The sequence below is a fragment of the Microcoleus sp. Pol12B3 genome, assembly GCF_036701355.1.
In the GTDB taxonomy this organism is placed as follows: domain Bacteria; phylum Cyanobacteriota; class Cyanobacteriia; order Cyanobacteriales; family Microcoleaceae; genus Microcoleus.
The window spans coordinates 115,343-173,013 of sequence record NZ_JAUBQS010000002.1; the positions used below are offsets into that span (position 1 = coordinate 115,343).

At 45.6% G+C, this 57,671-nt stretch carries 48 protein-coding genes and 1 pseudogene (2 of these 49 running past the window's edge); 27 read left to right on the plus strand and 22 right to left on the minus strand.

The features are described from left to right. Positions 1-335: the 5' portion of an ABC transporter permease DevC gene (gene devC / locus QUA53_RS01555; protein WP_333094515.1), read on the minus strand. It extends 850 nt beyond the left edge of the window; only the first 335 of its 1,185 coding nucleotides appear in the window; it begins with the start codon at positions 333-335; its stop codon lies beyond the left edge, outside the window. 64 nt (positions 336-399) lie between these two features. Then, positions 400-1,827, minus strand: coding sequence for an HlyD family efflux transporter periplasmic adaptor subunit (locus tag QUA53_RS01560; protein WP_333094517.1), 1,428 nt, complete (start codon positions 1,825-1,827; stop codon positions 400-402). Between the two features lie 114 nt (positions 1,828-1,941). Between QUA53_RS01560 and QUA53_RS01565 the strand changes: the two genes are divergently transcribed. After that, a complete protein-coding gene (locus tag QUA53_RS01565; RefSeq protein ID WP_333094518.1) occupies positions 1,942-2,550 on the plus strand; it encodes a TetR/AcrR family transcriptional regulator in 609 nt (202 codons plus the stop codon). Positions 2,551-2,637: 87 nt separating this feature from the next. Here QUA53_RS01565 and QUA53_RS01570 read toward each other — a convergent pair whose 3' ends face one another. Together QUA53_RS01570 and QUA53_RS01575 are read right to left on the minus strand one after the other, a co-directional pair. Further along, positions 2,638-3,738: a flagellar assembly protein H gene (locus QUA53_RS01570; protein WP_333094519.1), complete on the minus strand. Its 1,101-nt coding sequence runs from the start codon at positions 3,736-3,738 to the stop codon at positions 2,638-2,640. A gap of 10 nt (positions 3,739-3,748) precedes the next feature. Continuing rightward, positions 3,749-5,260 (minus strand): mechanosensitive ion channel domain-containing protein, encoded by a 1,512-nt coding sequence (locus tag QUA53_RS01575; protein WP_333094520.1) that lies wholly within the window; start codon positions 5,258-5,260, stop codon positions 3,749-3,751. A 989-nt stretch (positions 5,261-6,249) separates the two neighbouring features. Here QUA53_RS01575 and QUA53_RS01580 point away from each other — a divergent pair. After that, on the plus strand, positions 6,250-10,737 hold the full coding sequence (locus tag QUA53_RS01580) for a PAS domain S-box protein (protein WP_333094522.1): 4,488 nt from the start codon (positions 6,250-6,252) through the stop codon (positions 10,735-10,737). A 5-nt stretch (positions 10,738-10,742) separates the two neighbouring features. Then, positions 10,743-12,071, plus strand: coding sequence for a response regulator (locus tag QUA53_RS01585; protein WP_333094524.1), 1,329 nt, complete (start codon positions 10,743-10,745; stop codon positions 12,069-12,071). A 19-nt stretch (positions 12,072-12,090) separates the two neighbouring features. Here QUA53_RS01585 and hpsU read toward each other — a convergent pair whose 3' ends face one another. Beyond that, a complete protein-coding gene (hpsU, locus tag QUA53_RS01590) occupies positions 12,091-12,768 on the minus strand; it encodes a hormogonium polysaccharide biosynthesis acetyltransferase HpsU (RefSeq protein WP_333094526.1) in 678 nt (225 codons plus the stop codon). Between the two features lie 55 nt (positions 12,769-12,823). Here hpsU and QUA53_RS01595 point away from each other — a divergent pair, with 55 nt between their 5' ends. Beyond that, on the plus strand, positions 12,824-13,621 hold the full coding sequence (locus QUA53_RS01595) for a cation diffusion facilitator family transporter (RefSeq protein WP_333094527.1): 798 nt from the start codon (positions 12,824-12,826) through the stop codon (positions 13,619-13,621). 95 nt (positions 13,622-13,716) lie between these two features. Here the strand turns inward: QUA53_RS01595 and QUA53_RS01600 are convergent, their stop codons facing one another. Then, positions 13,717-14,652 carry a glycosyltransferase family 2 protein gene (locus QUA53_RS01600; protein ID WP_333094621.1) on the minus strand — a complete coding sequence of 312 codons (936 nt, stop codon included), beginning with the start codon at positions 14,650-14,652 and terminating at the stop codon, positions 13,717-13,719. On the opposite strand from QUA53_RS01600, the gene QUA53_RS01605 reads away from it, so the two are divergent. Next, positions 14,561-14,773, plus strand: coding sequence for a hypothetical protein (locus tag QUA53_RS01605; protein WP_333094623.1), 213 nt, complete (start codon positions 14,561-14,563; stop codon positions 14,771-14,773). The two genes, QUA53_RS01600 and QUA53_RS01605, sit on opposite strands and share 92 nt — an antisense overlap. Position 14,774: 1 nt before the next feature. Here QUA53_RS01605 and QUA53_RS01610 read toward each other — a convergent pair whose 3' ends face one another. Then, the gene (locus QUA53_RS01610) at positions 14,775-15,746 is read right to left on the minus strand and encodes a glycosyltransferase (RefSeq protein WP_333094528.1); all 972 of its coding nucleotides are present in this window, start codon (positions 15,744-15,746) and stop codon (positions 14,775-14,777) included. A 186-nt stretch (positions 15,747-15,932) separates the two neighbouring features. Between QUA53_RS01610 and cobU the strand changes: the two genes are divergently transcribed. From cobU to QUA53_RS01625, 3 genes are all read left to right on the plus strand, one after another. After that, positions 15,933-16,508 (plus strand): bifunctional adenosylcobinamide kinase/adenosylcobinamide-phosphate guanylyltransferase, encoded by a 576-nt coding sequence (gene cobU / locus QUA53_RS01615; protein ID WP_333094529.1) that lies wholly within the window; start codon positions 15,933-15,935, stop codon positions 16,506-16,508. A 277-nt stretch (positions 16,509-16,785) separates the two neighbouring features. After that, positions 16,786-17,208, plus strand: a complete 423-nt coding sequence (locus QUA53_RS01620) for a hypothetical protein (RefSeq protein WP_333094531.1) — start codon at positions 16,786-16,788, stop codon at positions 17,206-17,208. 77 nt (positions 17,209-17,285) lie between these two features. Next, positions 17,286-19,355 (plus strand): AarF/ABC1/UbiB kinase family protein, encoded by a 2,070-nt coding sequence (locus QUA53_RS01625; protein WP_333094533.1) that lies wholly within the window; start codon positions 17,286-17,288, stop codon positions 19,353-19,355. Positions 19,356-19,434: 79 nt separating this feature from the next. Here QUA53_RS01625 and QUA53_RS01630 read toward each other — a convergent pair whose 3' ends face one another. Continuing rightward, on the minus strand, positions 19,435-20,544 hold the full coding sequence (locus QUA53_RS01630; protein ID WP_333094535.1) for a hypothetical protein: 1,110 nt from the start codon (positions 20,542-20,544) through the stop codon (positions 19,435-19,437). 476 nt (positions 20,545-21,020) lie between these two features. Between QUA53_RS01630 and QUA53_RS01635 the strand changes: the two genes are divergently transcribed. Both QUA53_RS01635 and QUA53_RS01640 read left to right on the plus strand, forming a co-directional pair. Then, positions 21,021-21,311, plus strand: coding sequence for a hypothetical protein (locus QUA53_RS01635; RefSeq protein ID WP_333094538.1), 291 nt, complete (start codon positions 21,021-21,023; stop codon positions 21,309-21,311). A gap of 245 nt (positions 21,312-21,556) precedes the next feature. Then, complete coding sequence (locus QUA53_RS01640; protein WP_333094539.1) at positions 21,557-22,510, plus strand: hypothetical protein; 954 nt, start codon at positions 21,557-21,559, stop codon at positions 22,508-22,510. 282 nt (positions 22,511-22,792) lie between these two features. On the opposite strand, the gene QUA53_RS01645 is transcribed toward QUA53_RS01640, so the two are convergent. Then, a complete protein-coding gene (locus QUA53_RS01645) occupies positions 22,793-23,062 on the minus strand; it encodes a hypothetical protein (protein WP_333094540.1) in 270 nt (89 codons plus the stop codon). Here QUA53_RS01645 and QUA53_RS01650 point away from each other — a divergent pair. Together QUA53_RS01650 and QUA53_RS01655 are read left to right on the plus strand one after the other, a co-directional pair. After that, a complete protein-coding gene (locus tag QUA53_RS01650) occupies positions 23,043-23,474 on the plus strand; it encodes a CHAT domain-containing protein (protein WP_333094541.1) in 432 nt (143 codons plus the stop codon). The genes QUA53_RS01645 and QUA53_RS01650 overlap by 20 nt on opposite strands. A gap of 164 nt (positions 23,475-23,638) precedes the next feature. Beyond that, on the plus strand, positions 23,639-24,646 hold the full coding sequence (locus tag QUA53_RS01655) for a tellurite resistance TerB family protein (RefSeq protein ID WP_333094542.1): 1,008 nt from the start codon (positions 23,639-23,641) through the stop codon (positions 24,644-24,646). Positions 24,647-25,113: 467 nt separating this feature from the next. Here QUA53_RS01655 and QUA53_RS01660 read toward each other — a convergent pair whose 3' ends face one another. The 3 genes from QUA53_RS01660 to QUA53_RS01670 all read right to left on the minus strand — a co-directional run bounded on the left by QUA53_RS01660 (position 25,114) and on the right by QUA53_RS01670 (position 29,372). Next, positions 25,114-25,677, minus strand: a complete 564-nt coding sequence (locus QUA53_RS01660; protein ID WP_333094544.1) for an RNA-binding protein — start codon at positions 25,675-25,677, stop codon at positions 25,114-25,116. A 994-nt stretch (positions 25,678-26,671) separates the two neighbouring features. Next, the gene (locus QUA53_RS01665) at positions 26,672-29,245 is read right to left on the minus strand and encodes a M48 family metalloprotease (RefSeq protein ID WP_333094545.1); all 2,574 of its coding nucleotides are present in this window, start codon (positions 29,243-29,245) and stop codon (positions 26,672-26,674) included. 4 nt (positions 29,246-29,249) lie between these two features. Continuing rightward, entirely contained in the window at positions 29,250-29,372 is a 123-nt protein-coding gene (locus tag QUA53_RS01670; RefSeq protein WP_333094546.1) for a hypothetical protein, read from the minus strand. A gap of 168 nt (positions 29,373-29,540) precedes the next feature. Between QUA53_RS01670 and QUA53_RS01675 the strand changes: the two genes are divergently transcribed. Then, positions 29,541-32,477 carry a hypothetical protein gene (locus tag QUA53_RS01675; protein ID WP_333248636.1) on the plus strand — a complete coding sequence of 979 codons (2,937 nt, stop codon included), beginning with the start codon at positions 29,541-29,543 and terminating at the stop codon, positions 32,475-32,477. A gap of 234 nt (positions 32,478-32,711) precedes the next feature. Here the strand turns inward: QUA53_RS01675 and QUA53_RS01680 are convergent, their stop codons facing one another. Further along, complete coding sequence (locus QUA53_RS01680) at positions 32,712-32,981, minus strand: hypothetical protein (RefSeq protein WP_333094548.1); 270 nt, start codon at positions 32,979-32,981, stop codon at positions 32,712-32,714. A 390-nt stretch (positions 32,982-33,371) separates the two neighbouring features. Between QUA53_RS01680 and QUA53_RS01685 the strand changes: the two genes are divergently transcribed. Continuing rightward, a complete protein-coding gene (locus QUA53_RS01685; protein WP_333085681.1) occupies positions 33,372-33,635 on the plus strand; it encodes a prevent-host-death protein in 264 nt (87 codons plus the stop codon). Beyond that, the gene (locus QUA53_RS01690; RefSeq protein ID WP_333094549.1) at positions 33,632-33,958 is read left to right on the plus strand and encodes a type II toxin-antitoxin system RelE/ParE family toxin; all 327 of its coding nucleotides are present in this window, start codon (positions 33,632-33,634) and stop codon (positions 33,956-33,958) included. Before QUA53_RS01685 ends, QUA53_RS01690 begins: the two co-directional genes overlap by 4 nt. A gap of 87 nt (positions 33,959-34,045) precedes the next feature. Here the strand turns inward: QUA53_RS01690 and prfC are convergent, their stop codons facing one another. After that, positions 34,046-35,674, minus strand: a complete 1,629-nt coding sequence (gene prfC, locus QUA53_RS01695) for a peptide chain release factor 3 (RefSeq protein ID WP_190735310.1) — start codon at positions 35,672-35,674, stop codon at positions 34,046-34,048. Between the two features lie 99 nt (positions 35,675-35,773). Here prfC and QUA53_RS01700 point away from each other — a divergent pair, with 99 nt between their 5' ends. After that, complete coding sequence (locus QUA53_RS01700) at positions 35,774-36,118, plus strand: DUF4870 domain-containing protein (protein ID WP_333094550.1); 345 nt, start codon at positions 35,774-35,776, stop codon at positions 36,116-36,118. A 758-nt stretch (positions 36,119-36,876) separates the two neighbouring features. On the opposite strand, the gene QUA53_RS01705 is transcribed toward QUA53_RS01700, so the two are convergent. Together QUA53_RS01705 and QUA53_RS01710 are read right to left on the minus strand one after the other, a co-directional pair. After that, entirely contained in the window at positions 36,877-37,332 is a 456-nt protein-coding gene (locus QUA53_RS01705) for a DUF2127 domain-containing protein (protein ID WP_333094551.1), read from the minus strand. Between the two features lie 138 nt (positions 37,333-37,470). After that, positions 37,471-40,401, minus strand: coding sequence for a CBS domain-containing protein (locus QUA53_RS01710; protein ID WP_333094552.1), 2,931 nt, complete (start codon positions 40,399-40,401; stop codon positions 37,471-37,473). A 316-nt stretch (positions 40,402-40,717) separates the two neighbouring features. Between QUA53_RS01710 and psbZ the strand changes: the two genes are divergently transcribed. The 6 genes from psbZ (at position 40,718) to QUA53_RS01740 (ending at position 46,042) form a co-directional block, all read left to right on the plus strand. Then, a complete protein-coding gene (psbZ, locus tag QUA53_RS01715) occupies positions 40,718-40,909 on the plus strand; it encodes a photosystem II reaction center protein PsbZ (RefSeq protein ID WP_190735314.1) in 192 nt (63 codons plus the stop codon). 219 nt (positions 40,910-41,128) lie between these two features. Beyond that, a complete protein-coding gene (gene ribH / locus QUA53_RS01720; protein WP_333094553.1) occupies positions 41,129-41,719 on the plus strand; it encodes a 6,7-dimethyl-8-ribityllumazine synthase in 591 nt (196 codons plus the stop codon). A gap of 214 nt (positions 41,720-41,933) precedes the next feature. Then, complete coding sequence (gene rimO / locus QUA53_RS01725) at positions 41,934-43,244, plus strand: 30S ribosomal protein S12 methylthiotransferase RimO (protein ID WP_333059616.1); 1,311 nt, start codon at positions 41,934-41,936, stop codon at positions 43,242-43,244. Between the two features lie 774 nt (positions 43,245-44,018). After that, positions 44,019-45,503, plus strand: coding sequence for a DEAD/DEAH box helicase (locus QUA53_RS01730; RefSeq protein WP_333094554.1), 1,485 nt, complete (start codon positions 44,019-44,021; stop codon positions 45,501-45,503). Between the two features lie 90 nt (positions 45,504-45,593). After that, on the plus strand, positions 45,594-45,779 hold the full coding sequence (locus tag QUA53_RS01735; RefSeq protein ID WP_242725046.1) for a hypothetical protein: 186 nt from the start codon (positions 45,594-45,596) through the stop codon (positions 45,777-45,779). 2 nt (positions 45,780-45,781) lie between these two features. After that, positions 45,782-46,042: a hypothetical protein gene (locus QUA53_RS01740; protein WP_333094557.1), complete on the plus strand. Its 261-nt coding sequence runs from the start codon at positions 45,782-45,784 to the stop codon at positions 46,040-46,042. 159 nt (positions 46,043-46,201) lie between these two features. Here the strand turns inward: QUA53_RS01740 and QUA53_RS01745 are convergent, their stop codons facing one another. After that, a complete protein-coding gene (locus QUA53_RS01745; protein ID WP_333094558.1) occupies positions 46,202-46,762 on the minus strand; it encodes a hypothetical protein in 561 nt (186 codons plus the stop codon). Between the two features lie 393 nt (positions 46,763-47,155). On the opposite strand from QUA53_RS01745, the gene QUA53_RS01750 reads away from it, so the two are divergent. Together QUA53_RS01750 and QUA53_RS01755 are read left to right on the plus strand one after the other, a co-directional pair. Beyond that, positions 47,156-48,355, plus strand: a complete 1,200-nt coding sequence (locus QUA53_RS01750) for a Coenzyme F420 hydrogenase/dehydrogenase, beta subunit C-terminal domain (RefSeq protein ID WP_333094559.1) — start codon at positions 47,156-47,158, stop codon at positions 48,353-48,355. A gap of 93 nt (positions 48,356-48,448) precedes the next feature. Beyond that, on the plus strand, positions 48,449-49,459 hold the full coding sequence (locus tag QUA53_RS01755; protein WP_333248639.1) for a leucine-rich repeat domain-containing protein: 1,011 nt from the start codon (positions 48,449-48,451) through the stop codon (positions 49,457-49,459). 141 nt (positions 49,460-49,600) lie between these two features. Here the strand turns inward: QUA53_RS01755 and QUA53_RS01760 are convergent, their stop codons facing one another. The 4 genes and pseudogenes from QUA53_RS01760 to QUA53_RS01775 all read right to left on the minus strand — a co-directional run bounded on the left by QUA53_RS01760 (position 49,601) and on the right by QUA53_RS01775 (position 53,460). Further along, positions 49,601-51,793 carry an alkaline phosphatase D family protein gene (locus QUA53_RS01760; RefSeq protein WP_333094562.1) on the minus strand — a complete coding sequence of 731 codons (2,193 nt, stop codon included), beginning with the start codon at positions 51,791-51,793 and terminating at the stop codon, positions 49,601-49,603. Positions 51,794-52,202: 409 nt separating this feature from the next. After that, a pseudogene (locus QUA53_RS01765) lies at positions 52,203-52,460 on the minus strand (ABC transporter ATP-binding protein); the annotation flags it as partial. Positions 52,461-52,577: 117 nt separating this feature from the next. Then, positions 52,578-52,949, minus strand: a complete 372-nt coding sequence (locus QUA53_RS01770; protein ID WP_333094563.1) for a DUF2237 domain-containing protein — start codon at positions 52,947-52,949, stop codon at positions 52,578-52,580. Between the two features lie 49 nt (positions 52,950-52,998). Further along, positions 52,999-53,460 carry a GNAT family N-acetyltransferase gene (locus tag QUA53_RS01775; RefSeq protein ID WP_333094565.1) on the minus strand — a complete coding sequence of 154 codons (462 nt, stop codon included), beginning with the start codon at positions 53,458-53,460 and terminating at the stop codon, positions 52,999-53,001. 240 nt (positions 53,461-53,700) lie between these two features. On the opposite strand from QUA53_RS01775, the gene QUA53_RS01780 reads away from it, so the two are divergent. Then, entirely contained in the window at positions 53,701-54,324 is a 624-nt protein-coding gene (locus QUA53_RS01780; RefSeq protein ID WP_445304910.1) for a Vat family streptogramin A O-acetyltransferase, read from the plus strand. 209 nt (positions 54,325-54,533) lie between these two features. Here QUA53_RS01780 and QUA53_RS01785 read toward each other — a convergent pair whose 3' ends face one another. Next, the gene (locus QUA53_RS01785) at positions 54,534-55,769 is read right to left on the minus strand and encodes a methionine gamma-lyase family protein (protein WP_333094567.1); all 1,236 of its coding nucleotides are present in this window, start codon (positions 55,767-55,769) and stop codon (positions 54,534-54,536) included. A gap of 80 nt (positions 55,770-55,849) precedes the next feature. Between QUA53_RS01785 and QUA53_RS01790 the strand changes: the two genes are divergently transcribed. Then, complete coding sequence (locus QUA53_RS01790) at positions 55,850-56,662, plus strand: acyl-CoA desaturase (protein ID WP_333079314.1); 813 nt, start codon at positions 55,850-55,852, stop codon at positions 56,660-56,662. Positions 56,663-57,023: 361 nt separating this feature from the next. Beyond that, positions 57,024-57,671 carry the 5' portion of a fatty acid desaturase gene (locus QUA53_RS01795; protein WP_333094568.1) on the plus strand. Its footprint extends 171 nt past the window's final position, so the window shows 648 of its 819 coding nt (coding positions 1-648); the start codon lies at positions 57,024-57,026; its stop codon lies off the right edge, out of view.

A 57,671-nucleotide genomic window follows, 5' to 3' on the forward strand; every position in this document is an offset into this window, starting at 1 on the left:
TTCCAGTTAGCAATTTTCACGTAAAGCGGCTCGGCTGATTTCACGCCCGGTACGTTCATTGCTTGATACAATCTGCGCCTGGGGAAGGAAGACAAATTAATCAAGTTTCGCGCTTGTGGGTGAATCAAAACTAAGTCTGTTTGCAAGGTTTGGTGCAGGCGCGTATTGCTGGTGTAAAGCGCATTTTGGAAGCCTAACTGCATGAACATCAAAACGTCAGCAAAGGCAATTCCTGCGACTGCAACGGCCATTCGGCCTTTGTCGTGACTCAGTTGCAGCCATCCGAGGGAAGTTCTGCGTCTTAACTGTTGTAAGGGTTTTATGAGTCCAATCATAGGATTTTAGATTTTAGATTTTGGATTTTGGATTGAAGAAAGCGACCCTGGGGTTTAAGTCTTCTTAATCTTTAATTTCCCCGATCGCCACTTTGACTTGCAAATTGGTTAATCCCGCTACTTTCTGGCTGGAAGCTTCATCTAAGCGCACTTTTACTTCCACAATTCGACCATCAATATTCGCAGAAGGATCGGTGTTAACAATGTTTTGCCGCTGCACTTGCAAACCAATATGTTCGACAGTTCCCCGCAATTCGCCGATCAAAGCATCGCTAGTAATTTTGGCGGTTTGTCCGAGGCGTACTTTGTCCACATCGCTTTCGTAGATTTCCGCAACAGCCAGCATCTCGCGAGTTTGTCCGAGTTCGACAATGCCGTCGTTTCCCACCCTTTCCCCCGGATGCGTGTGAATTTTCAGGACTTGGGCGTCTCTGGGAGCACGGATGTAAGCTAGATCCAGATTGGCTTTGGCTTGTTTGGCTGCTGAAGTGGCGGAACTGACTTCGGCGGCGGCTGCTGCTATGTCAACCGGACGCACTTCGGCGATGCGATCGAGATTTGCAGCAGCTTCATTAATCTGCTGCTGTCGGGATTGCTGAATTTGGCTGAGTTTGGCTTGGGCTTCGTTAATTTGCTGTTGGCGGGATTCCTGAATTTGGTTGAGTTTGGCTTGGGCTTCGTTAATCTGCTGTTGGCGGGATTCCTGAATTTGATTCAGTTTTGCCTTTCCTTCGTTGAGTTGCTGTTGGGCTGTTTCGGCTGCGAGGCTTTTGCTGTCGCTAGTTGAGGCGGAAATTGCTCCCTGTTCATACAGTTGGGAGTAGCGCCGATCTTCGCTTATGGCGTTGCGGAGTTCGGCTTGTAGACGGGCAATTGCGGCTTGTTGGGTTTGAATTTCACCTTGTTGTTCGGCCCTGATGCGGGCAATTGTGGCTTGTTGCGCTGCAATTTCGGTGCTGCGATCGATTTCTAGACGGGCAACGATCGCCTGTTGCGCTGCGATCTCGTTGCTGCGATCGGCGGATAAACGGCTAATAGTCGCTTTCTGGGCTTGGATTTCGCCGTTTTTGGCTCCTGCTTTCACTTTTGCTAGGTTTGCCTCAGCGACGCGCACCTGTTCTTGAGCTTGGTCGAGGGCGGCTTGCTGGCGATCGCGGCTGTCCAAAATTGCGATCGTCTGACCTGTTTTCACCCTGTCTCCCTCTTTTACCAACAGTCGATCGATCCGGTTTCCTTCCGTGGCACCGGAGGCGGAGACTTTAATTACTTCTCCCCTGGGTTCGAGTCGCCCCAAGGCTGTAACTGTCGTTAATTGGGATGCCGCCACGGATGCTGCTGCAGCTACTGCGTTGGGATCGGGTATGCGCGATCGCCAGATCGTGTAGCCTGTGGTTCCCCCTGCCGCCAGGGTTGCTAGTGCTGCCACAACTAGGAGTTGTTTAACTAGGGATGGAGTTGAGGATAAGCCGTCTGCTGTTGGTTGGTGTACCATGACATACCTCTTTTTGATAAATAAAACTAAACGGTTTAGTTCTGATGTGTTTTAATACTAAACCGTTCAGTATAATGATGTCAAGAGCCCAAATAAAAATTACAGAAGCAAGGTATGGCAAGGACAAAACCGATCGAACCAGACGCAGCAGGAGGTGACAAAACCGAGCAAATCCTGCAAGGTGCGATGCAAGAATTTTTAGCCCACGGCTACGCGGGCACGAGTATGGACAAGGTAGCGAAGACGGGAGGAGTTTCCAAAGCCACGGTTTACAGCTATTTTGCAGATAAAGAAGGATTATTCGCGGCCTTGGTACAGCGGCTGGCGCGAAAAAAAGTCCATTTTACAGTTCTGGATGAAGAACCGGCTGTAGCGCTGCGATTCGTTGCCACAAATGTATTGGATCAGGTGACCCAGGAACCTGAATTTCTCAATTTTGTGAGGTTAGTGATTGCGGAGTCGGGGCGTTTTCCCCAGTTAGCGCAGACATTTGTGAGAAACTTAGCTAAACCGGGTATCGATCGGCTAGCGGAATATTTGGCATCGCATCCAGAGTTAAAATTGCCCGATCCCGAGGCAACAGCGCGGATTTTTATTGGATCTTTGGTATATTTCCAGTTAACGCAGCATATGATGCACGGCAAAGAGATTCTGCCAATGGAGCGCGATCGACTGATCGACGGTCTGCTGCACTTGATTTTGTCGCCGCAGTCCAATTCCTAAAGTGCGATCGACAGAATCGAGGAATTTTATGTGAGAATTATCGCAGCCATAAAGAGCAAGATCGCTTTATGGCTGCGATCGCAGGTTTTAGTCAGGTGTTTTTCCTAACCTGTCCCTCAATTCCTCAGCCGATAACTGCGGTAGTTGTTCTACAAACAATGCCAATTCTGTCACCGGCAAAGCCAATAAATTAGTAACGGCTGTAGGCAGAAGATCGCCCAATTCAGGCGATCGCATTTGCAAGACACTTTCAGCTAACAATTTTACCGCTGCTTCCCGTCCAGCTTCATCAACGGTTAACATCGAGATTGCCAGCAACAGCACTGTAAATTCTGCCGCCGCCAACTTGGATATTGGAGATAGAAAAACAGTCATTTTGGGGCTTAATTCTCCGAATCTAACTCGCAGAAAGTTTTCTAAAATTAAGCGCTGTTGTTCTTGTCTGCCTCGTTCTAGTCCTTCTTCTCTAGCTTGTTGCTGTGCTGCTTGTATTTGTTGTTGAAAAAGTGGTGCAATGGCCATAATTAACTCCCGCTCTTCTGGCTCTAATTCTTGTGGCGCATCGGTTACTAAATTTGACTGTAACCGATACAGCAATTCTAGCGCGATAATCCGCAACGGATCGTCTGTTGCTAAAGCGCTCAATTGGGAAATAGCCCTTTGCTGCACTCCCCCTTTGCCTAAAATCCTCAACCACAGAGTTTCTGGAGTTTCTGGCAACTGGCGGATCGCCACAATTGCAGTTCGCAAAGATTCACCCAAAAAATAGATTCCCTGCATCCAATTCTCTGTGTCTGGTATCGCATTAAAGCTATCTACCAATGCTTTCGATGCTATGGGCATCAAAATCCACAGTTTGGGTAACTGAGCGTCCTCATAGCGAGTATTTTCTCTCCTAAATTTCCGTTCCAATTCACCTCGCACGTCCAATAACTTCCCCAGACAGCTACAAATTTCGCTGACGTTGGCAGGATTGCGAAACGGTTCAAAAATTGCAGTTGTGTTTGCCATTTTTCCCAACAATCCCAGGGTTTCTGAGTATGCGGGAATTGCGGTTCGGGGAGTAAAATAAACATCTATTTCTCGGACTTCGGAAGTCACATCGCGGCCGATATTAACCGTTCCGAGCGGCGACAGCAATTCCTCCAGGTATTCTTTGGCAAAAAGATCGTGAATAAATCGCGTCATAGAAATTATTTCAAACACTAAATAGATTTTTTAACCGTTTTCTCACCCATTCTACAGGATTTTCCTCCTCTTCTGCTGCATCTACTAATTCCATTTCTCGCAATAATTGCTGTCTCTCGCTTAGTTCTTCTTTGTGCTTGACTATTTCTTTAATAATCTGTTCCGATAAATCAGGTCGTTCCGTTAAAACTTTCTGGAAACCTTCTTTATTGATGGCAAACAAAATTGTTTCTTCTAAAGCTCTCACCGAAGCAGTTCTGGGGATTCCCAACATCAAAGAAAGTTCCCCAAAAAACTGACCAGTGCCGAGGTTATTCAGATGTTTGTCAATAGCTTCCACAAAAACTTCGACTGAACCTGAAAGAATCATGTAAAAAGCATCTCCAGGGTCGTTTTCGTGAAATAAAAATTCTTGCGGTCGCAGCCGTTTGCGGTACCCAACTTCAATCAATTGCCGCAATTCAAGATCGGTCAGGTTTTCAAAGTATTCCACCTCTCGCAGCAAACAACTAAGGGAAGATGGCTTTTTCACTCCCTCGCCAAAAAATTGCCGTTTTTGCTCATTTTCCGAGTAACTATTCGAGAGATCAATAGCAATTTCTTTTTTGTTAAATATTGACAACAAAACTTCGGGGTTTTGTAAATAAATTTCTCTGTCATTGAATGGAAATTCGATTTTTTGCTGGCGGAAATTGTATTCAATTGCAAAATTCAAAGAACTTTTAATTACTTCTCTTTCAGTCGGTCTGTCCGTCCAAACTAAAAGTTCAAATTTAAAACTATCATCACCAAATTCGACAAACAATACTTTTGGATTCGGTTCGTATAAAACTCCCGCTTCCGCGTAAGCAATATTTAACAGAGTTTCTGTAACTAACAGCGGGTTACTATTCTCCGCTACTTCTACGGGAACTCGCAGACACAGTAGCGAGTTTTCGTAACTCCAATTAACAATTTTGTTGCTAATCATTTTGCTGTTGGGAACTATGACGCTGGAGTCCTCAATGGTTTGGATGATTGTCGATCGAATCGAGATTTTTTTGACTATTCCCATTAATCCTTCTAATTCTACAAAGTCTCCGACTTTCACGGGTCTGTCTAAAAGCAGCGTTAAGCCGCTGACAAAATTAGTTGTTAAATCTTGGATGCCAAAGCCAATTCCGACTCCCAGCCCCCCCGCAACTACTGCAAAAGAAGCGAGGTTGAAGCCAATGCTTTGGATGGCGACTATCACCCCCAAAGCTACTATTAAGTAGCCAATAATTACTGCGATAGCTTCCCGATTTCCCTCGTCAATTCCCAGTCTGACAAGCAAGCTTTCCTTAAGAAAGTTGGTAAAAGAGCGTGCTATCACAAGGATAGCCATAAACAATACAATCAGTTCCACCAGTGACTGCAAAGATACAGGATTTTCACCTATTTTAAATAGGGTAGCGGTAAATATTTGCGAGATATGTGTGAATACTTCTTCTGGTATTGTATTTAATTTAAATTCAGGCTTTAAGGTTGTTTGTGTTGTCATTTTTCAAGGGGAGTAGTAAAAAATAAAGTCCTCAGTACCAAATGTAAAAATAAAATACTGAACTCGTAATCATAAATTTTAACCTATTTTTAGTGGCAAAAAAAGTGAAGTCGTTACAGAGAGATATGCTTCCTCATACTACGCAGTTATCCCTATTGCCAATTTTTTGGCTACCTGGTCTTCGCAGGCCTGCGGTTAGTGCGCCACTTTTTCGCGATCCAAGAGCAAACTCATCTATTATTAAAGCGATCGCTCTACTAACTTTAGTCAACATTAACTCGATTCGAGTTTATCATACCCTCCACTAATTTTTTTTTGAAGTCCCGTTATCAACTTAAGCAGGGATTATTGAATGACTCTTTAAGTGGACAAGTCAAATATGCAAGTATTACAATGACTTTAACTGGTGGGAGACATATTGCTATTAATCTGCTAGTTGCGTGCGTTTTGTGTATATCTAAGTGAAAATTTAACTGAATCTAGCTAAAATTGATAACGTTCCAAGAATACTTGGCACTCTACCTACCTGGAGGAAAAACTATAACTTAATCACATTTGTCAATCAGTAAAATTACTGAAAATACTTGCTTGTTCAGGAGTGGATAATTGGTGGTCTGGGGTTGGGTGGAAATAAATATCGCGCGATACATGATCGCTCGATCGCCCAAATCTAAATTCTCCACCCAAAACCTGAGTAAATACTGAGCATAATTGCTGATTGACAAACGCTTCCCTAGCTTAGGTTGTCACCAACGTTCTACCAATAGGATTGATTAGGAATAGAATTGATGAGCAATAGAACTGCTTGGCGATACATCCGAAGAATTAACTGAAATATTGTCGCAAGGTATACATATATCGCCGATTGAAAACCGAATGGTCGCCCTACTGAAGGTTTTCTTCAGTAACCAAATAGGAAACAAGGAAAACCTTGCGATCGCGCCATTGGAAAGAAGTTTTAGAATAATAGCTGAAATGCACGAGCCAAGATGAGCAAATTCCCACCAGAGAAAACCCAACCGCAACAGCAAGAGAGCACAACAGCACAGAGATTGCGACAGGCTCACTTCGACGCTTTTTTTGCAGGTGCCAACGCCGGACTGCTGATTTTTGACCGCCAACTCCGGTATGTCCAAATTAACGAAGTTTTGGCCCAGATGAATGGCGTTTGTGTGGCAGACCATATTGGTAGGTCAGTGCGTGAGGTGCTGCCAGAATTGGCTCCGACTGTGGAACCAATGCTGCAAGACATTCTGGATACGGGCAAGCCAATTCTTGACTATGAATTAGTGGGTGAAACACCGAAAGAACCGGGCATCGTGCGCTACTGGCAAGCATCTTACTATCCTTTGTTGGATGAAAATGGCTTGGTTTTTGGTCTTGGTGGGATTGTAATTGAAATTACCGATCGCAAGCGGGCAGAACAAAAGCAGGCACGACTGACGGCAATTTTGGAAGCAACTTCCGACTTAGTAGGAGTTTCTGATGCGGCTGGGCACAGCGTCTATCTCAACAAAGCCGGACAGGAAATGCTGGGGATATCCCCAGAGGAAGCACGATCGCCGTTTACTATAGATTCTGTATTAGCTCCCTCGGCAAAAGCAAAGTTCCACAACGAAATAATTCCCAGCGCCTTGCGAGAGGGGAGGTGTGCGGGTGAAATCCTATTTTTGTCACGCGATGGGGAAGAAATTCCAGTCTCCCAGGTTTTGATCGTCCACAAAACAGAAGCGGGCGAAGTAGAGTTTATTTCCACTATTGCGCGGGATATTCGCGATCGCAAAAAAGCAGAGGAAGAAAGGCAATTGCTCGCTACAACGATCGAGAATAGCCGTGACTTTATTGGCGTGGCCTCAATGGATGGTCGCCCGATGGTAGTGAATCAAGCTGGTCTGGATTTGGTGGGACTCAGTAGTTTGGAGGAAGCCAAAACCAAACACATTACCGACTTCTTCATGGCAGAAGATTTGGACTTGGTACAGCACTCTATTCTGCCTGCTGTAATGCAAGAGGGAAGTTGGCGGAGTGATTTCCGCTTCAGACATTTCCAGACAGGTCAACCCATCCTGGTAGATTACACCCTATTTTTGATTAAACATCCAGAGACTAATGAACCGGTAGGGATTGCGACTATTACGCGGGATATTCGCGATCGCAAAACCGCAGAAGATCTCCTCAAACAAAGTGAAGAACGATTTCGTTCTTGGATGGAAGCTAGCGCTCAAATTATTTGGAATACCAATGCTGAAGGCGAACTCGTTAGCGAACAACTCGCTTGGACTGCATTTACAGGACAGACATTTGATGATTACAAGGGATGGGGCTGGCTAGACACGTTCCACTCAGACGATCGCGCTCATGTTGCTAGCGTCTGGTCGGCTGCCTGTGCCAATGGCTCCCTCTATGAAGTTGAATTTCGTATGCGTCGCTATGACGGGGAATATCGCTACATGAGTTGTCGCGGTGTACCAATTCTGAACGCGGATGGTTCAATTCGGGAATGGGTTGGAGCTAATACAGATATTACCGATCGCAAACAAGCTGAAGAAGCTCTCCGCGAACAGCAAGCTGTGCTGCGCGATCGCAACCTCTTGCTGAGCTCTATTTTGGAAAGTACGCCAGACATCATTGTGGTTAAAGACCGGGAAGGCCGATATGTTGCCCTTAATTCCTTTGTGGCAAACTTATTATTTGACGGTAAACCCATAGAGGAGATTGTGGGTAAAGATGATTCGGAACTGATGCCCCCTGCTGCTGCCGTTCCAATAATGGCAAAAGACCGGGAGATTATAGAAACAGGTACTACTGAAACCTACGAAGAAGAAATTTCAAATGGTGAGACCAGCAATTATTTTTTAACCACAAAAGCCGCTTGGCGGGACGGTCAAGGCAATATTCTCGGTATTATCGCCATAGCGCGAAACATTAACGATCGCAAACAAGCTGAAGCCCAGATGCGCGATCGTAATGCACTGCTAAACTCAATTTTGGAAAGTACACCAGACTTCATTGTCGTTAAAGATCGGGAAGGGCGTCATGTTGCCCTTAACTCGAATTTGGCAAACTTCATAGGCAAGCCAATTGAGGAAATCATCGGCAAAGATGATTTGGAATTACTGCCGCCTGACAGTGCCCGTGCAATTATGGCGAAAGATCGCCAACTCATGGAAGCAGGAATCACTGAGAGTTACGAGGAAGATGTCTCTCAGGGTGAAACCACCGCGACCTTTTTCACTACCAAGGCTCCTTGGCGGGATGCTAAGGGCAATATCCTCGGCATCATCGCCACCACACGAGATATTAGCGATCGCAAACAAGCCGAAGATGCTCTAAAACAAAGCGAAGAACGCTATCGTTCGCTAATGGTTGCCACATCCCAAATCGTCTGGGCAACGGATGCTGAAGGAATAGGCACTGATCTACAGAGTTGGAGAGCTTACACCGGGCAAACTGAAGCTGAAGTGCTTGGTTTAGGCTGGTTAGATCCAATTTATCCGGACGATCGGGAACGAACGAGTCAGGCTTGGATGGAAGCAGTGCAAACGAAAAGCCTGTTTGATATAGAATATCGAATCCGGGGAACGGATGGAAACTATCGTTATTTTCAAGGTAGGGGAGTACCAATTGTGGATGAAAATGGCAACATCCGCGAGTGGGTTGGTACTTGCAATGATATCCACGATCGCAAACAAGCCGAAGATGCTATCAAACAAAGCGAAGAACGCTATCGATCGCTAATCCTTGCCATTTCCCAAATTGTCTGGACAACGGATGCTGAAGGAAGATGCCAGGATTCACCGAGTATGAGAGCTTACACCGGACAAAGGGAAGCTGAGGCGGTTGGTTTTGGCTGGTTAGATACAATCCACCCGGACGATCGCGAACGAACAGTTCAGGTGTGGATGGAAGCAGTGCAAACGAGAAGCCTGTTTGAGATGGAATATCGAATGCGCGGAACGGATGGAAACTATCGTTATTTCCAAGCTAGAGGGGTGCCACTTCTGGAAGAAGATGGCAGCCTCCGGGAGTGGGTTGGCACTTGTATCGATATCCACGATCGCAAACAAGCAGAATTCGTAATGGCAAAAGCCAAGGAAGCCGCAGAAGCAGCTAGTCGGGCTAAAAGTGAATTTCTTGCCAACATGAGCCATGAATTGCGGACTCCGCTGAATGGCATTATGGGCTACGCGCAGATTCTTCAGCGTTCCAAAGTCTTGAATGAAGAAGAGCGATCGCGCATTGATGTCATTTATCAGTGCGGTTCCCATTTACTGACCTTAATCAATGATATTCTCGATTTGTCGAAGATTGAAGCACAGAAAGTGGAACTCATGCCCACGGATTTTCATTTCCCGGCGTTCCTGCAAGGTGTCGCAGAAATGTGCCGTATCCGAGCTGAACTAAAGGGAATTCAGTTTCATTTTCCATCAAGCCCCGAACTCCCGATCGGTATTCGTGCGGATGAAAAACGCTTGCGACAAGTGTTAATTAATCTTTTAAGCAACGCTATTAAATTTACGGATAAGGGCACTGTTACTTTTATAGTCAGTTTTGCCACAGAAGAAAAAATTCGCTTTGAAATACGCGATACAGGTACCGGCATTGCACAAGATCAACTCCAAGCTATCTTTCAGCCCTTCGAGCAGGTAGGAGATCGCAGGCGGCAGACGGAAGGTACGGGATTGGGACTGGCAATTAGCAAAAGGATTGTAGAACTAATGGGCAGTACCATTCAGGTTAAAAGTGAGATGAATGTTGGCAGTATTTTTTGGTTTGATGTCAATCTATCTCAAGCCGATGAATGGGTAAAAACATCTCAAATTGACCATCGCGGGCAGATTATCGGCATCAAAGACCGCCAACCTAAGATTGTGGTTATTGATGACAAATGGGCTAACCGTTCGGTAATTAGCAATTTGCTCAGTCCGATCGGCTTTGAGGTGTCTGAAGCGAACGATGGGCAGGAAGGCTGGGAAAAAATTCTAGAGGTGCAGCCAGATTTAATCGTTACCGATTTATTAATGCCCGAACTAGATGGCTTCGAGCTAATTAAGCGGGTTCGAGAATCGGAAAATTTCAAAGACATCATCATTATTGTCTCTTCGGCCAGCGTATTTGAAACCGATCAATACAGAAGTTTAGAAGCAGGAGGCAACACTTTTATTCCCAAACCTGTTCAAGCCACGGAACTACTACAAAAATTGCAACAGTATCTTGATTTGGAATGGGTTTATGAAGCTAATGAAGATCCACTGGCGAGAGCCTCAGACACCAACGAACTAATTGCCCCGCCTGCTACAGAAATGGAAATGCTATACGAGCTGGCTATGAAAGGAAATTTCCTAGAGATAGTTAAGCAGGCGGTATTACTTGAATCAATAGACCCAAAATACATTCCCTTTGCTAAAATATTGCATCAGATGGCAAAGGACTTTCAAGACGAAGAGATTATAACGTTTATTCAGTCCTACAAGTAAGGTTTATGAATTCAGAAATTCAAGCAAACGGTACGATTCTTATAGTTGATGACAATTCAGCTAACTTAGGTGTATTATCTGATGCCTTAAGCCAAGCAGGATTTGAAGTTCGGGTTGCGAAATCTGGAAAAATGGCACTAGAGCGAGTTAAATATGCTCTACCAGATCTAATCTTACTAGATGTCATGATGCCGGAGATTGATGGATTTGAAACCTGTCGTCGATTACAGGCTAATCCAGAAACTAAACAGATTCCCGTTATATTTATGACGGCGCTCTCGGATACGGCTAATAAAGTTGAGGGGTTTAAGCTTGGGGCTGTAGATTATATTACCAAACCCTTCCAACAGGAGGAAGTATTAGCTCGGGTCAAGCTGCATTTAAAGCTTCATGTTCTAGCTGAAAAATTAGAAGAAAAAAATACCTTATTGGAGCAGAAAGTTTTAGAAGTTAGCCAAGCCTATGAAGATTTACAACAAATGCAACTTAAGTTAATCCAAAGCGAAAAAATGTCTGGCTTAGGGCAAATGGCCGCTGGGATTGCTCATGAAATAAACAACCCTATAAATTTCATTTCTGGTAATTTGGGTTATGCCCAAGAGTATGCTCATAACTTACTAAAAATTATACACCTCTATCAAGAAGATTATGTAAATCCTACCCCTCGGATTCAAGCAGCAATGGATGAAATAGAACTGGAATTTGTGGAGGAAGATTTTATAAAAGTTCTTAACTCAATCAACTTAGGAACGCAGCGCATCCAGGAAATTGTCAAGTCTATGCGAATCTTTTCTCGCCTAGATGAGGCAGAGGTGAAAGCTGTAAATATTCATGAAGGAATTGATAGTACACTCACCATCCTGCATCATCGTTTAAAAGCAAAACCAGAGCATCCTGAGATTGAACTAATAAAAAAGTACGGTCAGCTTCCACCAGTAGAATGCCATGCCGGACAATTAAATCAAGTGTTTATGAATATTATTTCCAATGCCATTGATGCTTTAGATGAATCTAATCAGCAGCGTTCCTTTGCAGAAATCAAACAACACCCGAACCGAATTGAAATTTCTACACAAGTAATTGATGAGAATTGGGTGGCTATTCATATTAGTGACAACGGTCGAGGAGTTTGCGAAACTTTAAAGCCGAAACTATTTGACCCTTTTTTTACTACCAAACCGATCGGTAAAGGAACTGGGTTGGGGTTATCTATCAGTTACCAAATTATCGTTGAAAAGCATGGGGGCAGATTATACTGCCAGCCTGGATTAGGAAAGGGAATAGAATTCGTCATTGAAATTCCAATTCGGCAGCAAGCTTGTAAAGCTGCTTAGTTTCCCGGTGCAATGTCTCTTATGAACTTTGGTTAATTTCTCGCCGATAGCGGGGACGACAAGGTGTTCCTGTACAAATAAAGCCTGCAGGCATATTTTTAAAGACGCTGCTGCGAGCTCCAATTAACGTATTTGCACCGATTTCGACACCTGGACCAATGAAGCAGTCGGCGGCAATCCAAACGCCGTTATTAATGATTACAGGTGCTGTTATTAAGCTAAAGGCTGGGTCTTGAGGGTCATGAGTGCCGGTGCAGAGGTAGCTTTTTTGAGAAATGACGCAGTGTTTGCCGATCGCTATTCGATCGAGACTGTACAATACAACATCATCTCCGATCCAACTGTAATCGCCGATTTCAACTTTCCAAGGATAGGTAAAACGAGCCGTGGGACGAATGAACGCACCCCGACCTATTTTTGCTCCAAATAACCGCAGCAAGCCGCTTCTGATGCCGTTAAAAGGGTGTGGAGTGAGGGGAAATGCGATCGCCTGCACGAACCACCAAAGCAAAATTAGCCAACCGGGCTTTCCCCGATCGAACTTTGATTGGTTGTACAGCCGCAAATCAACCCAAGATTCCCCTGTTAAACTATTTGGCTGGTTGTCTCTAATTGAACTATCCTTTATTTCAGGATTTGGGGAATTTGCGATCGGATTTTCCGGATATTGGTTCGGATTTGGTCTATAATCGGTCATTGATAGTTAATTTAATGTTTAATTTAAAATCGACTTTAACCTTAAGGACTGCTGCATGACATTTCTAATTAGGGAAAATTTTGACTCTGACAACGCCAAGGATATCGCACAATGCGAGAATATAAATCCCAGAATTGGCAAAGTGCGACTTTTACAAACAGCATTGGTACTGCTTAGCAGCTTTTTTGTAGCAGAGTTAATCGCCGCACTTAATTCTCATAGTTTGTCCCTATTAGCAGATGCGGGTCACGTCTTTTCAGATGTAGCAGCTTTAGCAATAACTTTGACAGCCACTTGGTACTCCTCAGTCAAACGCAAAAGTAAATCCGTAGATTGTACGATCGCACAATCGTCAATCCCTGAACGAGGAGAAATCATTGCTGCTTTAATTAATAGTATCAGTTTAGTGGCGATCGCCCTGTGGATAGCCTCCGAGTCGATCGCCCGTTTGCAGTCCCCAACTCCCGAAGTAGAAGGGCTCCCGATGTTAATTACCGCCATAGTTGGTTTAAGCATCAACTCGATTAATGCTTGTTGTTTGCATTCCTGCTGTCACGGTGACTTGAATCTCAAAAGCGCGTTTCTGCACGCAGTCGCCGACATATTTTCGTCGGTGGGAGTAATTTTAGCTGCGATCGCCGTCGCGTGGCTGCACTGGAATTGGGCTGACGGCTTAATTAGCTTGCTAGTATCAGCATCAATTATTTTATTAACTCTACCATTGCTAATCGAAAGCATCCAATTGCTGCTGGGCAAAGTATCAGCAATATCCGCAAGTCAACAGCCTTGTGATTGCGAAAAAGTGAGCGCAGAAAAATTGCTGTTCCCATCCCTAGAAGAACTTATTAAATGAAAATCCCTCAAGCCGCTCGGTAGGGTGTGGGTTTCCTAATTCCCAATTCCCAACTACCAATTCCTAATTCCCAATTCCCCCATGCCTCCAAAATATTAAGGCAATTTCACTTCTGTCTCCTGAGTTATAACTACTGGCGGCGACAGAGGCGGATCTGGTTCTGCCACATTCAACTGACCGCCACAACAACGCAACTCGTAAAGTTTTGCATTAATTTGATACTCATATTGACTCAATAACCTTGCATAAATATAGCCAGCTTTTCCATCCAAAAAGCCTAACTGAATGAAGTAAAATAAAATAAATCTGAGCATTGGTTTAAAAGGCAGCCACACCCAAACTTTTTTGAGAAATCGCTTTCGCTGTACGGCATCTCCAAATAGGTGAGCACCAATAGTGCCGCTGTCGTCGCGCCCTTCAATAATATTGTAATAAACCCGAGCTTCCCAATTAGAATAGCGGTTGTGCCGTTCTATCCAGTGAAATAAATCGCGATAATCCTCGTGGATCATGTCATTTTTTAAGTAGCCGACTTGACCGGCTAAAATGACGTGTTCGTGAACTTCGTTGTCGCCAGTATTGGGTACGGATTCAGTGCCGAGGTTTTCGTAACGTCCTTTTTGATGCTTGAACAAACGCAAATTCCAGTCGGGATATCGGCCGCCGTAACGCAGCCACTGGCCTAAAAAGAATACTTTGCGGTTTAGGTAGTAGCCGTCAAAATTGGGGTCTTCGATCGCCTGCGCGATTTCGTCCCAAAGTTCTGGGGGAATGCGCTCGTCGCAATCGACAATTAATACCCATTCGTTGCGAAAAGGCAGATTGTCCAATGACCAATTTTTCTTTTTCGGCCAGCGGTTGTCGAAGTAGAATTGCACTACTTTTGCGCCGGTGCTGATGGCAATTTCTACCGTGCGATCGCTGCTTTGGGAATCAACCATGAAAACTTCATCCGCCCTAGCAATGCTGGCCAGACACGCTGGTAGATTAAGTTCTTCGTCTTTTGCCGGAATGAGAACGGAAACCGGAATCTTGGATGAACTAGATGTCATAATCGAGTGCTTGAACCTGAATGCGGTCGAATTTTGGTGGATGAAGTGCGATCGGCACAGCCGCGCCAACGAGTTGAGCAGCGAGGGATATTGCCTATAGCCTAATACCTAGTGGTCGATTTCGGTGCAAAAATCAGGCCGTGGATGGCTGCGCTCAAATAACCGATTTGACCCCAGGCAAAAACGAAATTTTCAAAGCGCAGCGCCGGATCTCTAATATATTTAAAAGACTTCCAGACACCCCTCAAGATTCTTTCACCCCCTCGCCCAAGCTGAGCAATACCGTCTCGATCCGACAATTGTTCGCGATAACACTCGCTGACGCCTTGCCACCACCCGCGCTCTAGAAACCAAGCTTTGTTGAGCCTTCCTGCAGCGACATGGTGAAGCACTAGGGCCTCCGGTAGATAAACTACTTGCCAACCTAACTCTAAAGCTAATTCTGTGGTTCGCAACTCTTCATTTGACAGCAACTTTTTGCCGACTCTACCGAGTTTGACATCGAAGCCGCCAATTTGTTCGAGAAAAGCGCGCCGGATTGAGTAGTTTACTCCCCTGGGAGTCAAACCGGCAGCAGTGACGTACAGGCAAGTATCGCCTAAATCGTATGCTCCCAAGTTCTGGGCTAATCCCGGTGACAGCCATGGGGGCGGGCTGACTCCAGAAGGCCAGAGCAAATTGACTTTGCCACCAGCTACGGCGAGTTTTTGATTGCTTTGATAAGCCGCCTGCAGCACCCTGAGCCAATTCGGCTCAGCAATAGCGTCGTCGTCGAGATAAGCCAATATTTCGCTGCTAGCTTGCTTAGCGCCTGTGTTCCGGGCTACTGACAGACCGATTTCGGGTTCCCAGACGTACTTGAGGCGCCGATCGCCCTGTCTTGCTTCTACCACCTCGCGGGTGCGCGAAGTGGAACTTTCGGGGCTTGCATAATCGGTAGAAGCGTTATCCACTACTACTACTTCAAAGTTGTCGGGAAAATCCTGTACCAGCAAGCTGTCGATCGCCCCACCTAAATAGGCGGCGCGATTGTGGGTGCAAATAATCGCTGATATCTGAGGACGATCTGGCATAAATAACAGCTTGGGAAATACGGGGGTTCTCGATCGACTTACTCTGATATTGTCTCATCAATGCTATTATCGCTTAAAAAGCATTTGGTAGTTGGCAGTTTAAATGATAATGGGTAATTGGTAATTGGTAAGTGGTAATTGTGTTTAATCATTTGTATCTGACTAATGACTGCTGACTAATAACTAATGACTAACTCAGAACCAACCACATCTAGACAATTAATCTTAGTAACTGGGCCTGCCCGAAGTGGCAAAAGTGAATGGGCCGAAACTCTGGCGGCGGGTTCGGGCAAACAAATAATCTATGTGGCTACCAGTCGCGTTGATGAAACGGATTTGGAGTGGCTTCGTCGCCTCGATGGGCACCGAAATCGCCGTCCAGTTGATTGGGCAACTCTAGAAGTGCCGATCGAATTATCGGCCGTTGTGCGGGCCAGCAAGCCCTCAGATTGCTTGTTGATTGATTCCCTGGGAACTTGGACGGCAAATCTTTTGGAACAAGAAGCTGCTGTTTGGGCTACTACGCAGCAAGATTTGCTAGCTAGTTTGAAGTCGGCGGCGGCTGATGTAATTTTGGTAGGGGAAGAAACCGGATGGGGCGTTGTGCCTGCTTATCCGGCGGGGCGGCTGTTTCGCGATCGCCTCGGCACTCTCGTGCGCCACATCGGGGCGATCGCCAATAATGTTTATCTCGCCACCGGAGGTTACGCCTTGGATCTCAGGGCTCTGGGTACCCCGCTGCCGCCCGTAGCGAAAAATTAACAGCCGGAGTCGCGATCGACAAGAGAGAAAACATCTCGGTTTCCCGACGGACAATTTTAACTGAAAATTAGGTATAATTTTAACTAAGATTGAAAAGTCAAGACTCACATAAATTAGTCAAAAAACATACTCCCTAGAGGGAACAGCCCAACAATTTAACATGAGGAATAGCCAAATTTTGAAATTATGTAAAAGATAAAATGTCTCTTAAGAAAGAGTGCTAATTTCAAATTAAAAGTCTAAACTAATCAATTAGTTGAAGGGTTGACTAAAAGTTATGGCATCAGATCGTGAAGTAAGAAAATATATTGCTTACTGGTTTCAGTTAGGCAAAAAAGTATTAATTCGCAATGGTTCCGAAGCGCTGCTGCCCAAATCGGTAAATGCGGGCGATCGCTACAGCCAGGAATTTGAAGAGTGCTGGCAAAAAATTATCTCCCGCGACAGCGGAGACTGTTACCTCGAAGGCACAAACGAAACAATTGCCCAACTGCTGACACCAGCTTGGGAAATCAGTCCCTGCGCGCGCTGCGCTATGCCCGTAGTATTCAAAAAAACCGGAATGCCCCCGGAGTTCTGTCCCTGTCACGACTTACCGAACTGGCCCGATACCGAAATGCCCCAACCTCGATCGCCCGTCAGCAGCCAATCGCAATTGTCAGGCATTCGCGATCGACTCAGAACATCCAGCAGCGAGTAAGTATATAAGAAGGAAGAAGGGTCTTCTTCCTTAAATTGTTACAATATATTTACAATGCTTCACACTAGGTCTGATTTATGAATGTCAAGACAGTATCGCCAGCCTCCCCGCAAACTTATGTAAATTCAGGGACTCAGGCTGTACTCGGCAATCTCCAAGATGCAAATACAACTCCCCTGCAAGCAGTACCAGTATCACTAGAGACGGATGTCGTAACGGACGATCGGCTCAAATCAGCCAGAGACATAGCTTTCGAGTTGGCCGGAGATGTTGTTCGGTACGATCCAGTTGCGATCGCAGCCCTGTACCGAAATCGACCTCTACAAGTCTGGGGAAGGCTGTCGAGCGTTGTTTGGACATTTTTTAGCTTTGCCTTCAGTGTGTGGTTCGACAGCAAAACAGGTCGTACCGCCACCAACCAAAAGCGTCGCGCCGTCCGACTGCGAGAAATTCTGGCCCAACTCGGCCCAGCTTTCATCAAAATCGGACAAGCACTCTCAACACGGCCCGACTTAGTACCGCCAGTATATTTAGAAGAACTAACAACGCTGCAAGACCAATTGCCAGCATTTCCGAACGAAGTAGCGTATCAATTCATCCAAGAAGAATTGGGCGCCCACCCCAACGACATCTACGCAGAAATCAGCCCCGATCCGATCGCAGCAGCATCTCTCGGACAAGTCTACAAAGGCAAACTCAAAACCGGGGAAACAGTCGCAATCAAAGTCCAGCGACCGGGTTTAGCCGAAAACATCGGCTTAGATATCTACATCCTGCGGCGCGTTGCAGTTTGGGCACAAAACAACTTCAAAATAATTCGCAGTGACCTCGCAAGCATTATGGACGAGTTGGGCGAGCGCATTTACGAAGAAATGGACTACACCCACGAAGGTCAAAATGCCGAACGCTTTGCCAAACTCTACGGCCACATCAAAGACATTTATGTTCCCAGCATCTACTGGGAATATACCCGCCGCCGCGTCTTAACAATGGAGTGGATCACCGGCATCAAACTTACGAATTTAGAAGCCGTTAAAGCTCAAGGAATCGATGCTCCTTACTTAATTGAAGTGGGGGTGCAGTGTTCTCTCAGACAGCTCCTAGAACACGGTTTCTTTCACGCTGACCCGCATCCCGGCAATCTTTTGGCAACTCCTGACGGTCAATTAGCTTATCTCGATTTCGGGATGATGAGCGAAGTTAAACCTTATCAGCGGTACGGCTTGTTGGAAGCTGTGGTGCATTTGGTGAACCGCGACTTTGAAGGTTTAGCAAAAGATTACGTGAAGTTGGAGTTTTTAACGCCAGATACGGATTTGACGCCAATTATTCCCGCTTTGGCGCGCGTGTTTAACAATGCTTTGGGTGCTAGCGTTGCCGAACTCAATTTCAAAAGCATTACTGACGAGCTTTCGGCGGTGATGTACGAATATCCTTTCCGGGTTCCAGCTTACTATGCTTTGATTATTCGATCGCTCGTCACGTTAGAAGGGATTGCCATTAACGTTGACCCCGAATTCAAAGTGTTGAGCAAAGCCTATCCTTACGTTGCAAAACGGCTGTTGAGCGACCCCGCACCGGAATTGAGAGCATCCCTGCAAGATTTGCTGTTCAAACAAGGCGAATTCCGCTGGAACCGCTTAGAAAACTTGCTCAACAATGCCCGCGAGAGCGACGATTACGATGTCAGCAAAATCTTGAACCAAGCTTTAGAATATTTATTTTCCGAAAGAGGAGATTTCATTCGCGATCGTATTGTCCTCGAATTAGTTAAAAGTCTTGACACACTTTCGAGCAATGCTTTTGCTAACGCCAAAGCAGTCGTCGGCGAATGGTTTGGAGTCAAGGCAAATCAACCTGTGGTTTCACCAACTGAACAAAAAAACTTAGAACACATCAAGCGGATTTGGGATATTTTGCAATCAACTCCCGGTTTTGACACGATGAAAGTATTGCAGCTACTTCCGCAGTTGTTGGTGAAACCGGAAGTGCAGAACATGGGCCAAAAAGTAGTCGGCGGTTTAGCTCAAAGAGCAGTTGCTAGGGTAATTCGTGAGTTTTTGCTTTCGCAGGAACCGGATGCGATTCCTGTGAATGGAAGCTATGCTAAAACTTCGCCTCAGTTGTCTTTACCTGCTGCGAAGTAGTGGGATTGGGCGTTTTTTTGACCGCAGATATTAGCAGATAAACACAGATGAACGCAGATGAAATTTCGTCTGCGTTCTTTTAATTAAGCTTGAATCCTTTAGCGGCTAATTGCTGACGGAGACTTTGAATAATTACGCGATCAAGAGTATTTTCCCCACTATTGGTACTAGATTGGCGCTGTTGTTCAATATATGCTGCACGCTTTTGAGATAAGTCGCGGATGGTCTTTTTAATCGCCTCTCTTTCTGTTTTCTTTCCAGCTACATATGCTCTTTTTTCTGTTAGCGTCATCCCTCGCATGATTTCTGGTAAATTATCATCTGATATTGCTTCTAGTTTAACTGTTCCGTTTTCGAGAGCATCCAGCAAGTCCCAAGAAGCATTATCATAGTATTCAGAAGCTTTGGAGGCACTACGCGAAGCAAAACTTGTGCCAGAATTACTATCTTCAACAGCCTGACGTTGTTGTCCTATTCTTCCTTCTTTACCGTAGGGAATGTAGGTTTGATTGAGTTTAGTATTCCAAGTAGAAATTTCGTCGTCGTAAGGGGACTTAATTACCACAATTTGTTGGTTTTGATTAATGTTGAAGCTACTGCCTTTTGCTAACTCTGCTCCTGATGCCCAAAGTTGTCGCTCCTGACTTTCGGCTGAACCACAGTAGATTGTATTAACGAGAGTATCGCCTTTGACAGCGAGATTGACAGATTGATTCCAAACTATTGGGCCTTGATCGAAGGGTTCATTACCCGCAATAAAAATCACGCGAAAATCTTCCTGATTTTTACTCCAGTTTAATTCTTGCATTGCCGAACGAATTACCCAGCCAGCATATTCTTGACCGCCGTTGGTTTTGATACTAAATAGCTTTTCGGAAACTAAATCTAATTCAGGAGTAAATCCAGTTAATAATCTCACAAAACCTTCCGAAGAAGGTAAAGTGTCATTACCATAATGGTAGAGGGCAACCTCTAACTCTGGCACTTGGCCTTCTTTGGTTACTTTAGTTAAAAAATTAACAACTTGCCAAAGTTGAGTACGAGTCTGGTCAATCAATCCATCCATGCTATTACTAGAATCTAAAAGGATGGCGATCTGAATTTTTGCTTTGGCGAAAGCTGCTGTGGGAGAACACAAGATACTTAGAGTTAAAGCTGTAGTGAATAAAATTCTAGTTAGTTTTTGCATGGAATTTCCCCTACAAATTTATTTTTTACCCAATTATAGTCAGCCATGATATAGATTTAGTTCCTGGTGTCAAGTAACTTGTAACAAGACGTTACATTTGCGATTAATTCAGTACAGGACTTACGCACTCCGACGAAAGAAACCGGGTTTTTTACCTTGGGTGTGGACTGCAACGTTCTAGCAGTATTTGTTAATGCTGCATCAGGAGTTTTATAGTTTTCTAAATGAACGCGGTTTAGGGAAACAACTACTTGTACGTGGTGGTACTTTGCGGGCGTTAATTGATATTCAGTCATCGGTTTTTCTTTTTTATCGTCACAAGAGTAATAGGTTTTTCCGTTACATCTTATTATGGGTTAGAGTTGCTTTTGGGAAAATAAAACAAATTTACTGAATTAACCGCAATGTTCACCCTGCTTGTCCGTGGGCTATCATAGAAGGAGTCACAGAAAAGCGTAGCGATCGGGAGTCAATATATGCAGGTAATTCTTTTAAGCCGGGAAGAAGTTGCACGACGTGCAAAGCAATTGTACGAAAGCAACATCCCCCAAAAGGTCGAGGTGGAAGAGAACATCGGCAAGATGGTCATCATCGACATTGAAACAGGTGATTATGAAGTCGATAAAACTGGATTGCAAGCATCTCGTAACCTTAGCAAGAAGCACCCAAACGCTCGACTTTTTATTCGCATTGGATCTAACGTTGCTGTCTCATTTGGTGGTGTCATGAGCGTGTCTGCAAGTGATTTCTGGGATTGTGACAAATAGACACGCAACTGTAACGCTGACTTTCTTGCTACGATCGATAAGTTGTAGCTGTCGTCAAGGTTGCAAATGCGATCGCTCTTTCCTATAGCTCGACAATTTACCATTTACAAGTCTCTACAACATCAGGTCACTTTTTCTCACCGACAGGGCGATCGGGGTGGTTTATTGGTTGAGTTAAGGTAGAGTAGAAGGCCTTCAGATTGTTCAAAGTTAAACCGCTAGCGCAAAGTGTGGTGTGGTATTGTATGAATAGAAATTATCATCGAAAGATTAATCAAGATGAGCGATTGAGTATCAATTCGGGTCTTTCCTCTTCTTTGAGAAAAAAATACTCGATTACTATCATTATCTTAATCATATTAAGCGTACTCAGTATTTCTCTTAAATCGGATAAAGTTAACAGCAACATTTGGAGTTTTTCAGTTGAATTAAAGGTTACATCGGTAACTTTACTTCTTCTCTTTCTTTTTTGGATTCCTATTTTACTTCCTTGGTTTCTTTCTCAAATTCCGCAAGTGCAAGGTTCTTTAAATTGGTTACGCGAACAAGGCATTGAGGAAATTGAGACTAATCTACTGAGAATAAAACTAAAATATGGTGTTCAAGAAGCATCAGAAAAATACGAAGAAAAAATATCCGATATTGGGGCTATAAATCTAACATCTCAGGAAACGCTGCAGCAGCTTGAGGGACGCTATCGAGAGGCCATAGCTTTAGTCGATCCTGCGAACGATATAGATTCAACGGAAGCATTGAAGCGGATAGATCAATTGGCTGGCTATTACGATAGGGTTAGAGATGAAATGCCCTCTGGACGTAACCGCACAAAATTAATGCACGAAATTTCCTCAACAATGTGGACTTTAATTCCTAAAGTTATAAATTTTCCTGTTCATGAAAGACTAAATAGCCAGAAGGGGGGAGAGCGTTTGTCTGCTTACAAGCACGTTGAGTGGAACACATCAACTGATTATATAAATTTGTTAGTTTCTAGAGCAGTTGGTATTATGGAGATGCCCTACACTCAATACGCTGCTTTATTGGCGCTAAGAAGAGTGGTAACAAAGAATCAATTTGCTCCCAGTAAATCAGCAGAAATTATCAATATTTTGAACTGGTCAGCAAATCTTGATTATATGCAGCCAGAGCGCCGAAAATTAATGATTGAAATTGCTTCCCTACTAAAAACAAAGGCATAAACCCTGCTAGTTCCGCCGCATAACAACTCGCTTGCACCCGGCCTAATCAACGTCATCGGGTTAGGCACGAAAGGTTATTGGCAGCCTCTGAACAGCAACGTTAGAACGAGCGACGCACTATACCATGGATCGCGACAATAGCTAACCCGGATTTGGTATTACAAACCGCAACAACTGCAAAAACCCGGTTTCTTCAAGAAACCGGGTTTTTAATGTATTCGATCGCCCTCAACCAAACCTACAATTACTTCACGCTAGAAATGCCAGTTAGATCGCTATTTGCTAGTGGTTTCTGGGACTTGCAGTAGGAGTAATTAAGAGGCCGCTGTCCTTAGTAAAAGTATTAGCAGTAGGAGCGATCGCGCCACTCAAACTCGCGGCTTGCAAAGGCAGAATTGGCTGAGTTTGAGCTCTGGTTAAAGATGTTAACAAGCTGTTAGAGTCGTAGATGAGAATGTCATCATCGATGCCGCTAAAGCTGTTCATCGTTGGAATTGAACCGCCATTTAGCAAGATATCGTCGGGGATAGTATTGGCAGAATTTACTGTCAAACTACCTGGATTAGTCGCTGCTGTTGACGGTTGTAAGCTGAGATTGGCGGGCGCGGGAGTCGTGTTATTTGGCTCACTAACAGCAAAAACCGCAAAAAACCTGGTTTTTTTTGGTTTGGATGCGTCCAGGACGATAGGATTTAAGGGCGATCGACCTTACAGCCTTAATGATGTCGCCACTTTAGCGCTGATGACCGAATGTTACCGCCATTTGCGATCGCAGCCAATTAAAGCTGAAGCGCTCAGAAAAGCTCAACTGGCAATGATCCACAAACAAATTTTAGTTAAAAACGGTCAATTGCGGGGAACTCCAGGCGCGATCGACCTTACTCAAGCTACACAAGTAGCAAATGCAGAGTTCTCTCACCCAAAGTTTTGGGCCGGATTCACAATAATTGGCAGTCCTTGGTAAATTAATTGGAGATTGGATATTCACCAGTGGTCAGGTGTAAGGCTAGACGCACCCCACATTGACTGGTGGGATTTTGCAAAAACTAAATGTATCCCTGACGACTATCTTTTTATGTCATAAATTTGCTATGAATAGCAAAACTAAACACTAGCGGGGCAAAACCTGTGGCCAAGTTTGATAAAATATTCAATTCAGAAGACCAATCCGAAGCAAGCTTGACTTTAGAAGAATCCGTAGCAGCGGTAGCATTTGTGGCAGCAGAGGCAAATTCCCCTGACACGGATGCTGATATCTTAGAAAGCATACTTTGGGAATCAGAAATCTTTGCTGAATACTCGGAAGATGATATGTCCGCAATGTTTCAAAGATTCGACGGTATTGTCGCCCAAGACGGTTTAGGAGCATTATTTAATACTGCTTGGGAATCTATGCCAGATGAGTTAGTTTTGGATACTTTTGCAATAACCGCAGCAATGTTTGTCGCAGATGGCGAAATATCCCAGAAGCACGAGGCTTTTCTCCAAGAATTCCAGCAAGCATTAGGTGTGGAAGACGAGGAAGCTGCAGAAATTATTGAGGATGTAATTGGTGCTTACTCCGAAGTAGAGGGCGAAGAGTCTGATTTCGATGGGGCATGGTATGTATCTCCGGAAGGCAATTTTAGCGTTCCCATTCCAGTTGACGAGGAACGAGGTGGTAAAATTGATGAGCAAGAAAGCTGTGTCGCATTTTCAGACGACTTTGGGGTTTTGCTGAAAATTGATTATTTCCCTGTTGCTGGTGAAGTTGAAGAAACAATCGAGTCGGTTGGCGAGGAAGCTTATCTCAAGTCTTTTCTCGACAATTTTGTTTCTCAGGCAATTCTTGCTAATGTTCCCAATTCTAAGTTACTCCACGCAGAATATTTAGAAGATGAAGAAGCTTATTTCGTGGTTTTAGATTTGCCTGGGGGTGCAACTATCAGCGTGCAGAAAAACGATGGCCCTCTGACTCGGTTGGATGCTTACCGGGGACTTATGGCTTTTATTGCTGACGATTTTTGCTACACGGTAAGCTGTCAGCGAATTTATCAGGAGGGGAATGAGTTGGGTTCCCTGGAGTCTGAAGTTGAGGGAATTATGAACAAGATTTTTGAGTTTATTGAGACAATCGAATTCGGGCCTATCGAATAAAGATGACTTGTTTAGACGGGCTAAAAACCTGGTTTCTTTCTAGATGTTTCGCTGCTCAACTCTATATTTTCACAGAAACCGGGTTTTTTTGTCAACCATTCTCACGATATTACATCGTGTCCGGTCGATCGACCAAAATCAAAATCTTTATAGGGAGGAATTAAATCCTCACTACTTGCGCGATCGTGGTTATTTTACCGCACTGCGCTAGATATTAGAAATAAGAATTAAATAACCTGCAATGCGTGATTATTCTTGTGGGATGGGCGTCTCGCCCGTCTATAAAGGACGGGCGAGACGCCCATCCCACAGGCTTATGCAAATTATTTAATTCACGATCCTTAGAGGTTTTTACAATAAAATTGTGCGATCGACAACAGGCTTTTTTGACCGATTCTCGATCGCACTTCCAGATACATTCAGTCAACCACAGTCGAGAGGCAGCAGCAATTAGCCGCCATTTGCGACTAATTAGTAGTCTGAGCTTCCACCAATCTTTGCTTGAGTTCTTCCAGAGCACTCGCCCAGCGCGGATCTGGCTGCACTGAGCCGGAATCAGCGCTCGACACCGTTGCTGCTGACTGATTGCGGCGAGACTTGTTGTTGTCACCCCGACGACGATTGCTTTTGCTGGAACCGCCTCCACCTTGGGTAGGGGGAGCCGAGCGCTGCTGTTGCTGCGGCGCAGGTACAGGCATAGGCACAGACGCAGACGCCGACACCAATTGCGGTGACTGCGGCGACTGCTGCTGATCGTCTTCGCCCTTCTCTGATTTACCCTTAGAGCGCGGCAATGCCTTCTCTATTTTCAGCGGGTTTTCTTTGAACATCAAGCCGTTGTATTTCTCAATAACTTGGTCGGCTTGTTCGTCGGTTAGCACCGTCACAAAACCGAATCCTCTGCATTTTCCAGTTTTGCGGTCTGTAATTACCTTGGTGGTAACAGATTCGCCCTCCGGCGCAAAAACTTCTTGCAATTCTTGGCGATCGAGTTCCTTCGGTAGATTGCCAACATAAAGACGAATAGACATGAAAAATTCCTCCCGACTTGGATTTTAATTAATTTGCTCGAACAGAATCACCTGAAGTCAACTGAATATTGACTTCAGACAAACAGCACATAACCCGAGAATTGGCGCATTCCTCCCACCAACCTTGACAGCTCCCCCCACCTTTTAGAACAAAAAGATGATTTACTCTGATAAGGCCGGAACTTAACCGCCGATGCAGAGAGCTTTTAAATCTCAGGTTGTTGTGTAAACTTTTAGTCATCACTCAAATGTTTAGGCTATTGGCTATTCTGTATTACTTGCTTCCGGTTTTGATTCAGAATGTTTATAGCCAGCGCCGTCTAGAAATTTATGTCCAAGGATGTCAATTGCAAGCGATCGGAATGCCAGTATTCAGTTTAATACAGTGATGGATAAAATGGCTAACATTTTTTCAGCCAGTAATCTTACCTCGCTCCTAATGTCGCTCCTAATGCTGAGAACTACTCACTTACCCGCTATCCCTTAAATCAGGCCCGGCAGAGTCCGAGCATTCTTTAAAGGTATCACAGCCTTGGTAACAGAGCTAGTTATTTAGGAAGATTTCAGTCTGAATTTAACGGAAACCACATCTGAATCACTTTTGAGAATTCATCCCGCCCAGCAAAAATAGCGGTCGAAAAAAAACAGCCGACAAGCGGCTGGCTGTACTTGCTGTGTTGGGATGTTGACAATTTTTACGCAATGCCTTAAGGGATTTTAGCCAACTGAAGTTATCGCGCTGTTTCGTTCAATTTAATTCCTGTAAACTAATGTAACAGGCTGCTGGCAAAAAAGCAACTTTTCTTTACGAAGGAAGAGGCAAGTTCGGCAACAGATTTTGTAACGGATGTAACGGATTTAACGGATGTAAGGGATAGACTGTAGGGTGCGTAGGGAGCAACTTCAGAATCCGATCGCCAATCCCCTGTTTAACTCAAAACCGAACGAGGATGCGCGTTGTTGGCGACTCACGCCACAATCCGATCGTTATTCCTCACCTAGGGCCCTGGATAATGATGTATGCGCCCCAAAAAGCAGCAGCAAAAGCCAAAATCGCCGACCAAATCGGATGTCCGCTGTCACTGACTTTCCCTCCTTGACTGCGGAGACTTTCAAGGTCGATCGCCACAGTAGCACCCCGGCGCAGCCAACCAGTCGCCACAACAGATGTTCCGATCAAATCGCTGGGGCGAGTCGTCTCTTTGAACAAAAATGGCCACAAAGAGCCAATGTAGCCAAACCTCGAAACATAGTGCAACCTCACCAACCCTGTCGCCGTTTGCAAAATCAAATCTTGTCCCAGCCAATTACTCATACCCGATCGACCCAAAAGTTGCCCTTCCAGCCGCACCGGTTCAGCATCCAGCGGCAAACTATCGGGATTTGACAAAATTTCCGGCAAACTCGGCGAAGCGGTTTCTCGCGGTGTAATGTCCGGGAAGAAATAATTGATCCGCATCAAAGTACCGATGCTAAATCCGATCGGCAAACAGCCCCAAAGAATCGATCGATCGCCCCAAAGCCAATCCAACTGCCAAATACTCGTCCTCGAAAAAATCCCCCCAATCAGCCAAAGCACCCCGACTATCGCCAAACTCATCGGAATTCCAAAAAACGGCGCACCCTGTAAAAATAGTTTTGAATCTTTAAATTCGAGTATTGACTTAAACAGAGATAATTTTCCTTTGCGGGGTTGTTCTTGCACTCCCGCGTTTGCCAAATCTAACTCTGTCTCTAGCTTCCAGAATTGAGCATAAAGAGCCAACAGCTTCAAACGCTCTCCCAGCAAAGGATGCGCGCGGTTAACCGTCAACCAATTGCGTTCGCGATTGCTGACATCCCACAGCAAAATCTGTTCTAGCGGCGCGTGTAATGCAGCAGAACCAAGGGTTACAGCTTGTCCAACGCCTACAGGTAACAATAGATCGAAACTTTCCAGGAAAAAGCTAGTTTGTTTTTGCTGCTCGATATTATCAGCAATGCCGATCGCAATTTTAGACAATGCCCGCGTCAAACCGTTAGGATTACCCGTAATTTCCGCAACAGTGCGATCGCTAAAATATACTCGGCGGCGCGACAGCCACAACATCGGCCAGCGCAACAACTTATAAATCCCGTAACTAATAGCAGAAATTGCAGCGGCCACAAATTTGACAGCAGAACGCAAAAACTCGATCGTCATTAAATCACACAACCGCTCTTGCCAGTGCGCCACCTGCCAATAAATCAGGTAAGGAATCTGAATCACCAGCAGCGCCAGCGACATCGGCGCAAAATCCCAGTGAGAGATATGGCCCAACTCCCGGGCGAAAATAGTGGCAATTTCATCATCCGTCAACTGTTCCAACAGCCCGCGACTCACAGCAATCCGAGCAAAACGGGGCAAACAGCCGTAACTGAAAGCTACAGGAACATTCAGCGGCAAGAGTTTCAGCACCGGCACCGGCATATTTTGCTTGGTACAATAACTTCGCAGTACCCGACTAGCTTCCTTGCTGTGCTTCGATAAAACTGACCCGCGCAGAGTTTCGATGCCGCAAAACAGTTTCAGCAGCGCGTCTATCAGCCAGGGAGACGAGGCCAAAAGCAATCCAAAAACCATCTGAACAAACGGAGTTGGATCGCGGTAAAAAAGCTGAATCGGCGCGAAAATAGGCAGTCTACTGAATATGTAAAGCTGAACCAACAGAGAATTAGTGTTTGTCAGCAGGAATTGCAGGATAAACCGGGCTAGGAAAAATAGGGCGATCGCACTTGCAACGGCTTGCAGCCGAAACTCCAGCAACTTCAGCGGTTTGAGGGGGCGCGGGCTTTTCGCGCGCCCTGCTTCGCGCCAAGTGAGTTGGTAAGTATCTGGGCTGGCGACTCCGGGGATATCTGTTGGGGAACCGGAACTATTTTCGCCGCTAATTTCTGCGGTATCCGGTGCAGTTTCGGTCGAGTTTTCCAGTTCAGAAGTCGGGCTTGTGGGGGATGGAGGTGGCGGGGAAATCGGTTGCGATTTGGCGTTTCCAGGCGCGGCAGTCGGCTCTAAAGGTAAAAATCCTGTTTTTTTATCTGCGGTCGGTCGTAGCGAAGCGGGGCGTAAGCCATCGCCCCCAATCGATTTTTTCGGCGATTTTGTTCCGGCATCAAAGGCGACAAAGCCTGTTTCGGGGGGAGTTTCTGGGGATTTTGGTTTATTTGCCGGTGGTTTTGGGGGGCGAGGGGGGGTTAATTCTGTTAAAGCGCGATCGGCCCAAGTTTTGACTTGAGAGTTGGGACTTTTGGCGAGGGAAGAGCACAGGGCGATCGCCTTTTTCCGATTACCGGTTGCTTTGTACGCAGCCACTAACCCCATCTGCGCGCGGATTCCCGACGACTGATTGGCGGCGGTTTGGGTAACGGATTCTAAAAGGGCGATCGCGGTGGGGTAATCCTGCTGTTTCAAAGCTGCTAGCCCAGCCTCTAGAGACTGTTTTGCAGATGAATCCGCCGGATTTGGATTAGTGGGAGGTGCCATGACTGTGCTTTCGCTAGCGTCCTTTCTAAGATAGCTTGGGTGGTCGATCGATAGCTGTTCTAACACAGCTCTATTTCTCTGTCACCATTTGTTGCAGTTTCTTCGGCGGTTGAAACCGCTTAATAGTCAAACTTTCGGCCACTCCCAGCACACGATCGTTGCGATCGGGCAGGAGTTTAAACCCCTGCCTCAAAGTTAAAGTCTTCGCTATGAAGACTGAAGATTTATGCTAAATCCGGGTTAAATACTTCCTTTATCTCTTAGTCCGCGAAGGCGTACTTTGTTTGACAAGAAGCGATTTCAATCGCCGATTCAATCTAATTTTTGCTTATAATTAAATTAACACCTCACCCGCACACTTATGCCAATTGACGACGAAGATTTTGAAAGCGAATCAATCGGGGACGATCGCAAACTCCAACTCTTCACCGACAGATACGAATTTACCCGCCGATTTGCCTTTTATTTAAACGAAGACCCGCCTCCAGAACAAATTTTGTATTTTTTCGGGGATGGAGGCAACGGCAAGTCATTGCTGCTAAAACACTTGGAGTTTCACTGCTGCAAAAGATTTGCACCGGAGGTGTGGCAAAAATGGCGCGAACTCCCTGACTCGCAAGCCGCCGAAGTTGCTAATTTCGTCCGCTATGCAGCAGCTAAAACCTACACTCCCATCCCCGCAGTCAGGCACGATTTCGGATTGATACCGATTAAAGAAGATAAACCGCAAGATAGATTTTACGGCTTGCTGATGCTGCGGCGCAATATTGCAGCAGGCACTAAAAAATATAAATTTAAATTTCCCAATTATGACTTTGCTTGCTTTTGGTATTTGCTGAACAAAGGCGAATCACAGGCAACTCTCAACCAACTTTTCCCCGATGATGTGGCGGAATTGGTGGTACCTATAATTGAAACTTTTGCAGATTTTCCGGTGGTGGCGCAAGCGGTGGCGGTGCTCAAAGGGATAGATAAATTGGGCGGCATCAAGCGGGCGACGAAATTAATTCAAAATCGCTTGGGCGTCAGCGATGAAAAGGCGGAGGAAATTCGCCGTCTAGATATTGATACTGAGTTAACCGACTATTTGCCGAAATTGTTCGCTGGGGATTTGAATGCGACAATGGCTGGCAAAAATAAACCCGATCGCCTCGTGATGCTGTTCGATACTCATGAGAAAATGTGGGATGAAAAACGCAATTCTCAAGGCGCAACTTTTTGGTATCAAGATGAGTGGTTTCGGCGGTTGTTGAGGGCCTTGGATTACAAATTGGGGATTGTAGTTGTTGTGGCGGGGCGAGAGTGTCCGGTGACGCAATTGCGGTGGCCGAATGCGTCGAGGTTTCCGATTCCTGAAGATTATATAGATGCACAATTGGTGTGGCATTTGTCGCCGGATGATGCGAGGGATTACTTGCACAAAGTGAAGATTGACAAGGCAGATTTGGCAGATGCTGTGATTAAATATGCCAGCCTCAATCCCGATGATTATTGGGAGAATTTGCAGGTACATCCGTTTTATTTGGGTTTGTGCGCGGATGCGGTGCTGGCAGAAAGAAGGCGGGGAATTGAGTTGCTGCCGTCGGATTTTGCGCGGATTCCGAAGTTGGAAAACAAGACTGCGGAATTAACAGATCGGTTGCTCAGTTATGTCGATCGCGAAGTGCGATCTGCCGTGCATTCGCTGAGTGCTAGCCGCGCTTTTGATGAAGATTTGTACGTGAAATTGGGATCGGGTTGCCACTTCCAGGCAAGCAGTGCAAATTTTGAGATGTTGACGGGTTTTTCCTTTGTGTGGAAATCGCAGAAGCGGGGGGATAACTGGTATCGGATTCACGATTTATTGCGACGATTGGATGCCGATCGGGACGATCCGAAAACTCGCAAAGCTCATGAAATTTTAGAGCGGCATTACCGAGAAGTGGGGAATGTGGCGGAGGCAATTTTTCATGCTAATCGCTTGGATTGGCAGCGAGGTGTAGAAGAATGGAAAGAGGTGTTTGATGAAGCTTTGGAAAAAAGTCGCTATGGGGAATGCAAGTCGCTGCTGGAAGTTAGAGATGAGTTGTGGATTAAAAGTGATTATTGGCTTGGTAGAGTTTCGCGATCGGAGGGAGATTACTATGCTCAGTTTGCTCGATATGTAGAGGCAAAACAAGAATATTTAGAGGCAGTTGCAGCCTATAATTCTGCTTTACTTATTGCACCGGATGATATCAATGCTCTCAACAACAAAGGGAATGCGCTGCAAAGTCTGGGTAAATTGCAAGCAAAGCTAAGTGAATTTGAGGCAGCAAAACAGTCTTACTTTGAGGCGCTCGCAGCCTATAATTCTGGTTTACTTATTGCACCGGATTTTATCAATGCTCTCGCCAGCAAAGGGATTGCGCTACTACGTCTGGGTAAATTGCAAGCAGAGCTCAGTGAATTTGAGGCAGCAAAACTTTCTTACTTTGAGGCGATCGCAGCCTGTAATTCTGCTTTACTTATTGCACCGGATTTTATCTGTGCTCTCAACAGCAAAGGGATTGCGCTACTACGTCTGGGTAATTTGCAAGCAATCCTAAGTGAATTTGAGGCGGCAAAACAGTCTTACTTTGAAGCGCTCGCAGCCTGTAATTCTGCTTTACTTATTGCACCGGATGATATCGCTGCTCTCAAAAACAAAGGGAATGCGCTGCGAAGTCTGGGTGAATTACAAGCAAAGCTCAGTGAATTTGAGGCGGCAAAACAGTCTTACTTTGAAGCGCTCGCAGCCTGTAATTCTGCTTTACTTATTGCACCGGATGATATCGCTGCTCTCCACAACAAAGGGAATGCGCTGCAAAGTCTGGGTGAATTGCAAGCAAAGCTAAGTGAATTTGAGGCGGCAAAACAGTCTTACTTTGAGGCCATCGCTGCCTTGAATTCTGTTTTACTTATTGCACCGGATGATCTCGGTGTTCTCAACAACAAAGGGAAGGCGCTGTTAAGCCTGGGTAAATTGCAAGCACAGCTAAGTGAATTTGAGGCGGCAAAACAGTCTTGCTTTGAGGCGCTCGCAGCCTTGAATTCTGTTTTACTTATTGCACCGGATTATATCGCTGCTCTCACCAACAAAGGAAATGCGCTGCGATGTCTGGGTGATTTGCAAGAAAAATTATTTGAGAGACAGGAAGCACTCAAGAATTGGCAAGAGGCGCTGTCCATGTTCGATCGCTCTTTAGCCATTGCTCCTAATCGCGATTGGACTCGCAATAGCCGCGATTGGCTGCAAGAATTTATCGATAATTTGGGTGAGGATACTGTCAGCAGTTAGCTCGATCGAAATGAGTAAAGACGCGGCATTCATTCCCTTCCTTAAACCGAAAGCCCGCCAGGGAATGAATTCCCTGGCTAATAGCAAAAGCCTCTAAAGAGGACTAATGAATTCTTCAGTCCTCATCGCGAGGACTTTTGCTTTGAGGCAGGGGTTTCAAACCCTGCCGGACTGCCGGACTCAGGGCTGACCGTTAAAGGCCCGCCCTCGAATTTAGCTATTTAACCTTGCAGCTTACCGCGCAGATTGTCTCGGCGGTGTACCCTCAGCCCGCTTCCGACGGATCAGCACGCTCATCACCTGCTTCGGATTAGCGGCACGCTGTACGGGACTCCAATCGCCAACTTCTGCAAATCCCAGCCGGTACAAAGTGAGTATGGTTTCCCTGACACCCGATTGCGAACCGACAACCGTTAACAGCACCACTTCCTGTTCGCATACTGCTGCTGAGTCGTCATTTGGGCGATCGTCCAAGTTGTCGTCAGGCACGAATTCCTGTGACATAATATGTTCTCCTGGTTTTGGGTTTTCTAGAAAAACCCAAAAACCCAGCCGCCCCGCATTTCAACACATAGCAGGGCGGCTACAGAGGATGTTAAGATACTCCGTTAGCCTCCAGACTGCTTGTACCAGTTTGGCGGTTAGCTGTCCATTGCTGTTAGCGCAGCTTTGGGCAGTGCAACTAGATTTTTGGGTGACGCGGGCTGCCTCCTCTACAAGCAAGCAACCTCTCACTTCAAAGCGTAGCCGCAGAGGGGGGCCGCCGTCAACCGATTTTAGATTTTAGATTTTGGATCTTAGATTTTGGATTTACTCGTTACCAGCGTCAGCGGCTGGAAACCAGTTAGTTGGGCCGAAATGCTAAATTAAAAGTAATGTTGCTTTAGTACAACCATGTCCAAACGACTCACCATTGCCCAAGCACAGCAGCAGCTTCCAAACCTACCCCAAGAACTTATCAATGAGCCTATCATCATCACTCAAGATGGCGTTCCCGTTATGGCTGCAATCAGCTACACGCATTTGACTGAACTGTTAGAAACCTTAGATATTCTCACCGATACAGAATTCGTTACCAAATTGCGCCAAAGCATCACCCAAGCACGCCAAGGGGAAACTATTTCCTGGGAAAATGCCAAAGCAAAATTGGGACTATGAATCACGAAGAAAATGCGATCGAATATGAGATCCAGCTTACGCCACTGGCACTGGAAATGTTGGAGGCAGTCAAAGATCGACGAGAACAGGAAAAATTGCGCGATCGCATTGAGCAACTAAAATTTGAACCACAAAAGCAAGGCAAAGCCCTTGTAGATAACCTATCAGGATTTCGCAGCATCCGAGCTGTTGGACAGCGCTATCGTATAGTTTATCAAGTCGAACAAGATCGAGTTCTAGTTGTTGTCGTGGGATTAGGGAGACGTAAAGATGGTGACAAAAAAGACATTTACACCATCTTAGAAAAACTGTTAGAGCCGTGACTGTAACTTCTTATATCGGCGTATTTAAGCCGAATAAATATCTTTTGTATGGACACAACAGTGTTGTGTCCTTTGCCTGCGGTAATCTCACTCCTCGCTAACAGCTAAACCAGAAACCACAGGGGCGATCGCATTTAACTTCAACACAGGATGCTCCCCTTCCACCTGGCGGCAATTCCACTCATTTCTAAACAGCAAAACCGGCCTTCCCCAAGTATCTTTTACCGTCACCGTATTAAACAGCCGCCCAACTTTTTCCAGCGCCTCCCAACCGCCGTCAACCCAACGAGCTACACTGTAAGGCAACATATCGATCGTCGTTTCCACATTATATTCCGACTGCATTCTGAACTGCACAACTTCAAATTGCAACTGTCCGACAGCCGCCAAAATTGGCTCGCGTTTCGACTCATCAACCGAATACATAATTTGCACAGCGCCTTCTTCCTGCAACTCCGAAACGCCTTTGCGGAACTGCTTAAACTTAGAAGGATTGGGATTTCTCAAAAAAGCAAAAAGTTCGGGAGAAAAACAGGGAATCCCTTCATATTCCAGTTTTTGACCGGTGTAAATAGTATCGCCGATCGCAAATACCCCCGGATTGTTCAAACCGATCACATCCCCCGGATACGCAACCTCGATCGACTCGCGATCCTGAGCAAATAACTTTTGAGGCCTTGACAAACGCACCGTTTTACCACTGCGAGCGTGAGTCACGTTCATGTCCTTTTCAAACTTGCCCGTACAAACCCGAATAAAGGCCACCCGATCGCGGTGTCTCGGGTCCATATTCGCTTGCAATTTAAACACAAACCCGGTAAAGTCTTCATAAGTTGGCGGCAAGTCTCCGGCGCTGCTCTTGCGGGCGATCGGCTTCATAGCGTAATCTAAAAACGCATCTAAAAACAGTTCGACCCCAAAATTGCTCATAGCGCTGCCAAAGAAAACAGGCGTCATTTTTCCAGCCCGAACTAAATCTAAATCGAGTTCAGTTCCCAACTCATCCAGCAGTTCTAACTCTTCTTTGAGCTGATAGTAAAGGTCTTGTTCCAACAAATCTTCAATGCGCGGATCGCCCAATTCGATGACGGTATCAACAGCAGCACGAGAACCGTGTTTAGCCCGCTCGAATAAGTGAATTTTGCGCGCCCTGCGATCGAAAACACCTTTAAAGCGATCGCCCGTACCTATGGGCCAATTTACCGGATAAGTCTGCAACCCCAATTCCTTCTCAATTTCGTCCAACAAATCCAAGGGTTCTCTGCTAGGGCGATCGAGCTTATTAAAGAAAGTAAAAATAGGCAGACTTCGCAGCTTACAAACTTCAAATAACTTCCGAGTTTGCGGTTCCAAACCCTTAGCAGCATCCTCAAGCATCACCGCATTGTCAGCCGCCGCCAGAGTTCGATAAGTATCTTCGCTAAAATCTTGGTGTCCCGGAGTATCGAGCAGATTAATGTGATATTTTTTATACTCAAACTGCAAAACAGTAGAAGTAATAGAAATTCCCCGCTGCTGTTCCATCGCCATCCAGTCAGAGGTAGCGTGTCGCTGGGCCCGCCGCGCTTTCACAGAACCTGCTTCGTGAATTGCACCTCCGTACAGCAGCAGCTTTTCTGTCAAAGTAGTTTTACCCGCGTCAGGGTGCGAGATAATAGCAAAGTTGCGCCGGCGCTCAACAGCAGTTAGCAGTTCAGTTTCGAGTTCTGTTGTCATTACAAATTAGGTAGGGGAATCATCACCCGATCGCCATTATAGCCTGTGCTACAGTTGCTATTAAAGGTAAAATTATCAATAAAGTCAAGGAAAAGTAATATGTACGACTCTGACAAGCGAAAGCTGCTATCACTGGTGTGCCACGGGGCGATTTTTTTTAGTACGTTACTGTTCTCGATCGGAGCGCCGATCGCTGTATTGTTAGTATCAGATGACCCCGTTGTCAAAGAAAACGCTACAGAAGCGATCAATTTTCACCTTAATGTATGGGTGTACAGCGCCGTAATTGTGGCGTTAACTGTCGTCACTTTCGGTCTTGCTGGCTTTATCCTAGTGCCCCTAGGTTATCTGCTGCACTGGGGACTGACAATAATGGCTATCCTCAGCGTTTTGCAAAATCCTAACCAACCTTACCGCTACCCTTTTATTTTCCGAATAGTTTAGACAGCAAATTGCGCTTCACCATCGATTTCAATAACCCGATTTCTTCTTAAAGAAACCGGGTTTTTAATTGTTTTATAACTCACATTCGTTACTCCCAACTGGCAAATACACTGTTTAAGTGAGAAAGAGGGTTGATTATCGGAAACAATACTCAGTAAAAAAAATTAAAAGTTTGTGAAACTCAGCATCATCCAGTTGGGGATTGCTGAAAATTAACCTAACATTATGAGTGAAATGTTCTTAATCCATAAAAATTCAAAAATTAAAGCACAATCAACTATTAATTATGGTGTCTTCGCCCTGTTGCCGCGCTGTTGTGTACGCTAAGTCGATCTTCCCTTGATGCCGTTTCCCAAACTATGCTACCGCCTTTGGGTTATTTCGCAGAGTTAGGGCGGATATTAGATCGCTCCGAACCATCGTTTTTGCTTTAGCTGTGCTATTTTTGCATCTGGCGATGGTTTTATTGAAATTGTCCACCAATTCTATCTCCACCAGGAGTCTTAAAACTTAATACAATATTTTTCCAATAAAAATCCCGCTCTTGTGGAACGGGAAAGCCATCAGGGTGCATCTATATATATGTTAGTATAACTCATAGGGGGTATAACCCCTCGTAGCTTTATCGAATCTTTACAATCACAAAATTTTTGTAAAGATTGAGGTTTTTATTTGACTGAACAGCCGTTTTATGAAATTAAAATGGAAAATGCTGACATTTATAAAATCAAGTGAGTTTCCTCTGAATAATCAAAATTTTAAGCTCCTTTACCATGCTTCGGCCAGTGGTGGAGCAAATACCATAAGATGCCTACATTTGTGATAAATACCGCTAACTTAAGTACCGTGACCCCGTGAACTAATTCATATATTTCAGGGGGTATACTGATGCTTACAAGCACTAAAACTAAGATTGTTGCCCAGTCTTTTTCGTACCACAAACCAACGGCTTCAACAGCAGTTAAAACTGCATAAAGTGCTGCGATGAGTCCGCTAATTAGTAAGTTTTTGGGGTTAACAATTAGAAGTTTGTCTAAGATGAATTCAATAATTTTCAGTTTGCTTTCTAACAAATAAGATTGCGAAAATTCTTCTAAAGCTTGATGATTTTTTAAGGCGAAAAGCAAAGCAATCGAAGTTACTGTCAAGAGCGAAGCCACAAATGTTTTGTAAAAGACAATTGCGATTAAAGCAGGAGCGTGATGTTTCTTCACCTTAATTCTAGAAAAAATATCAATAATGTGCGATCGCCTGGTTAGGCTGTTTAGGATTTAAAAATTAAATTTTAGTAGAGTGCGTCAGCAATTAGCTAGTCTATTATATCAAAAATAACGCGCTGCTGACGCACCTTACTAAGTTTGAGGATAACGTTGTGCTAAGAAAGAGATAGCAGCAGCCCGATCGCCCAAATCGCCATCCAACTTCGCCGCCAGCAAATCATCCAACATTCGTTTAAACCCAGGTCCCGGCTTATAACCCAAAGCCTTCAAATCGTTGCCATTTAAAGGCGGCTCAACATTCGCCCACTTGGTGAGATATTCCCAAATTTGACGGCGTGCACTTCGCGGACTTTGTAGGGCGATCGCAATTAACACCGGCAACTCATAATTTCTCAACAGCAGCACCAATTGACTCGGCAACTCGCACTTAGGCAAATTCTCTGCTAACTGATTCTTTCCGGCTTCCAAAACTTCCAGCCGCTTAATGCTGTCAGCAGGTAACTGAAGATTTGCAGCCACCTTGCCGCGATATTCCGGTGCTAAATAAGCTATCAAAACTTCCAGCCGCATCTGCCAATCAGGAATATTGATAATAGGAAATGGGGAATTGGGCATCGGGAATTGGGCATCGGGAATTGGGAATTGGGAATTGGGGATAGTTTGTTCCTTCTTCCCTCTTCCTTCTTCCTTTTTCCCTCTTCCCTCCTCCTTCTTCCTGACCTCCTTTACATCCGTTACATCCGTTACATAATCCGTTGCCGAACCTTCCTTCCTTCTTCCTTGCAAACACCGATCGAGCAAACGCAGTTGTCGCCACAACTCCCGATCCAACTCCAAACTAGGATGAATGCAGCGCAAAGCCTGCAAATCTCCCAGCATTTGCAAAGCAACTTTCCAGTAAGGAGCTTGCAAAATGTATTTTAATTCGCTTTTGAGCCGAGTTTCCAAAGCCGGAGCTCGGCCGTTTTCCCCCTGAATTCGGTAATAAATCCCGCTGGCCAAAGCATTGCGGATGTATCCTTCTGTCTGCGGCTCAATTTCAAATCCCAACCGCACCGCAAACCGCACAGCGCGATAAATTCGCGTGGGATCTTCGATAAAACTATTGGCGTGCAAAACTCGAATTTGCTTCGATTCCAAATCCAGCAAACCGCAAAAAAAATCTAACAATTCGCCACTGCGAGGAACACCCAACCGCACAGCCAGCGCATTAATTGTAAAATCCCTGCGGTACAAATCTTGGCGAATTGAACTCGCTTCAACTTCAGGATTTGCAGCCGGATAAGGATAAAATTCAGTGCGAGCCGTAGCGATATCCACCCACAGCGAGCCGAAAGCAGAGTCTTTGTGCCACAAAAGCGCGGCGGTTTGAAATTGACCGTGAACGTCCAAACGCGATTCGGGGTAAAGTTTTTGCAGCGATGAAGCTAACTCGACACCAGCACCGGAATCGTCGGAACCGCACTTTCCATCCACAACCAAATCAATATCTGTTAGCGCCAGTGTGTCATCCGTGGCTAAGAGTAAATCCCGGACTGCTCCACCCACAATATAAAGTTGCCAGCCGCGGTTTTGGGCAATATTGGCGGCGATCGACAATAATTGCCATAATTCGGGACTGATGCGCGATCGCAACAACTGCTCAACCGATTCGGGCACGGCACAATAAGACAATTCTGCATTGCTTCCCCTGTCTCGCGCTTTTTGCTGGTGCAATTCCCGCAACACGTCAGTCCGGGTAACAATTCCCACGAGTTGACCGTTTTCCAATACTGGCAAGCGCCCGATATCGTATGTCACCATTAAAGATTCAATTTCCGGCAGCAAGGTATCCGGGGCGATCGTTTTTAACTGCGGACTCATGTAACCCTTGACGGGGGCGTGACTGAAACCGTGGTGCAGGGCAATGTCAATGTCGCGGCGCGAGATAATGCCGGCGAGTCGATCGTCCGCATCCACCACAGAAAGCCCCGAATGTCCGTAACGTAGGAGGATACGGTGAGCTTCCCCCACCGATGTTTCCGGGCGAATACTCCGCACTGGAGACGACATTAACTCGCGCGCTGTCGGAGGGTGGGGAATTTGAGTTTTGAGTTCGTCAGCTAACTGATTTAAAGTCAGCAGGGGGTCAACATCGCGGGTGGCGAGGGAAGCAGCGCGGGCGTGGCCTCCGCCGCCGAAGGGTTTGAACAATTCGCTGAGGTTTGTTCCTTCGATGCGCGATCGACCGATAATAGTTAATCGATTGGAAACTGGCGATTCGGGAGCGATGTTGCGGTTGTTTTCGTTTTCGCTAAATTTATAAACATTACCTAACAGCAGAGCATCGGTTTCAGTTAAATCGAGCAAGCGAGAAGCCAGAGAAGAAAGTCCGGGAACGTAAGCTTCAGTAGATAGCAGCACCCAGGCTACGCTGTAACCGTGCAAAGTTTCCGATCGCAAATTATTCAGCGCTTCTCTAAGCAAATCTTGCAATTGAGGAGACAAACCGGGTTCTACATATTCAGCTATTACCCCCAAACTCGCTCCCTGTTCCATCAACCAAGCCAAAGCTATTGCATCTCGCGCAGTTGCACCCTCAAAGGTAAGGGAACCTGTATCGACGTGGATGCCGAGGGCCATTACTGTTGCTTCCGAAGGCAGAAGGCGGAAGGGTATGTCGCTGTTTTCTGCTTGATTTTTGAGCTTTTCGACAATCAATGTTGTGCTGGCTCCGACTGCTTCGATCTGCGTAACAGTAGCGGGGATGTCTGAATGCGCCTCTAGGTGGTGGTCGAAAATAGCAATTTCCCTTACTTGTGGCAAATCCAGCCACTCGGCGGCTTTTCCCAAACGATCGCGCCCGGAGGCATCAACTATAGTAATCGATCGAATTTGTTGCGGATTGACCGATCGACGTTCAATCAGTGGGTACTCGTCGCGGTGTAGCGCCAAAAAATCCCGCACTGTCGGGTGACATCCGCCCGTCAATACGATCCTGCTACCGGGGCGCAGCACGCAAAGTCCCACCGCCGCTCCCAAGGCGTCAAAATCTGCTGTTGTGTGGCACAAAACTAAGTCCATAGCCGAAAATCCCGCATCTCTAACTCAAACAGTAGCAATTTCTCGCCCTCTGAAACCGGATGTGTCGATCGGGCTTTAAGTTAACCTTTCCAGTTTTCTGTGCTGTAACGAACAATGATAAAATTGATAAAAATCTTAAGAGCCGCTGATGCCTGTTCGCGCAACGCCCGAATTTGCCTGGGTTCTTTCGTATCAATCAACCGACAATCTCCCGATCAATTATCGGGAAACTGTCAAAAACTAGAATTTGGAAGATTTTTTTCGGTTCTGGGAAACTATTTCCGATCAACGCACGGTTATATCGAAAGGAGAAAAGATGTTATCAATTCTGTTTCAAGTGGTTTTACTGGGTCTGGTACTGCTGTCTTTTGTGATGGTCGTTGGCGTGCCAGTTGCTTATGCCTCTCCCCAAAACTGGAATCAGTCTAAATCCCTGATTTATGTCGGATCGGGTCTGTGGTTTTTGCTGGTTATTGCAGTGGGTGTATTGAACTTTTTAGTCGTTTAATTTCACCCAAGTCTATCGAATAAAGAAGGTAAAAGATAGAAGGATGAAGGCATTCACCAGTGATTGAAAGGCATTCGGCAGAAGCTAGGAATTTTCCAGACCGCGCGATCCTGTATGTTTTTGCACTTGAGATTCAGATGAGATGCTGCTGCTTTCTGACTTTTGCCTTCTCACAAAAAAAAACTAAAATCTAAAACCTAAAATCTAAAGTAGAGCATTATGACTGTTTTCGAGGGAACTTTTACTCACACCGAATCTTTGCGATTTGCGATTGTCATCGGTCGTTTTAACGATTTGGTGGTTAACAAACTTTTGGAGGGATGTCAAGATTGTTTGAAACGCCACGGGGTTGATATTAATCCTCATGGCTCTCAAGTGGACTTTTTTTGGGTTCCGGGAAGTTTTGAGATTCCTTTGGTGGCGCGCCAAGCTGCTCTTTCTCACCGCTACGATGCGGTAATTTGTCTGGGTGCGGTAATTCGGGGCCAAACTCCTCATTTCGATTTTGTGGCTGGTGAGGTTGCTAAGGGAATTGCTGCTGCTGCTTTTCAGACAGGGGTGCCGGTGATTTTTGGGGTGGTGACGACTGACACGATGCAGCAAGCTTTGGAAAGGGCTGGAATTAAAAGCAATTTGGGCTGGAATTATGCGATGAGTGCTTTGGAAATGGGCACTTTGATGCGCCAAGTTAAGGGTTTGGGAACACACTCTTACGGTCACTTAGCTAGTGGATCTGCTGCTCAAGTGCTTTCGGGCGAAGCAAATCTGGCGATCGCCCCCGATGTCTCGTCCGATCAAATCCCCTCGTAAGTTCGGATAGCAGTATTTTTAAGCTCAAAAAACATCAAGATTTGCATCGGGAAAAATATTAAGACAATTGTGGGGTGGTGATTATGCCCGCCCCCAAGGTAAAAATTCCACTGGTCGCCGCCGAGCCACAAATTAGACCATTACCTTGCCAATAGGCAATGAGTGTGATATCATAAAATGTTCTTAGAAATAGCGCAACACTAACTATTACTGCATGGCAACGAAGCCAACGATCGCATTTACTCACCTCGGCTGCGAAAAAAATCGCATCGATACCGAACACATGATTGGCTTGCTGGCTCAAGCGGGCTATCAAGTCGATTCTAATGAAGAATTAGCCGATTATGTTGTAGTCAATACTTGTAGTTTTATCCAAGCTGCGCGAGAAGAGTCGGTCCGCACCTTGGTAGAATTGGCAGAAGCTAATAAAAAAGTAGTTATCACCGGCTGCATGGCACAGCATTTTCAGCAGGAATTGCTGGACGAATTGCCAGAAGCAGTCGCAATTGTCGGCACTGGCGACTATCATAAAATCGTCAATGTTATGCAGCAGGTGGAAAAGGGCGATCGAGTTTCCCTCGTCTCTTCAGAACCTACTTACATCGCTGACGAAACTACTCCCCGCTACCGCACGACATCGGAAGGTGTCGCTTATCTGCGAATAGCAGAAGGCTGCGACTATCGCTGTGCATTTTGCATTATCCCGCACTTGCGCGGAAATCAAAGGTCGCGGACGATCGAATCTATTGTCGCGGAAGCTAAGCAATTAGCATCCGAAGGGGTAAAGGAAATTATCTTAATTTCTCAAATTACCACCAACTACGGCAAAGATATTTATGGCGAACCGAAACTAGCCGAACTACTGCGTGCTTTGGGTGAAGTAGATGTACCTTGGATTCGGATGCACTACGCCTATCCTACAGGTTTGACTCCGCAAGTTGTCGCAGCCATCCGCGAAACGCCCAACGTTTTGCCGTATTTGGATTTACCCCTGCAACACTCGCACCCGGAAATTCTGCGGGCGATGAATCGACCTTTTCAAGCCGGGATTAATGATGCTATAGTCGATCGGCTCAAAGCAGCACTTCCCGGCGCGGTGATGCGGACAACTTTTATTGTCGGCTTCCCCGGCGAAACCGATGAACACGCAGCACACTTGCTGGAATTTGTCAAACGCCACGAATTCGATCACGTAGGAGTTTTCGTATTTTCGCCAGAAGAAGGAACCCCAGCCTTCAGCTTGCCCCAGCAAATACCAGCAGAAATAATGGAAATGCGGCGCAATTCGGTAATGGCGGCACAACAACCTATATCATTGAAGAAGAATCAAGAGTCTGTCGGTCAGGTAGTTGATGTCCTGATAGAACAAGAACAACCAGAGACAGGCGAGTTGATTGGTAGATCCGCTCGGTTTTCCCCAGAAGTAGATGGACTCGTCTATGTGACAGGAGAAGCGCGGCTGGGATCGATCGTATCTGTGAAAATTACTGGTGCAGATGTCTACGACCTCTACGGTCAAGTGTAAGTATTGCTGTAACTGTTGCCTGAGACGGTGCGGCGAACAAAAACCGGACACGAGCCAAAAATGATTAGCGGATTGTGCAACAAAAGTAACGGTTAGTACACAATTGTGCAAAGATATGTAGCAAAGGGGTTCTAAACTTTTTTAGCCCCTATCTGGCAATCGACCCTCCCCGTCGGGGTGCGGTAATCTCTACAGAACATCGGAAAATTTTAACGAATTTAATGTTTTGTTTCTGAATGTAAAGAGTTATGATGATAACAAGCCAGAAATAAGCGGGGATAATTTGAGATTGCTTCGCCGTCCGCCCTACACCACAACGGTATCCCGAAAGAGTGTTGAGATGGATAGGCGGTAACGGTCGCCCCATCCCCCGCTCAATCCCGCAGGCGACGGATTGCGGGATAGCGCCTGAACCAAACAACCTGTTACTACTATGTAGTGAAGTGGGGCTGGTCATGATCCTCACTATAAAATGCCTAAGAGGGAAAGCTTGCAAGTACCTCAAAGGAAGTCCAATGTCCTGTTTTAAGAATGTTGGAAGCCTATAACCCGACCCCTGGCGGTTGGTATCGGTGATGTCACAAAATCAAAGACGGCTGTCGAATTGGTAAATTTAGTCACCATCGACGGAGCTGCCCTATACTCGATTGCTATTTAAGAAGGTGCGCGCAGGCGCAGCACCATAAAGAACTCTTATGAGTTCCTGCCCTAGAGCAGAAATCCGCATCCGAGTTGGGCAACTTAGAAGGCTAAGACTCGTTATTAGGAGCATTAATGAATTTATTGTTTGAAGGCTTAGGTCTTTCGGAAGAACTCGTTCTCCATCTGGAAACACTAGGCTTTACAGAACCTACTCCCATCCAAGTACAAGCAATTCCGCACTTGCTAGCAGGTCGCGACGTTGTGGGTCAAGCCCAAACAGGGACAGGCAAAACGGCAGCATTCTCGTTGCCCATCTTGGAGCGGATTGATTTAGATGTAACTGCGGTGCAAGCACTGGTGCTGACGCCGACTCGCGAATTGGCGATGCAAGTAACTGAAGCCATCCGTGATTTGAGCGGCATCAGCAGCGACGGCCCGGTAAAAGTGGGTCGCTCTCTGCAAGTTCTGACAGTGTACGGCGGTCAATCGATCGAGCGTCAAATGCAGCGTTTGAAGCGCGGCGTTCACGTCGTTGTCGGTACACCCGGACGCATATTGGATATGCTCAGCCGTGGCAGCCTGAAACTCGACAAGGTAAAGTGGCTGGTTTTGGATGAAGCTGACGAAATGCTGAGCATGGGCTTTATCCAAGATGTGGAAAAAATCTTGGATGCTGCACCAAAAGAACGTCAAACGGCATTTTTCTCGGCGACGATGGAAGCTTCCATTCGCAAATTGGTGGCGCGGCATTTGCGTAACCCAGTCAACGTCACCGTAGAACAGCCAAAAGCAACGCCAAAGCGCATCAGCCAAGGCGTGTACATGATTCCCCGCGGCTGGTCGAAGGCAAGAGCCCTACAGCCAATTTTAGAAATGGAAGACCCGGAATCTGCACTGATTTTTGTGCGGACTCGGCAGTCGGCTGCAGAACTCACCAGCCAACTTCAAGCAGCAGGTCACAGCGTTGACGAGTATCACGGTAATTTGAATCAGGCACAGCGGGAACGTTTGTTGCATCGGTTCCGCCAATGTCAGGTGCGCTGGGTAGTGGCGACTGATATTGCGGCGCGGGGTTTGGACGTGGATCATTTGACTCACGTAATTAACTACGATTTGCCCGATAGTGTGGAAAGCTACGTTCACCGGATCGGACGCACGGGCCGGGCTGGTCGCGAAGGAACGGCGATTACGCTGATTCAACCGGTCGATCGCCGCAAACTGCGCTTGATTGAACGCCACGTGCGATCGAGCTTGACGGTGCGAAACATTCCGACACGGGCGCAAATTGAAGCACGTCAGTTGGAAAAGATGCAAGGTAAAGTTCGCGAAGCTTTGGCTGGCGAACGGATGGCATCTTTCTTGCCTCTGGTGTCTCAGTTATCCGAGGAGTACGACTCCCACGCGATCGCCGCTGCTGCTTTGCAAATGGCTTTCGATCAAAGCCGTCCTGCTTGGATGGGCGCTGATTACGCTCAACAAGAAGATCCCCCGATTGGTGCAGAAAACAGCGTCAAGCCAATCTTGATCAAGAAACGCGCTAAGACTCCTACGCCAAGTAATTCTGTAGCGCCGACTTTTTCTGGAGCACCGAGTGCTCCTGTTCCCCAGAACAGCTAATTGGTAGGGTGCACAATGTGCACCTTATTTAGAATTTTTGTAGAGATGCGATCGATCGCATCTCTACTTTTTTTATGGGTATAACACTCTATGGGGAATAAAAATCACAAAAAAGCTCTTCGTTCGTTGAACAAGCGGATTGCAGAACACGAAGAAAAGATTAGACTGGAATATGAGAAGGATTTTCCCGATGAAGGCTTAATCCGGCATTGGGAAAGTGAAATTCGAGCTTTTGAGAAAGGAATTCAGCAAGCTTTAAAACGATTGGGTAAATAAAGATGCAAGTTAGAGATCGGACAATTTCTGTAACTAATTCTACACTGAGAACGTTAATTGATGAATTGGGTACTGAGTGTCAAAATGTGATTACTTTAATCCATCAGCTTCAGTTACCTGATTTGAGCGATCGACAAAAAGCTGAAATTCTAGCAGACTTCCTCAGTGCTGCAATTCATCTGAACGTTCACTGCGGTGAGGATTTTCAGACGCTAGTCGCTGAAGAAATGGCAAAATTGTCGGATGAGGATGAAGAGGATTAAGGAGACGCGGGCGATTCCCTACGGGATAGCTTCGCTTCACGCACATCAGGAAAAAGCCCTCCAGTCAACTCACCGAAGAGCTAAAAAACCTCATAAATCAGGAATAAAGTCCTTACTACAAACTTGTGAAGGGGGACTTTTGCACTGTTGTTTAATATTTCAGTTTAGCTGCGTGTTCACAAGAATTTTTTGCACGCGATCGCCCTTAATTTCCAAAATCAAATTAGAAGCCTTTTGGTCATTGCTGTAAGTCAAGCGAGTCACTTCACCCCGCACTGATTGCGACCCGTAACCGTAAGCTTTAACGACTTTTTGGCTGTTATCTCCTAGCTTCACACCATCAATTGTCAGAAACTTGGGATTGGTAGTAGAAACTAAATAAACTTTGCCATCCCATGCTGCTACCGTCAATCCTGAGTATGTTAGCGTGCGGATCTTGCCGCCAATGCCAAGTCCAGCAGGTTTAGTTTCGTCGCGCTGCGGTTTTCCCAACTTGCGTTTTGCCTCTTCTACAGGCATCCCCAACCGAACGCCGCCAATCCCCAGGCGCGAATAGTTCAGTGCCGTCGGCTTTTGTGTCGCGCTGAGCATTCTTTCTAGAGTCGCAACAGTTTGATTCATAGCAGGAATAGGACGAACTAAAGCAGCAAATCCTAAGCTCGAAATTGCGAGATTCATCATGATGCCAGCGACGGCTGTTGTCACAAATATTTTTACCATTTTTTTATAGCTTTATTTGGCAATGTATTCGCGCGATCGCCTGCTAGATCCGGATTGATACTAATAGGACTTACACAAACACTCCTGGACGCACGGCGATGCTCTGAAACCCATTTTTTTTACCAAAACTACAAAAAGAAACCCGGTTACCATAAATCTTAGGTTTAACAGCGACGTATTCAGCAAGAAACCGGGTTTGTAGCGCCACCTAGGTAAGTCCTGACTAATATTTTTTAAGCTTTGAAAACCGCCAATTTCGGGCGCACCGAATTTGCTCCCGCACAAGCTTGCGTCCGCCTGCGAGGACTGAAAGAAAGAATAAAGTAGGTAAATCAAGGGAAATTGCTGTGATATCCTAACAAAAGCCATATCTGCATAAAATAAGTAATTTAGATGACCGCAACAGATTCTACTAAGCACCAAAAATCCAAGGCCCTCAAACCGGGTAGCCGCCGCCCCGCTAAAGAACTTTGCAGCGAGTGCGGTTTGTGCGATACATATTACATTCATTATGTCAAGGAATCTTGTGCTTTCTTAACACAGCACATAGCGGAATTAGAAGAAGAGATTCACGGGCGATCGCGCAATCTCGACAATCCGGACGATTGGTATTTCGGAGTCAGTCAAAACATGATGGCGGCTCGAAAAAAAGAGCCGATCGAGGGTGCTCAATGGACGGGGATCGTCAGCACAATTGCGATTGAAATGCTCGAAAAAGGAATTGTAGAAGGCGTTGTTTGCGTCCAAAATACTAAGGAAGACCGCTTTAAACCGATGCCGATAATTGCTAGAAATCGCGAAGAAATTCTCGCAGCCAAAGTAAACAAACCAACTCTCTCTCCCAATCTTTCAGTATTAGAACAAATCGAAAAATCGGGGATGAAGCGGCTGTTAGTAATTGGCGTCGGCTGTCAAATTCAAGCTTTGCGAACAGTTGAGAAAAAACTCGGTTTAGAGAAGCTCTACGTTTTGGGAACTCCGTGCGTGGATAATGTCAGCCGTGCAGGCTTGCAGAAATTTCTAGACACGACTAGCCGTTCTCCCGAAACGGTGGTTTCTTACGAGTTTATGCAAGACTTTAACGTTCACTTCAAACACGAAGATGGTTCGGAAGAAAAAGTGCCGTTCTTCGGGTTGAATACTAAAGAATTGAAAGATGTTTTTGCTCCTTCTTGCTTGAGCTGTTTTGATTATGTGAATTCTTTAGCAGATTTAGTTGTGGGCTACATGGGCGCACCTTTTGGCTGGCAGTGGATTGTGGTGCGAAATGACACCGGGCAAGAGATGTTAGACTTGGTAACGGATCAGTTAAATACTCAGCCGGTGATGTCTAAGGGAAACAGAAAAGAAGCCGTTCAGCAAAGCATTCCGGCTTACGAAAAAGGAGTGACTTTGCCGATGTGGGCGGCGAAGTTAATGGGAGTTTTTATTGAGAGAATTGGGCCAAAGGGTTTGGAATATGCTCGGTTTTCGATTGATTCTCATTTCACTCGCAATTATCTGTACGTGAAGCGCAATTACCCGGAGAAATTAGAGGCTCATGTACCGGAATATGCTAAGCGGATTGTGGGGCAGTATAAGTTGCCTGAGTGAGGTAATTCGGAGAGTTTTTAATAGCTATTTTGCAGGGACACGGTATTGCCGTGTTTTTTTGTATACAGTTCAGAAAATTAGAGGCACAAGATTATGATACTTATATTTGCACAGAAACACATGAATTTACCAAAGTCGATCGCACTTACTTGTTGTGGGCTTCTAGCATTTTCTGGAAATGGAGTGTCGGCGAAAGCATCAGAAATGCGAGTGGAAAACAGAACATTTGCTGACTGGTGTCGCGACAAAGATTCTTTGAGTCCTGAAACTAACCATACTATTGAGCTACTGTTGAAGGAAGCAGGGACTACTGAGTGCGATGCGGCTAATCAGCAACTTTCGAGGGTCACACAACTCGACCTCAAGGTCAAAGAAATCAGCGACCTCAAACCCTTACAATCCTTGACTAACCTGACTGTCCTCGACCTCCGCAACAATAACATCAGCGACATCAAACCTTTGCAATACTTGACTAACCTGATTTATCTCAACCTCGACAGCAATCAAATCAGCGACATCAAACTCTTACAATCCTTGACTAACTTAACTGTACTCTTCCTCGACAACAATCAAATCAGCGACATTAAACCGCTAGAATCTTTGACTAACTTGACTTCGCTCTGGCTCAGCAACAATCTTCTGGGCGACATTAAACCGCTAGAATCTTTGACTAACCTGACTTTGCTCTTCCTCAGCAACAATAAAATCAGCGACATTAAACCGCTAGAATCCTTGACTAACCTGACTTTGCTCTTCCTCAGCAACAATAAAATCAGCGACATTAAACCGCTAGAATCCTTGACTAACCTGGCTTTTCTCGTCCTCGGCTACAATCAAATCAGCGAAATCAAACCGCTAGAATCCTTGACTAACCTGAGGGTGCTCGACCTCCTTGTCAATCAAATCAGGAACATCCAACCCTTGAAATCTTTGACTAACCTCACTCGGCTCGTCCTCGCTAACAATCAAATCAGCGACATCAAACCGCTCGAATCTTTGACTAAACTGACTGATCTCTACCTCAGCGAAAATCCGATTGCTCCCAAAACTTGCCCTCTCAAACCAGAGTCTATCTGTAAGTGGGAACCACCAAATCAACCATAAAACTTTACTGTTCCGAAAATTATAGGTAAAAAATTATGACACACATCACCCTAATTATGATTTGAAAGTCCGCGTAGGCGGACTTAGTTTTTGTTACTGCGATTTCAATCGCCTGAATATTTTTGCAATAAGTCTATTTGATCACTTAGGATTAACAACAAACTCACTGACAATAAACGGCTTGCGATTAATAATCGCACTGGGATTAGCATCAAGTTGCGACTGCGTGTAAGGTTCAATACCATAAGTTATTACCCGCAACTGCTGACTCTGAGGAGCAATTTCAAACTCATTCCAGCCGTAGGTATGCACTCCTAAATACTCTCCCTGAATCAGTCTAGCGTCAATTCCAGAACCTTCCAAACCAACTGGATCGTATCCTAGCGGCGCTGTCCGAGTATCCAGAATATTGCGGACAAAGGCATCTTTTTGTTCCCTTGTCGGCAATGCATTATAGCGATCTTTTTCCGATTGTGGCAGCAAAGCGGTGGGCGTAAAAGCAACTGTTGCGGGGCCAAAGGGGGCGGCAAACGGCCCTTGCCCGATGTTCAACTGAATAGCAACAGGACTGGTCATTACATCAATAACATCCGTAGGGATTTGCGGCTGACCTGCTGCTTCTTGATAGGTGACATTATTCACGACATAGCCGTGAAAATCTCCGGTGGCAAAAACCACATTCTTGATGTTATTTTCTTTGATGAAACGCAGCAAATCTGTTCGTTCAGCAGCATAACCTTCCCAGCGATCGCCTGCAACCGCAATACCAAAATTTTGTATCGGATCGCTTGACATAATAAACTTCCAAGTTATGCCATTTTGTTGAGCTTTCAGTAAGTCATTTTTCAAGTCTTGAAGTTGCGCCCCCCCTAACATCGTCCGATTCGGCGCAAAGGCATCATTTAGAAACTTATTAACAGTAGCTTGGTCGGAAGTTTCTGGGATACTTTTCAAAGAATTATCTCGGAAAGAGCGCAAATCTAAAACAAATGTAGCTGCATCACTGCCGAAGGTATTAGACCGATAAAGTTTCTGCTCATTAGCAGTGCGAGAGTCGCCCGTATTGCCATAAAAATCATTTCGCACGGGATTGTAGGCTTGAAATGCTTGTAAAGCCGTGTCAAATACAGGCGTATCATTGACAAAGCCTCCCCCCGTCCCAAAAATTCCTTCTTTTTGCGGCGACTCAGCAGGCGTTGCACCCCCGGCAAAATCATTCGTGAGTTCGTGGTCATCCCAGCTAGCATAGATTGTGGTAGAAGCCTGCAAATCAGCCCAGGTATTGAGGCCATAACGTTGACCGTAGACTTCGTTATATTTGGTGCTAAACTCTTCAAAAGTTTTAGGTTGTCTGACTCCCGGCAAATCCGGCGACAGATCGTCTACATAAGCGGAGTCGCCGATGCGAACAAAAAAATCGAGATTGCGTTCCGGCGCATTTGCGATCGCCGGGAAAGGAGTAAGTTGACCTTGCCAGTCGCCTGCTACCCCAAATCGTAAACCCTGGCGATTTCCCAACTCAGCAGCAGTGCGGAATTGCCCAACTGCTGAAGTGCCAGCGGCATCGCGCACTCGATAAAAATATTGAGTACCAGGGTTTAAATTCGTCAGTTCGGCTTTCACGGGTACGGTAACATCGGTGACGGTATCTGTGAGAGTGCCGAGACTGTTACTGAAGTTTGGATCGGTGGAGTATTCAAAGACAACATTACCCAGAACTGTGCTGCGAGTCCACAAAACAGTTGAAGTTTGGGTGGTATCTCCAGAAGCAACACCATTTGGCAAGGTTGAGTCACCAGACTTAATAAATGGGGTGACATCTCGCCCTTCAGCAGCGCCAAACTTGATAAAGTGTTCAATGCCAGTAAGTTCGTCGCGCTCAACAGCAGCAGTAATATCTGGGTTTTTTGCCAGATAATAGCTAACGTTATATAAAGGGCTAGGACTGCGGTTTTCCGATTCACCAAATTGGATGAAGTGACCAATACCAGTAATTTCATCGCGATCGACAGCCGCAGCAACATCGGGATTTTTCCCTAGATAATAGCTGTTGTTATAGAATGGGCTAGGATTGCGGCCTTCTGATTCTCCAAAATTAATGAAGTGTTGTATTGCTGTGGTAGCTTTGCTGTTGACAGCGGTGGCAACATCAGGGTTATTTAGGAGATAATAATTAGTATCGAATAGGGCGCTAGGGTTGCCGCCCTCAAATTGACCAAATTTGCTAAAGTGTTCAAATCCGTTTTGGAAGTTCCCTTTGGTAATAGCGGCGCCCACCTCTAAGTTTTTAGCCAGATAGTAGCTTTCTTGAAATAGAGTTTTAGCGTCTAACATAAGGGAAAATATGAAGTGTTGTTGTTTAATAATGACTGTGGCGGCTCAAAATAGCCTTCACAGGATTATACAGTATCGCGATCGCGATCGATCGTTAAGTAAAAGAAAGAAGGAACAAGGAAGAAGCAATAAGGCTTACACAGCAAGCTTTTTAGTGGGACTTAAACCTTTTCCAGCCCTTTAAAATCTGAAACCCCTTCTAGGAAATGAAAAGAAATCCATAACCTAAAAATGTCTGAAACCCTTGGTATAACTAAATTAATACCCATTCGAGGTAAAAGTATTTCTCTATCTGGGTTTTAGCCAAAATGGCTTCAGTTTTTGTCTGAGTCCCGTTAGTCATCCTTGTTTTACCTTTAATATCACGTCCGATGAAATGCGATCGCTAATTCTGGCCAAACTTCAGCCGCTAAACTTCCTGAATTTGCATCAACCGCTGCTTTAACCTTGGTGCATCGCCCCCATCTACCACTTCACACTTCTCCAACAAAAAAGCCCCATCGCAATAATTCAACTCATCCAAACCGTGAGTCACCCACAAAGCCATCAGCCCGCAATTTTTGACCAAACGCTGCACCGCGGACACCAAATCTAACTGAGAATCAGGATCGAGTAAAGCCGTAAGTTCATCTAATAGTAAAACATCGAAATGACGAGCGATCGCACTTAAATATTTGAGTGGCGATCGCTCTAAAATCTCCAATCTCAAATTTATTGACTTGATGTTCATCATAAAAGCACGATCGCCCTTATTGACTAAAAGCGATCGCACACCAACATCCTCCTACAAATCAGCAGCGTGCTGCTTCAATTCATCCAAAGAAACGTATTCCAAAGTCAAGGCGTGAGTCCCAGCCAAAACCACAGGCGGCGCAACTCCCGCATCCATTGCTTCCTTCCAGCGAGAAGCGCACAAACACCAGCAATCCCCAGGCTTCAAACCGGGAAAGTTAAATTCGGGAACCGGAGTGCTCAAATCATTTCCATTCGACTTGGTGAATTGCAAAAACTCTTCTGTCAGTTGAGCACAAACAGTGTGAGCCCCAAAGTCGCCACCACCTGTATTGCATTTGCCGTCCCGATAATATCCTGTCATTGGCGAAGTGCAGCAAGTCTCTAACTTTCCGCCCAGCACATTTGTAGCTTCCGTCACCATCGCAACTCCTGAGTAAAACTCTTCGATCTAATTTTACACAAATCGTTGTTTATATATTTTTTTCCATGACAAAGTTGATGAATTTTTGTCCTCTCCGTTCTACTTCTTGTTTTCTAATCACCATAAATCCCTGGGTTTCAAAAAAAGGTCGAGCTGTAATGCTGGCTTCGGTAAATAACTTGTTAATTCCTAAGTCTTTGGCTTTTGACTCAATTTGTTTTAAAATTAACCTACCGACTCCTTGTCTTTGAAAATCTTGATGACAGTAAAAGCGATCGATATGGCCGCTTGCTTCTAATTCCCCAAAACCTGCAATTGTATCACCCTCTTCTGCTACGAAAGTAAATTTACTGCTTAAACTTTTACTCCAACTTGGGATATCGATATCTGCTGGAGCCCAAGCATCTACTTGTGCTTGTGTGTAATCGCGGATGTTTACTTCGTGTATGGTGTCGTAAAACAGTTTTACAATTTGTTGGGTATCACCGATTTCGTAGGTTCGTACTCTCATAAATTATCTCACTGCGATCGCTTCTTTAATATTAATTTGAGATTTTTAACCGCTTCGCAACACGCATGGATGTTGGCTTCTACCATTTTGTCTCATTTGTTGCAGGGCGATCGAAAATTTTTCACCTACCCTTGACAAAATATATTACTATATGTTAATGAAACAGAAGCAAACCTCACTCGAATTAACAGTACATCAATCCAGCAGCTTAACGAATAAGACTTGAAACTTATGACAGAAATGGGGCCCGATCCAAACCGACCTTATCCGATGGCGGATCAACCGCGCGTATGCTTCATCAAAAACTTTATTAAATCCCCCAACATTATCGTCGGCGATTACTCATATTACGACGATCCAATAGAACCAGAAAACTTTGAAATAAATGTACTTTATAATTACGGAAACGACCGATTAATTATTGGCAAATTTTGTGCGATCGCCACCAACGTCAAATTCATTATGAACGGTGCGAATCATAAACTAGACGGTATTTCAACTTATCCTTTTCCGGTTTTTGGGAATGGTTGGGAAACAGCGATGAATTTATTAATGGAACTGCCAAGTAAAGGCGATATCGTCATTGGCAATGATGTTTGGATCGGCTATGAATCCGTGATTATGCCCGGAGTAAAAATCGGCGATGGTGCCGTCATTGCTGCCAAATCCGTTGTAGTAAAAGACATTCCCCCTTACACCGTTGTGGGTGGAAACCCCGCCCATCCAATCAAACAGCGTTTCAGCAATGCTGAAGTTGCACAACTATTAGAAATTAGGTGGTGGGATTGGGAAATAGACAAGATTTCGCGCAATGTCAGCATAATTATGCAAGGGGATATTCAATCACTCAAAAATGCTGAGTAAACTCGCAAATACAGCGATATTAATTTTAACTCCGATCCTGTGTACCGGTTCCGGCGCGATCGAAGGCGAACCCACTCCCAGCAGCCGACCCCGGATACATCTTCTAATCTGCGTTCATCAGCGTCAATCTGCCTGCATCTGCGGTCAAAAAATCCCCAAAAATCACCATGCAAACCCAGGGATCTCCCATACCGCACCGTCCCTACAACTTACTTAGCTGCTGGGCCCACAGCCTCGATCGCATCCTCAAGAGCGATCGATACATGAGTCCAATGAGTTCCGCCCTGACAAAAAGCCACGTAAGGCTCCCGCAGAGGCCCGTCAGCCGAAAACTCCGACGTACTCCCATCAATAAAAGTACCCCCAGCCATCACCAACTGGCTTTCATACCCGTGCATCGGAGCCGGCACCGGATCTAAATACGAACCGACGGGGGAATTTTGCTGAACCGCCCTACAAAAAGCAATTAACTTATCAGCAGAACCGAATTCGATCGCCTGAATCACATCTCGTCTTCTAGCCAAAGGCATAGGATTCACTCGATAACCCAACTTATAAAAAACATAAGCCGTCAAATGATTGCCCTTCATCGCCTCCCCCACACAACCGGGAGCCATAAACAAACCCTGAAACAGCAACCGATTCAAATCAAAAGTTGCGCCGCCGCTGCTGCCAATTCCCGGCGCCGTCAAGCGACAAGTTGCCGCCTCTACTAAATCAGCCCTCCCAGCAACGTAACCTCCAGCAGGGACGATCGTACCGCCCGGATTTTTGATTAAAGAACCAGCCATCAGATCAGCACCCACAGCAGTAGGTTCGCAATCATCAACAAACTCTCCGTAACAATTATCAACAAAGCAAATTGTGTTAGGATTCTGATGTTTGACTATGGCGACGATTTTTTCGATCTCAGAAATAGACAAACTCGACCGCCAAGAATAGCCGCAAGAGCGCTGGATAAAAACCAGGCGAGTCTTTGCTGAAATAGTAGAGCTCAATGCCTGCCAATCCAAACTTCCTTCGCGAGTTAGAGGCAACTCACGGTAACTAATGCCAAACTCAAGCAGTGAACCTTGACCTTGCCCCCGCAAGCCGATCACTTCTTCTAAAGTATCGTAGGGAGAACCAGCCACTGCCAACATTTCGTCACCAGGACGCAGGATGCCAAAAAGAGCACAGGCGATCGCGTGAGTACCCGAAACAAACTGTACCCGGACAGCCGCGGCCTGGGCCCCTACCACTTCGGCAAACACCCCGTCCAAAGTCTCCCGACCCAAATCATCGTGGCCGTAACCCGTAACCCCTGCAAAATGGTGGACTCCAACCCGGTGGCTGCGAAAAGCTTTTAAGACTCGTTGAAGATTTTGCTTGACTGTAGTGTCAATACCAGAAAAAATCTGAAAGAGTGCCTGTTCTGCTTCCTGTAGCCGTGAAACGCTATTCATCTATACCTCGCTCACCCTTTGCGTGCGCGCTGTTCATTATGGCGTAGATGCGGCCCCTAGTTTGTAAACATAATATATTCATGACGATTGCAACTTCCAAAAAAACTTCTCCTGATTGGCCTGTCGTAGGCTTTATGGCCTTTCTGCACATCGGTGCTTTATTTGCTTTGCTGCCGGGTAATTTTAGCTGGTCTGCGGTCGGGCTAGCAGTCTTCCTGCATTGGGTAACAGGTGGTTTAGGAATTACTCTCGGATATCACCGCCTCGTCACCCACCGCAGTTTTCAAACACCGAAATGGCTAGAGTATTTTCTAGTTATTTGCGGTACGCTTTCCTGTGAAGGTGGCCCGATCGACTGGGTAGGAATGCACCGGTTACACCACATACATTCCGACACCGAAACAGATCCCCACGATTCCAATCAAGGCTTCTGGTGGAGCCACATGGGCTGGATGCTCTCGGATCTCCCGATCAGAGTTGAAATCCCCCGCTTTACTAAAGACATCGGCGACGACCCAGTATACAAGTTTCTCCAAGCATATTTTATCCCCATCCAAGTTGTCTTCGGTGTGTTGCTTTATTTATTAGGCGGCTGGTCTTTCGTGGTTTGGGGCGTGTTTATGCGGATTGTGGTGGTGTTCCACTGCACTTGGCTGGTTAACAGCGCTACCCACAAATTCGGCTACCGCACCTACGAGTCGGGCGATCGCTCGACCAACTGCTGGTGGGTTGCCCTGCTTACCTACGGCGAAGGCTGGCACAACAACCACCACGCTTTTCAATACTCAGCTCGCCACGGTCTTCAATGGTGGGAAATCGACTTCACCTGGATGACAATTCAACTGCTGCAATCGCTGGGTTTGGCAACCAAAGTGAAATTAGCAGAAAAATAGCGATCGGCAATTAGTCATTGGTTGTAGGTCATCAGTTCTGGACTAATGGCTAGTGACCAATGCCTAATCCTGTTTTTTGCGATCGGATACAGGTTGGGTTGAAGTAACCTCGCATCTTCTAGTGCGATCGACCCAACCAAAACCAGAATCAGTTATAATATAATTGGGAACAAAAAATTTTGTTTGGCAGCCAAATTTTTTATTTTCAAAATACAACCGTAAATCTTTTTCAATCCTAATCCCAAATCTATCATTGATTCTTTATTAGTTTGGGCAAGTGTGCAGCAAAAAAAGTTCACTGCTCAATCCAAACTATTATGCGTGAATCCCGGTCGGCATCTCATCAGAAATCAAAAAAAGAATGACAATAGCAACGCAAGAAAAACTCCACTACAATTGGAAGCACGTTATTAGTTTAGCAGGACTTCATATCGGCGCTTTGTTCGCCCTGCTACCCAGTAACTTCAATTGGACAGCAGTTGGTTTAACAGTATTCATGCACTGGATAACCGGCGGTTTGGGAATAACTCTCGGATGGCATCGTATGCTCACCCACCGCAGTTTTCAGACACCAAAATTCGTAGAATACTTTCTAGCATTTTGCGGAGCCCTTGCCTGCCAAGGAGGAATAATTGATTGGGTTGGGCTGCACCGATTGCACCATACCCACTCTGACCAAAATGCCCTCGACCCTCACAATGCCCAAAAGGGTTTTTGGTGGAGTCACATCGGCTGGATGCTATATAAAGGTCCAGCTCACGCTGAAATTTCCCGCTGCACAAAAGACATTTCAAGCGACCCGTTTTATCAATTTTTGCAAAATTACTTTCTGCCAATTCAAATCGCCTTTGGCGTCTTGCTTTACTTAGCAGCAGGCTGGCCTTTTGTAGTTTGGGTAATTTTTGTCCGCTTAGTTTTCGTTTATCACTGCACCTGGTTTGTGAACAGCGCCACTCACAAATTTGGCTACCGCACTTACGAAACCGAAGATAGTTCTACTAACTGTTGG

Bases quoted from the DNA above. Each gene is read 5' to 3' on its own strand.
- QUA53_RS01770 (WP_333094563.1), bottom strand. From the start codon at position 52,949: ATGGTGACGGAAGCTACAAATGTGCTGGGCGGAAAGTTAGAGACTTGC.
- QUA53_RS01700 (WP_333094550.1), top strand. From the start codon at position 35,774: ATGTACGACTCTGACAAGCGAAAGCTGCTATCACTGGTGTGCCACGGG.
- QUA53_RS01710 (WP_333094552.1), bottom strand. From the start codon at position 40,401: ATGGACTTAGTTTTGTGCCACACAACAGCAGATTTTGACGCCTTGGGA.
- psbZ (WP_190735314.1), top strand. From the start codon at position 40,718: ATGTTATCAATTCTGTTTCAAGTGGTTTTACTGGGTCTGGTACTGCTG.
- QUA53_RS01735 (WP_242725046.1), top strand. From the start codon at position 45,594: ATGGGGAATAAAAATCACAAAAAAGCTCTTCGTTCGTTGAACAAGCGG.
- QUA53_RS01750 (WP_333094559.1), top strand. From the start codon at position 47,156: ATGACCGCAACAGATTCTACTAAGCACCAAAAATCCAAGGCCCTCAAA.
- QUA53_RS01740 (WP_333094557.1), top strand. From the start codon at position 45,782: ATGCAAGTTAGAGATCGGACAATTTCTGTAACTAATTCTACACTGAGA.
- QUA53_RS01760 (WP_333094562.1), bottom strand. From the start codon at position 51,793: ATGTTAGACGCTAAAACTCTATTTCAAGAAAGCTACTATCTGGCTAAA.
- QUA53_RS01630 (WP_333094535.1), bottom strand. From the start codon at position 20,544: ATGCAAAAACTAACTAGAATTTTATTCACTACAGCTTTAACTCTAAGT.
- QUA53_RS01620 (WP_333094531.1), top strand. From the start codon at position 16,786: ATGGCATCAGATCGTGAAGTAAGAAAATATATTGCTTACTGGTTTCAG.
- cobU (WP_333094529.1), top strand. From the start codon at position 15,933: ATGACTAACTCAGAACCAACCACATCTAGACAATTAATCTTAGTAACT.
- QUA53_RS01635 (WP_333094538.1), top strand. From the start codon at position 21,021: ATGCAGGTAATTCTTTTAAGCCGGGAAGAAGTTGCACGACGTGCAAAG.
- QUA53_RS01660 (WP_333094544.1), bottom strand. From the start codon at position 25,677: ATGTCTATTCGTCTTTATGTTGGCAATCTACCGAAGGAACTCGATCGC.
- QUA53_RS01775 (WP_333094565.1), bottom strand. From the start codon at position 53,460: ATGAGAGTACGAACCTACGAAATCGGTGATACCCAACAAATTGTAAAA.
- QUA53_RS01790 (WP_333079314.1), top strand. From the start codon at position 55,850: ATGACGATTGCAACTTCCAAAAAAACTTCTCCTGATTGGCCTGTCGTA.
- QUA53_RS01585 (WP_333094524.1), top strand. From the start codon at position 10,743: ATGAATTCAGAAATTCAAGCAAACGGTACGATTCTTATAGTTGATGAC.
- QUA53_RS01625 (WP_333094533.1), top strand. From the start codon at position 17,286: ATGAATGTCAAGACAGTATCGCCAGCCTCCCCGCAAACTTATGTAAAT.
- QUA53_RS01595 (WP_333094527.1), top strand. From the start codon at position 12,824: ATGACATTTCTAATTAGGGAAAATTTTGACTCTGACAACGCCAAGGAT.
- QUA53_RS01640 (WP_333094539.1), top strand. From the start codon at position 21,557: ATGAATAGAAATTATCATCGAAAGATTAATCAAGATGAGCGATTGAGT.
- QUA53_RS01575 (WP_333094520.1), bottom strand. From the start codon at position 5,260: ATGACAACACAAACAACCTTAAAGCCTGAATTTAAATTAAATACAATA.
- prfC (WP_190735310.1), bottom strand. From the start codon at position 35,674: ATGACAACAGAACTCGAAACTGAACTGCTAACTGCTGTTGAGCGCCGG.
- QUA53_RS01680 (WP_333094548.1), bottom strand. From the start codon at position 32,981: ATGTCACAGGAATTCGTGCCTGACGACAACTTGGACGATCGCCCAAAT.
- QUA53_RS01565 (WP_333094518.1), top strand. From the start codon at position 1,942: ATGGCAAGGACAAAACCGATCGAACCAGACGCAGCAGGAGGTGACAAA.
- QUA53_RS01730 (WP_333094554.1), top strand. From the start codon at position 44,019: ATGAATTTATTGTTTGAAGGCTTAGGTCTTTCGGAAGAACTCGTTCTC.
- QUA53_RS01570 (WP_333094519.1), bottom strand. From the start codon at position 3,738: ATGACGCGATTTATTCACGATCTTTTTGCCAAAGAATACCTGGAGGAA.
- ribH (WP_333094553.1), top strand. From the start codon at position 41,129: ATGACTGTTTTCGAGGGAACTTTTACTCACACCGAATCTTTGCGATTT.
- QUA53_RS01560 (WP_333094517.1), bottom strand. From the start codon at position 1,827: ATGGTACACCAACCAACAGCAGACGGCTTATCCTCAACTCCATCCCTA.
- QUA53_RS01610 (WP_333094528.1), bottom strand. From the start codon at position 15,746: ATGCCAGATCGTCCTCAGATATCAGCGATTATTTGCACCCACAATCGC.
- QUA53_RS01755 (WP_333248639.1), top strand. From the start codon at position 48,449: ATGATACTTATATTTGCACAGAAACACATGAATTTACCAAAGTCGATC.
- rimO (WP_333059616.1), top strand. From the start codon at position 41,934: ATGGCAACGAAGCCAACGATCGCATTTACTCACCTCGGCTGCGAAAAA.
- hpsU (WP_333094526.1), bottom strand. From the start codon at position 12,768: ATGACCGATTATAGACCAAATCCGAACCAATATCCGGAAAATCCGATC.
- QUA53_RS01785 (WP_333094567.1), bottom strand. From the start codon at position 55,769: ATGAATAGCGTTTCACGGCTACAGGAAGCAGAACAGGCACTCTTTCAG.
- QUA53_RS01605 (WP_333094623.1), top strand. From the start codon at position 14,561: ATGAAAACTTCATCCGCCCTAGCAATGCTGGCCAGACACGCTGGTAGA.
- QUA53_RS01580 (WP_333094522.1), top strand. From the start codon at position 6,250: ATGAGCAAATTCCCACCAGAGAAAACCCAACCGCAACAGCAAGAGAGC.
- QUA53_RS01690 (WP_333094549.1), top strand. From the start codon at position 33,632: ATGAATCACGAAGAAAATGCGATCGAATATGAGATCCAGCTTACGCCA.
- QUA53_RS01685 (WP_333085681.1), top strand. From the start codon at position 33,372: ATGTCCAAACGACTCACCATTGCCCAAGCACAGCAGCAGCTTCCAAAC.
- QUA53_RS01745 (WP_333094558.1), bottom strand. From the start codon at position 46,762: ATGGTAAAAATATTTGTGACAACAGCCGTCGCTGGCATCATGATGAAT.
- QUA53_RS01675 (WP_333248636.1), top strand. From the start codon at position 29,541: ATGCCAATTGACGACGAAGATTTTGAAAGCGAATCAATCGGGGACGAT.
- QUA53_RS01780 (WP_445304910.1), top strand. From the start codon at position 53,701: ATGGGGCCCGATCCAAACCGACCTTATCCGATGGCGGATCAACCGCGC.